The organism is Niallia oryzisoli (assembly GCF_043641075.1).
Classification (GTDB): Bacteria; Bacillota; Bacilli; order Bacillales; family Cytobacillaceae; genus Bacillus_BD; species Bacillus_BD oryzisoli_A.
Map to the genome: position 1 here is coordinate 1,525,812 of NZ_JBHZRC010000001.1, position 57,671 is coordinate 1,583,482.

General features: G+C 38.4%; 59 protein-coding genes, 1 other RNA gene and 1 other annotated feature (2 of these 61 cut by a window edge). Of the genes, 9 read left to right on the forward strand and 51 right to left on the reverse strand.

Going from position 1 to position 57,671, the window contains the following annotated elements:
- The 8 genes from dnaK to gpr all read right to left on the reverse strand — a co-directional run.
- Window positions 1-182 carry the 5' end (the start) of a molecular chaperone DnaK gene (gene dnaK / locus ACHUFV_RS07810; protein WP_394233015.1) on the reverse strand. Its footprint begins 1,648 nt before the window's first position, so the window shows 182 of its 1,830 coding nt (coding positions 1-182); it begins with the start codon at window positions 180-182; its stop codon lies off the left edge, out of view.
- Window positions 183-210: 28 nt separating this feature from the next.
- Window positions 211-813 (reverse strand): nucleotide exchange factor GrpE, encoded by a 603-nt coding sequence (gene grpE / locus ACHUFV_RS07815; protein ID WP_394233016.1) that lies wholly within the window; start codon window positions 811-813, stop codon window positions 211-213.
- A gap of 248 nt (window positions 814-1,061) precedes the next feature.
- Complete coding sequence (hrcA, locus tag ACHUFV_RS07820) at window positions 1,062-2,093, reverse strand: heat-inducible transcriptional repressor HrcA (RefSeq protein WP_394233017.1); 1,032 nt, start codon at window positions 2,091-2,093, stop codon at window positions 1,062-1,064.
- A 137-nt stretch (window positions 2,094-2,230) separates the two neighbouring features.
- The gene (gene hemW, locus ACHUFV_RS07825; protein WP_394233018.1) at window positions 2,231-3,367 is read right to left on the reverse strand and encodes a radical SAM family heme chaperone HemW; all 1,137 of its coding nucleotides are present in this window, start codon (window positions 3,365-3,367) and stop codon (window positions 2,231-2,233) included.
- A 103-nt stretch (window positions 3,368-3,470) separates the two neighbouring features.
- Window positions 3,471-5,306 (reverse strand): translation elongation factor 4, encoded by a 1,836-nt coding sequence (gene lepA, locus ACHUFV_RS07830; RefSeq protein ID WP_394233019.1) that lies wholly within the window; start codon window positions 5,304-5,306, stop codon window positions 3,471-3,473.
- Between the two features lie 109 nt (window positions 5,307-5,415).
- Window positions 5,416-5,763 (reverse strand): YqxA family protein, encoded by a 348-nt coding sequence (locus ACHUFV_RS07835; protein WP_394233020.1) that lies wholly within the window; start codon window positions 5,761-5,763, stop codon window positions 5,416-5,418.
- Between the two features lie 17 nt (window positions 5,764-5,780).
- Window positions 5,781-6,983 (reverse strand): stage II sporulation protein P, encoded by a 1,203-nt coding sequence (gene spoIIP, locus ACHUFV_RS07840; protein WP_394233021.1) that lies wholly within the window; start codon window positions 6,981-6,983, stop codon window positions 5,781-5,783.
- 386 nt (window positions 6,984-7,369) lie between these two features.
- Complete coding sequence (gene gpr / locus ACHUFV_RS07845; RefSeq protein ID WP_394233022.1) at window positions 7,370-8,488, reverse strand: GPR endopeptidase; 1,119 nt, start codon at window positions 8,486-8,488, stop codon at window positions 7,370-7,372.
- Between the two features lie 245 nt (window positions 8,489-8,733).
- On the opposite strand from gpr, the gene rpsT reads away from it, so the two are divergent.
- Window positions 8,734-9,000, forward strand: a complete 267-nt coding sequence (gene rpsT / locus ACHUFV_RS07850) for a 30S ribosomal protein S20 (RefSeq protein ID WP_394233023.1) — start codon at window positions 8,734-8,736, stop codon at window positions 8,998-9,000.
- Between the two features lie 36 nt (window positions 9,001-9,036).
- On the opposite strand, the gene holA is transcribed toward rpsT, so the two are convergent.
- Window positions 9,037-10,050 (reverse strand): DNA polymerase III subunit delta, encoded by a 1,014-nt coding sequence (holA, locus tag ACHUFV_RS07855; RefSeq protein ID WP_394233024.1) that lies wholly within the window; start codon window positions 10,048-10,050, stop codon window positions 9,037-9,039.
- Between the two features lie 315 nt (window positions 10,051-10,365).
- Here holA and ACHUFV_RS07860 point away from each other — a divergent pair, with 315 nt between their 5' ends.
- Entirely contained in the window at window positions 10,366-10,500 is a 135-nt protein-coding gene (locus ACHUFV_RS07860) for a YqzM family protein (RefSeq protein ID WP_394233025.1), read from the forward strand.
- Between the two features lie 102 nt (window positions 10,501-10,602).
- Here the strand turns inward: ACHUFV_RS07860 and ACHUFV_RS07865 are convergent, their stop codons facing one another.
- The 3 genes from ACHUFV_RS07865 to ACHUFV_RS07875 form a co-directional block, all read right to left on the reverse strand.
- Entirely contained in the window at window positions 10,603-12,924 is a 2,322-nt protein-coding gene (locus ACHUFV_RS07865; protein ID WP_394233026.1) for a DNA internalization-related competence protein ComEC/Rec2, read from the reverse strand.
- Window positions 12,925-13,029: 105 nt separating this feature from the next.
- Window positions 13,030-13,461 carry a deoxycytidylate deaminase gene (locus ACHUFV_RS07870; RefSeq protein ID WP_394233027.1) on the reverse strand — a complete coding sequence of 144 codons (432 nt, stop codon included), beginning with the start codon at window positions 13,459-13,461 and terminating at the stop codon, window positions 13,030-13,032.
- Between the two features lie 76 nt (window positions 13,462-13,537).
- The gene (locus ACHUFV_RS07875; RefSeq protein ID WP_394233028.1) at window positions 13,538-14,185 is read right to left on the reverse strand and encodes a helix-hairpin-helix domain-containing protein; all 648 of its coding nucleotides are present in this window, start codon (window positions 14,183-14,185) and stop codon (window positions 13,538-13,540) included.
- Between the two features lie 110 nt (window positions 14,186-14,295).
- On the opposite strand from ACHUFV_RS07875, the gene comER reads away from it, so the two are divergent.
- Window positions 14,296-15,120, forward strand: coding sequence for a late competence protein ComER (gene comER / locus ACHUFV_RS07880; RefSeq protein WP_394233029.1), 825 nt, complete (start codon window positions 14,296-14,298; stop codon window positions 15,118-15,120).
- Between the two features lie 169 nt (window positions 15,121-15,289).
- Here the strand turns inward: comER and ACHUFV_RS07885 are convergent, their stop codons facing one another.
- The 8 genes from ACHUFV_RS07885 to ACHUFV_RS07920 are packed head-to-tail and all read right to left on the reverse strand — an operon-like array spanning window position 15,290 to window position 20,351.
- The gene (locus ACHUFV_RS07885) at window positions 15,290-16,045 is read right to left on the reverse strand and encodes a class I SAM-dependent DNA methyltransferase (protein WP_394233030.1); all 756 of its coding nucleotides are present in this window, start codon (window positions 16,043-16,045) and stop codon (window positions 15,290-15,292) included.
- The gene (gene rsfS, locus ACHUFV_RS07890) at window positions 16,042-16,398 is read right to left on the reverse strand and encodes a ribosome silencing factor (protein WP_394233031.1); all 357 of its coding nucleotides are present in this window, start codon (window positions 16,396-16,398) and stop codon (window positions 16,042-16,044) included. Before rsfS ends, ACHUFV_RS07885 begins: the two co-directional genes overlap by 4 nt.
- A gap of 4 nt (window positions 16,399-16,402) precedes the next feature.
- A complete protein-coding gene (gene yqeK, locus ACHUFV_RS07895) occupies window positions 16,403-16,966 on the reverse strand; it encodes a bis(5'-nucleosyl)-tetraphosphatase (symmetrical) YqeK (RefSeq protein ID WP_394233032.1) in 564 nt (187 codons plus the stop codon).
- A complete protein-coding gene (locus ACHUFV_RS07900; RefSeq protein WP_394233432.1) occupies window positions 16,956-17,522 on the reverse strand; it encodes a nicotinate-nucleotide adenylyltransferase in 567 nt (188 codons plus the stop codon). Before ACHUFV_RS07900 ends, yqeK begins: the two co-directional genes overlap by 11 nt.
- A 30-nt stretch (window positions 17,523-17,552) precedes the next feature.
- Window positions 17,553-17,843, reverse strand: coding sequence for a ribosome assembly RNA-binding protein YhbY (yhbY, locus tag ACHUFV_RS07905; RefSeq protein ID WP_394233033.1), 291 nt, complete (start codon window positions 17,841-17,843; stop codon window positions 17,553-17,555).
- Window positions 17,837-18,676, reverse strand: coding sequence for a shikimate dehydrogenase (aroE, locus tag ACHUFV_RS07910; RefSeq protein WP_394233034.1), 840 nt, complete (start codon window positions 18,674-18,676; stop codon window positions 17,837-17,839). Before aroE ends, yhbY begins: the two co-directional genes overlap by 7 nt.
- Before the next feature lie 50 nt (window positions 18,677-18,726).
- Window positions 18,727-19,830: a ribosome biogenesis GTPase YqeH gene (gene yqeH, locus ACHUFV_RS07915; protein WP_394233035.1), complete on the reverse strand. Its 1,104-nt coding sequence runs from the start codon at window positions 19,828-19,830 to the stop codon at window positions 18,727-18,729.
- A gap of 5 nt (window positions 19,831-19,835) precedes the next feature.
- A complete protein-coding gene (locus ACHUFV_RS07920; protein WP_394233036.1) occupies window positions 19,836-20,351 on the reverse strand; it encodes a YqeG family HAD IIIA-type phosphatase in 516 nt (171 codons plus the stop codon).
- Between the two features lie 491 nt (window positions 20,352-20,842).
- Here ACHUFV_RS07920 and sda point away from each other — a divergent pair, with 491 nt between their 5' ends.
- Window positions 20,843-20,983, forward strand: a complete 141-nt coding sequence (gene sda, locus ACHUFV_RS07925; RefSeq protein WP_394233037.1) for a sporulation histidine kinase inhibitor Sda — start codon at window positions 20,843-20,845, stop codon at window positions 20,981-20,983.
- A gap of 40 nt (window positions 20,984-21,023) precedes the next feature.
- Here the strand turns inward: sda and ACHUFV_RS07930 are convergent, their stop codons facing one another.
- Complete coding sequence (locus tag ACHUFV_RS07930; RefSeq protein ID WP_394233038.1) at window positions 21,024-21,815, reverse strand: phosphatidylserine decarboxylase; 792 nt, start codon at window positions 21,813-21,815, stop codon at window positions 21,024-21,026.
- Between the two features lie 112 nt (window positions 21,816-21,927).
- On the opposite strand from ACHUFV_RS07930, the gene pssA reads away from it, so the two are divergent.
- Window positions 21,928-22,467 carry a CDP-diacylglycerol--serine O-phosphatidyltransferase gene (gene pssA / locus ACHUFV_RS07935; protein WP_394233039.1) on the forward strand — a complete coding sequence of 180 codons (540 nt, stop codon included), beginning with the start codon at window positions 21,928-21,930 and terminating at the stop codon, window positions 22,465-22,467.
- Window positions 22,468-22,645: 178 nt separating this feature from the next.
- Complete coding sequence (gene sigK / locus ACHUFV_RS07940; protein ID WP_394233040.1) at window positions 22,646-23,365, forward strand: RNA polymerase sporulation sigma factor SigK; 720 nt, start codon at window positions 22,646-22,648, stop codon at window positions 23,363-23,365.
- A 300-nt stretch (window positions 23,366-23,665) separates the two neighbouring features.
- Here the strand turns inward: sigK and ACHUFV_RS07945 are convergent, their stop codons facing one another.
- Both ACHUFV_RS07945 and mtnN read right to left on the reverse strand, forming a co-directional pair.
- Window positions 23,666-23,923 (reverse strand): YrhC family protein, encoded by a 258-nt coding sequence (locus ACHUFV_RS07945; RefSeq protein ID WP_394233041.1) that lies wholly within the window; start codon window positions 23,921-23,923, stop codon window positions 23,666-23,668.
- Between the two features lie 159 nt (window positions 23,924-24,082).
- Window positions 24,083-24,784 (reverse strand): 5'-methylthioadenosine/S-adenosylhomocysteine nucleosidase, encoded by a 702-nt coding sequence (gene mtnN / locus ACHUFV_RS07950; RefSeq protein WP_394233042.1) that lies wholly within the window; start codon window positions 24,782-24,784, stop codon window positions 24,083-24,085.
- A 201-nt stretch (window positions 24,785-24,985) separates the two neighbouring features.
- Between mtnN and ACHUFV_RS07955 the strand changes: the two genes are divergently transcribed.
- A complete protein-coding gene (locus tag ACHUFV_RS07955; protein ID WP_394233043.1) occupies window positions 24,986-25,195 on the forward strand; it encodes a YrzA family protein in 210 nt (69 codons plus the stop codon).
- Window positions 25,196-25,224: 29 nt separating this feature from the next.
- Window positions 25,225-26,448: a PucR family transcriptional regulator gene (locus tag ACHUFV_RS07960; RefSeq protein WP_394233044.1), complete on the forward strand. Its 1,224-nt coding sequence runs from the start codon at window positions 25,225-25,227 to the stop codon at window positions 26,446-26,448.
- A 48-nt stretch (window positions 26,449-26,496) separates the two neighbouring features.
- On the opposite strand, the gene ACHUFV_RS07965 is transcribed toward ACHUFV_RS07960, so the two are convergent.
- From ACHUFV_RS07965 to ACHUFV_RS08090, 26 genes are all read right to left on the reverse strand, one after another.
- A complete protein-coding gene (locus tag ACHUFV_RS07965; RefSeq protein WP_394233045.1) occupies window positions 26,497-27,231 on the reverse strand; it encodes a YrrS family protein in 735 nt (244 codons plus the stop codon).
- Between the two features lie 125 nt (window positions 27,232-27,356).
- The gene (locus ACHUFV_RS07970; RefSeq protein ID WP_394233046.1) at window positions 27,357-29,126 is read right to left on the reverse strand and encodes a peptidoglycan D,D-transpeptidase FtsI family protein; all 1,770 of its coding nucleotides are present in this window, start codon (window positions 29,124-29,126) and stop codon (window positions 27,357-27,359) included.
- A 63-nt stretch (window positions 29,127-29,189) separates the two neighbouring features.
- The gene (greA, locus tag ACHUFV_RS07975; RefSeq protein WP_394233047.1) at window positions 29,190-29,666 is read right to left on the reverse strand and encodes a transcription elongation factor GreA; all 477 of its coding nucleotides are present in this window, start codon (window positions 29,664-29,666) and stop codon (window positions 29,190-29,192) included.
- Window positions 29,667-29,916: 250 nt separating this feature from the next.
- Window positions 29,917-31,185, reverse strand: a complete 1,269-nt coding sequence (locus ACHUFV_RS07980) for a peptidase U32 family protein (protein WP_394233048.1) — start codon at window positions 31,183-31,185, stop codon at window positions 29,917-29,919.
- A gap of 93 nt (window positions 31,186-31,278) precedes the next feature.
- Window positions 31,279-32,208: a peptidase U32 family protein gene (locus ACHUFV_RS07985; protein ID WP_394233049.1), complete on the reverse strand. Its 930-nt coding sequence runs from the start codon at window positions 32,206-32,208 to the stop codon at window positions 31,279-31,281.
- 5 nt (window positions 32,209-32,213) lie between these two features.
- Window positions 32,214-32,852, reverse strand: a complete 639-nt coding sequence (locus ACHUFV_RS07990; RefSeq protein ID WP_394233050.1) for an O-methyltransferase — start codon at window positions 32,850-32,852, stop codon at window positions 32,214-32,216.
- A 224-nt stretch (window positions 32,853-33,076) separates the two neighbouring features.
- On the reverse strand, window positions 33,077-34,204 hold the full coding sequence (mltG, locus tag ACHUFV_RS07995; RefSeq protein ID WP_394233051.1) for an endolytic transglycosylase MltG: 1,128 nt from the start codon (window positions 34,202-34,204) through the stop codon (window positions 33,077-33,079).
- A 326-nt stretch (window positions 34,205-34,530) separates the two neighbouring features.
- Window positions 34,531-34,818 (reverse strand): DUF1292 domain-containing protein, encoded by a 288-nt coding sequence (locus ACHUFV_RS08000; protein WP_394233052.1) that lies wholly within the window; start codon window positions 34,816-34,818, stop codon window positions 34,531-34,533.
- 13 nt (window positions 34,819-34,831) lie between these two features.
- Window positions 34,832-35,248 (reverse strand): Holliday junction resolvase RuvX, encoded by a 417-nt coding sequence (gene ruvX / locus ACHUFV_RS08005; RefSeq protein ID WP_394233053.1) that lies wholly within the window; start codon window positions 35,246-35,248, stop codon window positions 34,832-34,834.
- 218 nt (window positions 35,249-35,466) lie between these two features.
- A complete protein-coding gene (locus ACHUFV_RS08010) occupies window positions 35,467-35,730 on the reverse strand; it encodes an IreB family regulatory phosphoprotein (protein WP_394233054.1) in 264 nt (87 codons plus the stop codon).
- A 107-nt stretch (window positions 35,731-35,837) separates the two neighbouring features.
- The gene (gene alaS / locus ACHUFV_RS08015) at window positions 35,838-38,471 is read right to left on the reverse strand and encodes an alanine--tRNA ligase (RefSeq protein ID WP_394233055.1); all 2,634 of its coding nucleotides are present in this window, start codon (window positions 38,469-38,471) and stop codon (window positions 35,838-35,840) included.
- Window positions 38,472-38,841: 370 nt separating this feature from the next.
- On the reverse strand, window positions 38,842-39,945 hold the full coding sequence (locus tag ACHUFV_RS08020) for an AI-2E family transporter (RefSeq protein ID WP_394233056.1): 1,104 nt from the start codon (window positions 39,943-39,945) through the stop codon (window positions 38,842-38,844).
- A 122-nt stretch (window positions 39,946-40,067) separates the two neighbouring features.
- Window positions 40,068-40,199 (reverse strand): YrzQ family protein, encoded by a 132-nt coding sequence (locus tag ACHUFV_RS08025; RefSeq protein WP_394233057.1) that lies wholly within the window; start codon window positions 40,197-40,199, stop codon window positions 40,068-40,070.
- 17 nt (window positions 40,200-40,216) lie between these two features.
- Window positions 40,217-40,408 (reverse strand): hypothetical protein, encoded by a 192-nt coding sequence (locus ACHUFV_RS08030; RefSeq protein WP_338451523.1) that lies wholly within the window; start codon window positions 40,406-40,408, stop codon window positions 40,217-40,219.
- A gap of 15 nt (window positions 40,409-40,423) precedes the next feature.
- Complete coding sequence (locus tag ACHUFV_RS08035) at window positions 40,424-40,894, reverse strand: PRC-barrel domain-containing protein (protein WP_394233058.1); 471 nt, start codon at window positions 40,892-40,894, stop codon at window positions 40,424-40,426.
- Window positions 40,895-41,019: 125 nt separating this feature from the next.
- A complete protein-coding gene (gene recD2, locus ACHUFV_RS08040; RefSeq protein ID WP_394233059.1) occupies window positions 41,020-43,416 on the reverse strand; it encodes an SF1B family DNA helicase RecD2 in 2,397 nt (798 codons plus the stop codon).
- A 45-nt stretch (window positions 43,417-43,461) separates the two neighbouring features.
- On the reverse strand, window positions 43,462-44,118 hold the full coding sequence (locus tag ACHUFV_RS08045; protein WP_394233060.1) for a tetratricopeptide repeat protein: 657 nt from the start codon (window positions 44,116-44,118) through the stop codon (window positions 43,462-43,464).
- 141 nt (window positions 44,119-44,259) lie between these two features.
- A complete protein-coding gene (gene mnmA / locus ACHUFV_RS08050; protein WP_394233434.1) occupies window positions 44,260-45,375 on the reverse strand; it encodes a tRNA 2-thiouridine(34) synthase MnmA in 1,116 nt (371 codons plus the stop codon).
- A gap of 21 nt (window positions 45,376-45,396) precedes the next feature.
- Window positions 45,397-46,542 (reverse strand): cysteine desulfurase family protein, encoded by a 1,146-nt coding sequence (locus ACHUFV_RS08055; RefSeq protein ID WP_394233061.1) that lies wholly within the window; start codon window positions 46,540-46,542, stop codon window positions 45,397-45,399.
- Window positions 46,543-46,760: 218 nt separating this feature from the next.
- A complete protein-coding gene (cymR, locus tag ACHUFV_RS08060; RefSeq protein WP_394233062.1) occupies window positions 46,761-47,180 on the reverse strand; it encodes a cysteine metabolism transcriptional regulator CymR in 420 nt (139 codons plus the stop codon).
- 167 nt (window positions 47,181-47,347) lie between these two features.
- Window positions 47,348-48,634 (reverse strand): replication-associated recombination protein A, encoded by a 1,287-nt coding sequence (locus ACHUFV_RS08065; protein ID WP_394233063.1) that lies wholly within the window; start codon window positions 48,632-48,634, stop codon window positions 47,348-47,350.
- A gap of 169 nt (window positions 48,635-48,803) precedes the next feature.
- Window positions 48,804-49,568, reverse strand: a complete 765-nt coding sequence (locus ACHUFV_RS08070) for a tRNA threonylcarbamoyladenosine dehydratase (RefSeq protein WP_394233064.1) — start codon at window positions 49,566-49,568, stop codon at window positions 48,804-48,806.
- A gap of 170 nt (window positions 49,569-49,738) precedes the next feature.
- Window positions 49,739-49,947, reverse strand: a non-coding RNA gene (gene ssrS / locus ACHUFV_RS08075) — 6S RNA.
- A gap of 73 nt (window positions 49,948-50,020) precedes the next feature.
- Window positions 50,021-51,790, reverse strand: coding sequence for an aspartate--tRNA ligase (gene aspS / locus ACHUFV_RS08080; protein WP_394233065.1), 1,770 nt, complete (start codon window positions 51,788-51,790; stop codon window positions 50,021-50,023).
- A gap of 15 nt (window positions 51,791-51,805) precedes the next feature.
- Window positions 51,806-53,077 carry a histidine--tRNA ligase gene (gene hisS, locus ACHUFV_RS08085; protein WP_394233066.1) on the reverse strand — a complete coding sequence of 424 codons (1,272 nt, stop codon included), beginning with the start codon at window positions 53,075-53,077 and terminating at the stop codon, window positions 51,806-51,808.
- A gap of 112 nt (window positions 53,078-53,189) precedes the next feature.
- Window positions 53,190-53,436 (reverse strand) — a binding site (T-box leader).
- A gap of 54 nt (window positions 53,437-53,490) precedes the next feature.
- Window positions 53,491-53,667, reverse strand: a complete 177-nt coding sequence (locus ACHUFV_RS08090) for a hypothetical protein (RefSeq protein ID WP_394233067.1) — start codon at window positions 53,665-53,667, stop codon at window positions 53,491-53,493.
- 272 nt (window positions 53,668-53,939) lie between these two features.
- On the opposite strand from ACHUFV_RS08090, the gene ACHUFV_RS08095 reads away from it, so the two are divergent.
- The gene (locus ACHUFV_RS08095; RefSeq protein ID WP_394233068.1) at window positions 53,940-55,304 is read left to right on the forward strand and encodes an N-acetylmuramoyl-L-alanine amidase; all 1,365 of its coding nucleotides are present in this window, start codon (window positions 53,940-53,942) and stop codon (window positions 55,302-55,304) included.
- Between the two features lie 54 nt (window positions 55,305-55,358).
- Here ACHUFV_RS08095 and dtd read toward each other — a convergent pair whose 3' ends face one another.
- The gene (dtd, locus tag ACHUFV_RS08100) at window positions 55,359-55,796 is read right to left on the reverse strand and encodes a D-aminoacyl-tRNA deacylase (RefSeq protein WP_394233069.1); all 438 of its coding nucleotides are present in this window, start codon (window positions 55,794-55,796) and stop codon (window positions 55,359-55,361) included.
- Between the two features lie 11 nt (window positions 55,797-55,807).
- On the reverse strand, window positions 55,808-57,671 hold the 3' portion of the coding sequence (locus tag ACHUFV_RS08105) for a RelA/SpoT family protein (RefSeq protein WP_394233070.1). 332 nt of this gene lie beyond the right edge of the window; the window shows 1,864 of its 2,196 coding nt (coding positions 333-2,196); the start codon falls outside the window, past its right edge — the gene reads right to left on this strand; its stop codon occupies window positions 55,808-55,810.

Below are 57,671 nucleotides of genomic sequence, written 5' to 3' on the forward strand. Positions count from 1 at the left end.
GGGTTTGTAATTGCCTGACGCTTAGCCACTTCCCCAACTTGACGTTCGCCATTTTTAAATGCCACAACAGACGGTGTTGTCCGGTTTCCTTCTGGATTTGGAATAACTTTTGGTTCTCCACCCTCCATAACGGCAACACAGGAGTTTGTTGTACCTAAGTCAATACCAATGATTTTGCTCATATTCCTTTCCTCCCAATCGATATGTAGATTACTGATTTACTTTGACCATTGATGGACGGATCACTCTGTCCTTTAATTGATAACCTTTTTGGAACTCTTCCACTACGATGTTTGATCCAAAGTTCGCATCTTCTACTTGCATAATCGCCTGATGTAAGTGAGGATCAAACTCTTTTCCAACCGCCTCGATCTGCTCTGCACCTGCATTTTTAAGAGCATCAAGCAAGCTTCTGTAGACCATTTCCATCCCTTGTAATAAAGATTTAGCTTGATCATTGTCAGCTTCCATGTTAAGTGCTCTTTCGAAATTATCGATAGCAGGTAATAGATCAGTTACCAAGCTTTGTGCTTTATATTTTTCACTCGCCTCAAGATCCAGTCTTGCTCGGCGACGAGCATTTTCAAAGTCTGCTTGCACACGAAGAATTCGATTCTCCGCTTCTTCAAGTTTCGTTTGTAATTCAGCATTTTGCTTCTTTAGTTCCTCTATTTCTGTTTGCAAAAGCTGTTCACTATTCTCCACTTCTTTCGAAGATTCTTCAGCAAAGGTCTCTTCAACAACCTCAATTTCTTCGGCATCAGCTGTTTTAACAGTTGATTCTTCTTGGTTTAATTCTTTCTCTGACATCATTGTCACCTCCCTTAAATGAAATGCGGAAGCGGCTCGCCCAGACCCGACAAGCATAAGACGAGTCAAGTGAGAGGTTCGCCTTTTAAACTCTTGCTTGACTTGGCTTATGACCTCGAGGGTCTAGCCGCTGCAGCTGGACAATCTGGAATATTGAGACGCCTATAGCGCCATTTTATTTTAAGTAATATATGAAAACACATTGAAAGGGATGGAAATGGCTCCTTCCACCCTTAACAATATTTCCACGTCTATTTCATTTGATACAATTTAGTTAAGACAGCAGATAAGTCATGTGATAATAATTGCATTAAACTAATGACTCTTGAATATTCCATTCTCGTTGGACCAAGAATGGCAATAGAACCCAGCTGTTCTTTACCAATCGAGTAGGACGCGGTAATGAAGCTGCAATCCTCCAGAGCAGAGTTTACATTTTCACGGCCAATCTTGACATGGATCCCACTCGGATTTTTACGAATAATGTCATAAAAATCTTTTTCCTGCTCAATTAAATCAAGCAAATTGCGAACCTTATCTATATCATGAAACTCAGGCTGATTTAACATATTCGTTTTCCCGCTGAAGAACAGCTTTTCATTATTAGATACCTTAAAGGATTCACCAATGATATTGAGCATACTATCATAGTTTTCAATGTGCTGACGAAGCAGAACAGCCACTTCTTTAAACAGCTTATTATTTAAACCGTCAAGTGGTACCCCTGCCAGACGCTCATTTAAAATATTAACAATCTTCTCAAGATCACTTGGATTCATCGATTTAGGTAAATGAAATATTTTGTTTTCCACATGACCTGTATCCGTCACAATAATAGCCACTGCTGTTTCTTCACTTAAAGGAACAATTTGAATCCTGCGTAATTTATTTTCCCTAACTGCAGGACCAAGTACAATAGCAGTGTAGCTTGTGAGTTCAGATAAGATTTTAGCTGATTTTTGCACGATTTTTTCCATTTCATATATGCGTTCAGCAAAAATCGACTTGACTGTATGGATATCTTGAAAATTTAATTTCTGCGGTGAAAGTAAATGATCGACGTAATATCGATATCCTTTTTCAGACGGTATTCTACCGGAAGATGTATGAGTTTTTTCAATAAACCCCAGTTCTTCTAAATCTGCCATTTCATTACGAATAGTAGCAGAACTGAACGATATCTCATCCTTTTTTGCCAAGCTTCTAGATCCAACCGGTTGGGCGAATTGGATGAAATCATCAACGATCACTTGCAGAATAAGCAGCTGTCGATCCGTTAACATATTCATCACCTCTGTTAGCACTCATGAGTACCGAGTGCTAAATCTAATACTAAAATATCAAATGTAGGGGGAGAATGTCAATATAAATACAACTACATTTAGATACTTAAATACAAAAGGAATTGCTTACCAGTACACTAACTTATTAAAAATGCCTGAAATACTTCATTCCCTAAAAACAAACCTTTTTTTGTTAAAGAAATAAATCCATCGGTTACGTTAATTAATTGTTTTTTCTCCAATTGTTTGATTTCACTTTCAAACATGACAAGTGGATTCTTCCCAAACTTTTCAATGAAATGATTAATTGAAACACCTTGGATCTTTCGTAAACCTAGAAACATCTCTTCTTCCCATTTCTCTTTTTCACTTAAAATCATTTCATCCATTATAGGTAATTCATGATTATGAATTGGGGTCATATATTTTTTTAATGGGCCGTAGTTAGAGCGGCGCACTCCATTTATATAGCTATGAGCACCTGCTCCAAATCCATAGTAACAATCATTATCCCAATAGGTTAAATTATGACGGCTTTCATACCCCTTCTTAGAAAAATTACTTATTTCATATTGATGATATCCATGACTTTCCATCCGGTTCATAAGCAGGTCATACATTGCTGCTTCGTCATCTTCAGTAGGAAGCGGCAGCTTTCCTTTATTTTGCAGCTGATAAAAAATGGTCTTTGGTTCAATAATCAGCGAGTAACCTGAAAAGTGAGTTGTTTCCAATGAAAATGAGGCTTCTAACGTTTGATTAAAATCCTCCAGTGTTTGACCCGGTAAGCCATATATTAAATCTATACTTATATTATGAAAACCAACCTTCTGTGCTGCCTCTACTGAACGGAATACGTCTTCCGCCTTATGAGTCCTGCCAATCCTTTTAAGCAGCTCATCATTAAAAGACTGAACACCAAAGCTGAGCCGATTTACACCTGACTCAAAAAGAACCCTTAGCTTATCCTCAGTTAAATCTCCGGGATTTGCTTCAAATGTATATTCTCCTTCATCTTGTAAGGGTAAATGATCACTAATCGATCTACACAATCTCTCGAGCTGCTTTTCATTCAGGGCTGTAGGTGTTCCCCCGCCAACAAAAATGGAGTTTAATGCTTTTGCTGGTGTCTCTTCAAGCGTGAGTTTTATTTCTTCTTCTAATGCTGCTATATAGTCATCTACAGGCTGACCTTTTAAATAAACCTTATTAAAATCACAATAATGGCAAATGTGCTCACAAAAAGGAATATGGATATAGGCGGCTTGTATCAAATGAATCCCTCCTTGCTATATGAAAAAGAGGTTAAGCTGCCTCTTTAGAGAAGAACAACCAACCTCTTTTTACGTATCAAGCTGTTATTTTTTCGTACGGCATCTATTTCTTTGAATTGCTGTCGTCCATTTTTAATACTGCCATAAAGGCTTCTTGTGGAACTTCAACAGATCCAACCTGTTTCATACGTTTCTTTCCTTCTTTTTGTTTTTCTAACAGCTTACGTTTTCGGGAAATATCTCCGCCATAACATTTCGCTAGGACGTTTTTCCCAATTGACTTTATATTAGTTCTTGCAATAATTTTCTGTCCTACCGCTGCTTGAACAGGGACTTCAAACTGCTGACGCGGAATTAATTCCTTCAGCTTCTCGACAATAACCTTACCACGATCATATGCAAAATCTTTATGTACGATAAAGCTTAATGCATCGACTTTTTCACCATTTAGTAGGATGTCCATTTTCACAAGTTTAGACGGTTTATAGCCTATTAATTCATAATCGAAGGAAGCATATCCCTTCGTGCTTGATTTTAACTGATCAAAGAAATCATATACAATTTCAGAAAGCGGGATTTCATAGATGATAGCTACACGGGATTCATCCATATAGTCCATATTAATAAAATTACCGCGTTTACTTTGACAAAGCTCCATAATCGTACCAACATAATCATTTGGCGCCATCATTGTTGCTTTTACGTATGGCTCTTCAATTCTGTCAATTTTTTGCGGCTCCGGCATTTCAGACGGATTACTAACACTTACCGTTGAACCATCTGTCATAATTACTTCATAAATAACACTTGGTGCAGTCGTAATTAAATCGATTTTAAATTCACGTTCAATCCGTTCTTGAATAATTTCCATATGAAGCAGCCCTAGAAATCCACATCGAAAACCAAAGCCAAGGGCCTGCGATGTTTCTGGTTCAAATTGAAGTGCTGAATCATTTAATTGAAGCTTTTCAAGTGCTTCACGCAAATCATTAAAACGGGCATTATCAATCGGATATAGTCCACAATAAACCATTGGGTTTAACTTTCTGTACCCTGGTAATGACTCCGTTGCTCCATTTTTCGCATTGGTAATCGTATCACCGACACGCGTGTCGCCAACATTTTTAATGGAGGCTGCCAAATAGCCAACATCTCCGACTGTCAATTCATCAACAGCACATGCTCGTGGATTATAGACACCAACCTCTGTCACTTCAAACTCTTTGTTTGTTGCCATCATTCTTATTTTGTCACCGACTTTTACGGTACCGTCAACGACACGGATATAGACAACGACTCCGCGATATGCATCATATAATGAATCAAAAATAAGCGCCTTTAAAGGAGCATCAGGGTCACCAGTAGGTGCAGGCACTTTTTCTACAACTTGCTCAAGAATTTCCTCGATTCCAATTCCTGCTTTGGCAGACGCAAGTACTGCTTCAGATGCATCAAGTCCAATAACATCTTCAATTTCCTGTCTAACTCGCTCAGGATCTGCACTTGGTAAATCAATTTTGTTGATAACAGGGACAATTTCCAAATCATTATCTAATGCCAAATACACATTTGCTAATGTTTGCGCTTCAATTCCCTGCGCCGCGTCAACTACAAGAACCGCCCCTTCACATGCGGCAAGACTGCGGGAGACCTCGTACGTAAAGTCTACGTGTCCAGGAGTATCTATTAAATGGAAAGTATAGATTTCCCCATCCTTAGCCTCATATTTCAACTGAACGGAGTTCAATTTAATGGTAATTCCTCTTTCTCTTTCCAAATCCATAGAATCAAGGAGCTGATCCTTCATTTCACGTTTTGTTAATGCATTCGTTTTTTCTAAAATCCGATCTGCTAATGTCGATTTTCCATGGTCGATATGAGCGATTATGGAGAAATTACGAATTTTTTCTTGCCTTTTTAGTCTATCTTCTCTGTTCATATCGTTCACTCCTACTAAACTTCCACTTTTACACTATTTTTGATTATAACAGCAGGATAACGAAGATTCAATCATGGTCTTGCATACTGATATATGTCACTTGAGTAATTTAGTTATCACCTGTAAAAAGACCGGTTATCATTTGAATGATTGTTTCCGTGATATGCGAAAGGGCATTTGCTAGGTTTTTTCCTAATGAAGAGAAAAAATTAAATGCTTTCATCTCTTCAAGCTCCTTTTTCTTCTGTTCTAAATCATGACTAGAAACATCATTTCCGAGAATAGATGCCTCAAGTTCACCTTTACCGCTTTCCTGAAGAGTAAAAGCCCCTTTAAATTGGTCATCAGAATAGCCCTTCATTTTTTGGATTCCACCATTTGCCTGCTCCATGCCGAATAGAACAGAGACAAACATTAGTGCTGCTATCAGCATGGATTTTAGCATAAACATCTTCATAACCGGTCACTCTCTTTCTAGCTTTCGTTTGCTGGACTTGGATTTGTTCCATCCACTTTTTCTGCCTGCCAGTAATATTCACTTATTACCTCCGCCAACACCTCAGCAGAATTGTTTAATTCCTCAAAGGTATTATCAACACCGCCAAATTCAACGAGAATAGCCTTTTCAGATAAATCCTGGTTAAACTTACCATTTGTTCCTGCTCCTTTTTTAGTAAAAGAGCCCCTGCTTAAGCCTTTGTACTTTTGCTCGATTAAATCATGTAATTGATTGGCAAAGGCAAGGTTTTTTTCGTAGTTTGCATGTTCACCGCCAACAATAAAAGCTAGCTTGGCGTATGACTTACCATTTATCTCTTTTGTCGTATCCTGCTTTCTTCTGGAATCACGATGAATATCAATTAAATAGGTTAAATCATGATTTCCAGAAACAGCAGCTTCCACAACGGACCTAGATTCTTGATAGGATTGCGCATAGGTTAAGCCTTTACTTGATAGGTTTGCCTGTACGTCAGTTTTATCAACCACTGTGCCAATCCCTCTTTCCTCGAGCTCTTCTTTAAGCTTGTCCCCAATGTTCGTCACATTTAATTGTGAATGAAAGGCCAGATCCGGATCCGTCACACCTTTCAAGTGCGGCAGGAAGGATTCACGATTATGAGTAAAATACACGTAGACCACTTTTCGATCTCCGGTTGTATTTGGAGGTGCATCAGGTGAATTCTCTGCTTGTCCACCAATTCCTTCAGTATTCTGAAGCGCTGCTTCCTTCTCAGTCTGCAAAACCTCAAGCGGTGGTGCTGATTCAATCGGCATATTCGTATAGTTGGTACCTTCTCCTGCAACTAATATTTCTGTATCAAATAAAGAAAAGGCCGGCAGTTCTCTCCCTAGTAAACTACGTGGATCATCAAGGTTTACATTGGTTGAAAGCTTGAACAAGTATTGAGTAAACTCGGGAGTTGGACTTGATTCCGGCAATCCTTGTAAAAAGTAATGGTTTTCCCAGCCAATTAAATAATAGAGCATCTCTCCTGTTATATTCGTTGTAGCTGAATGAACAGATGATGATGCAGGCCTGTACTCTGGTTTTAGAACCGTTAATAAACCGCTAATCACAAAAATAAATAGCAAAAAGCCTGCAAACCCTATAATCACTCTTAGCAAACTAGTTCCTTTAACAGTCACCATCAACTGGTCTGATTTAACAAATTTCACTTGTTCCACCTCTTCCAAGCAAGTCTACTAATTTATATGTACTTGCTAGAGAAGGTAGAACAATTTAATGCGGAAGCGCCTTGCTCACCCCCGACAAGCACAAGACGAGCATCTCGGAAAGGTGTTCTTTACCTTTCTGAGATGATTGGCTTGTGACCTCGAGGGGGTAGGCGCTGCAGCTGGATAACATTTAAATGCGGAAGCGCCTTGACCAGCCCCGACAAGCATAAGACAAGCCGGCGAGAAGGTTGTTCTTTAACCTTCTTGACGGATTGGCTTATGACATCGAGGGGCTAGGCGCTGCAGCTGGATAACATTTAAATGCGGAAGCGCCTTTATAACGAATTTACCAAAAACCGCCACATATGGTGGCGGTGGTACTTCCCTTATCTTGTATAGAATCCTGTATTACCCTGATCGATAGAGCTATGCAGACTGGCATTCAGTCCATTGGCCAATAAATTAGCCATATCTTCAATAAAAACATCAACTTCTTTCGGTGTGACCATCAGATTATGGCCGAGTGGCGCCAATACCTCATAGATTAATTTACGCTTTTCCTCATCCTCTAGTGTCCCAACCATTCCTAAGAAGGTTTTTCGATGATGCTCCTCAGGTAAATCTTCCTCCGTCAGTTTCTTACGTTTTCCAAATGTCATACCAGCCGGCGCTAATGCTCGTGATGGCCGGTTTCCTTCACGAAGCTCTTTTCCAAAATGCTTGAGAATAAAATCAATTGTATCGCTCGTAATGGAAACAGCGTCCACAACAGTCGGAACTCCGATAGCGAAGGTAGGAATTCCCAGCGTTTCCTTACTTAACTCTTTTCGCTTATTTCCTACCCCAGATCCTGGATGAATACCTGTGTCAGATATTTGAATAGTAGAATTGACTCTCTCAATTGATCTTGCCGCTAATGCATCTATCGCAATGACGAAATCCGGCTTCGTCTTTTCCACTACACCAAAAATAATATCGCTTGTTTCAATGCCGGTTAGCCCCATTACCCCTGGAGAAATAGCGCTAACCGGTCGAAATCCCTCTTCGACACTTTCAGGCTGAAGCTGATAAAGATGCCTTGTAACAAGAATATTTTCACATACCTGCGGCCCTAACGCGTCTGGTGTTACATTCCAGTTACCTAGACCAACTACTAAACATGAGGCATCCTCCTTAATTCCACTCTGGCTTAAAAAATGAGAGAATTCCCTCGCAAATACCTCCTCAACCTTTTGTTGCAGCTCTGTATTACTCTGTCTAATCCCAACTACTTCGATTGTTAAATATTTGCCTTCTTTTTTCCCGATTACCTTCTCGCCTTCTTTTGTAACCTCGACATAAGAAATTTTTATATCATTTTCTTCCTTTTCTTTAATAATGACACCTTCTATGTGTGAAAGATCTTCCTGTTCACCAATATTTCTTTCACTAAGGACCATCTCCTTAGCTTCAATGGCAAGATCTGTACGAACAGAATATTGACTTAAATCAATAGATTCCTTCAAAACAATCCCCCCTTATCATTTATTAATTATCTTTGCCGAAAAAATGGAAATCATTCAAAATCATGACTGATGCATATAGCAAAATATAAGTTAACATTATTTAGCAGGAGGGAAACTATCGCAAAATATATCATGAGTATTGCAATATCGACCTGTATTTGATAAAATATCATTTGTTGCAATTGGGTTATTGAATGTAAATCGAGTTCATATAATCTCGATGCTTTTCTTAGGAGGTGAACCGAATGCCAAATATTAAATCTGCAATCAAACGTGTAAAAACAACTGAAAAAAAGAATGCGCAAAACAATATGATTAAATCTGATATGCGTACTGCTGTGAAAAAAGTTGAAGCGGCAGTTGTTAATAACGATGCTACTGCAGCAACAGGCACTTATGCAGAAGCTGCACGTAAGTTAGACAAAGCAGCTGCAAAAGGTCTTATCCATAAAAATGCTGCTGCGAGAAAGAAATCTCGTCTAATGAAAAAAATGAACATTTTAAATGCATAATTAAAATAAAAAGGCTGTCCCTTTAGGACAGCCTTTTTATTTTAACTTAAGCAAAAACAATTCTATTAATAATTCCTTATTCATTTTTCCAGTTTTCATTTGATAATCTGCATCAGCCAATTGTTTCATAATTCGGGTAAGTTCTTCCTCGGTAAATTTTTGTGCTTGTCCTGCTGCAAGCTTCACACGAAAAGGGTGAATTTTAATGTGTGTCGCAATTTGCTTTTGCCCATAGCCTCGTTTTGCTAATTCCTTCACTTGATAAATCAGTCGAAATTGGTTTGTTATAACAGCTAAAATTTTGATTGGCTCTTCATTAAGTTTTAATAAATCATAATAAATCCGTAAGGCATCCCCAATGTTTCGCGAAACTATTTTATCTACTAATGTAAAGATATTCTGCTCTAAGGAACGCGAAACAAGATGATCAACTGTTTGTCCATCGATAGTTAACCCTTTTCCGATGTATAAAGCAAGCTTGTCTACTTCGCTTGTCAGCATAAATAGGTTTGTCCCCACCAGTGTTAACATCAATTCCACTGCTTCAGGTGCGATTGTTACTCCATTATATTCAGCCCTCGAGCGAATCCAATTTTTTAATTCTGCTTCAGATAATTTATTTGCTTCAAACGTAACAGCACTCTTCTTCAATGCTTTCGTTACCTTTTTTCGCTCATCCAATTTTTCATAGGGTGCGACAAATACAACAATTGCATAAGGTGAAGGCTCCTGTATATAAGCCTCTAGCCTCGATATATTATGTTCAACCTTATCCTTTGTCTTTTCAGCCGTTAAAAACTGCGGATTATGTAAAAAAATTAGCTTTCTCTCCCCCATAAACGGAAAGGTTTCAGCATCTTCAAGCGCCAGTTCAATTGGTGTCTCAGCAAGATCATAGCTGGATAAATTAAACTCAACCTCATCATCATGTAGCACTTGCTTGATAAGCAGCTGTTTTGTTTCATTAATGAGAAAAGACTCTTTCCCATATAATAAATAAACAAGCGCAAATTCTTTTCTTTTTATTGACTTCCATAATTCAAAAATCATCATCCTCGCTCCGATCAATAATCAATACCTTATATCATTTAATTCTATCGTAAAGAAGCAAAGAGGATTTGACAAGTAATCTAAAGGAATTGGTACTAAAGGGTTGCACCAATTCCTAATCTATATTGAACGCCAGCTTCTACGTCCTAGGAAACATAAAAGCTTGACGGTATCACGATACCTATATTTTTGTCCTGAAGTATTTCATATATTAGTGACAACTGTTGTCAATTAAGGAAGTGTGCTCACTTGAGGTGTAGATTTTTTCTTTCTAATCGCTTATACTATTATCAGAATATTAGGGGGGGAAAAATTGTGAACGAATTTGAACAAAATGTACAGAGTAAACGTAATGATGCAATCGATTCTGGGGTAGGTTTTATTGTTTCGTTTGGATTTTTCGCAACATTATTTATTATCGCAACAGTTGTTAAATTTATTGGATCCTAATATATTACATAGTTCCAATTAGAGAGACTACATTTTGTGGTCTCTTTTATTTTGCTTATCGGGCCTTAGCAAGGTGCTTCCGCTTTTCTTATTTGTTTTATCCTATGGGTTATGAACAGAAAAGGTGCCTGACTCTTTTTTAAATGTGTATGTAATAGCCCCATTTACATCTGTTCTGAACAACTTTATTTTCCTTTTTTCCAATCTTTCGATTACTTCAGGGTTGGGGTGGCCGAAGGTATTGTTTTTTCCAACGGAAATGACAGCCACCTTGGGTGACAGCTGATCAAGAAATGTCTCTGTAGTTGATGAACTGCTGCCATGATGCCCAACCTTTAGAACATCTACAGAAAGCTGAGAATAGTTCTCCATCAACAATAATTCTCCCTCCTCTTCGAGATCTCCAGTAAACAGCCAGGAAAGACCTCCCAGCTTTGTATGCAGAACAAGTGAATGATTATTATTTGCCACCATACTCTGTTCCTTCGGAGATAATACATAAAAGTGACTTCCATCAACCTGCCAACTGTCACCAACGTGTGCATACCTAATTTTTATTTTCTCTTTAGAAGCTATTTGGATCAGTTCAGTTTCTAAACCATTTTTTTCCTTTACATCAGGCAGCACTACTTCATGAACCTTCAGTTCACTCATAACCGCTTTTGCACCACCAGCATGGTCCATATCCCCATGCGTCAAAATAAGCTTATCAATCGTAGTTACGCCTTTACTTTTTAAAAAGGGGACAACCGTATCCTTTCCCACTTCATACCCTTCTCTGACCTGCCAGGGCTCTTTTTCAAATAACCTGTTTCCGCCCGTATCGATTAAATAGTTCCCTTTTCCATAGGGGAGTCTAATATAGATAGAATCTCCTTGCCCGACATCCAAAAAGGTAACCTCCCCTATAGAGGAAAGGCTTGTCACGGAATATTGTCCAATAAAAAGGACACAAGGCAGCAAAAATAGAAGGTATCTTTTTACTCCGGATAACCCCTTTTCCCACAAGACAAAGAATAAGAAAATCCCCCAACAATACAGGAAAAGAAGCGGCAGGGCCGGCCGACCTAATATAATCGTATTCCATGGAAGCAATGAGATTTTCTCAGTTATTTGATTCGTTAGTATAATCAGTTGATTTAACGGAATAAGCAAAGGATCAAGATTACTGCCAAATAGCAAATGAAGAAGAAAACCAAATAATACATATGGAAGTAAAACAACATTAAAAAGAGGAATATACAGCAGATTTACAAAAAGAGTACTAATAGAGAACTCGAAGAAAAAATACAAAAGCAACGGAGCAGTAATAACCATAGATAGAAAAGAGGTTACTAACAGGAGGGAAACTGGATGTTCATGCCTTTTTAATAAATATTCGGATGAAAGAAGCAATGTAAAGGTTACTAGAAAAGATAGCTGGAAGCCAATATTATAAATGGCGAAGGGAGATACAAGCAAGTACAGGATAAAAGTCAGACATATGACATCTAATGGCTTTAACTGGTGATGGTTCCCCCACCTTTTACCTATCAATAGCAGCATGGTCATAAGTACAGAACGATTAACCGATGGGGTTGCACCTGTTATTATACAATAGACAGGTAAGCAAACAATCAGTAGAACGAGGCTTTTCTCTCTCGTGATTCCAATCCGAAGAAGAAAATAGTTTACAATAGCTACAATAATGGCAATATGCAGCCCAGAAATAGCTAATAAATGGACAAGTCCGAGGTCTCGATAATGATCCATTTTGTCGGATGAAATCAGGTCACTTGTCCCAAAAAGAAGTGCTGCAGCTAATGGCACAGTTTCCTTTGGAAAAAATGTTTGTACATAGCGAATACCGTATGCACGAACTTTTTTTAACGAAGTCATAAAGGTTGAATCCCGCTGACAAGTATTCAAATTTATTTGGTCAGGCTCAAGGATCCAATAAATATGATTTTGCTTTAAATAGTTTTTATAATCAAAGGCATTTTCATTTGTTGCTGCAGAAGGCTCTTCTAGTTTTCCTTTTACGCGGCAAACCAACCCGGGAGATAAATGCTGTTGTAAGTTTTGCTTCTCTTTCTCCGAATGGATACGGTATCTTACAACGAGAGTTTCTGATTTTCTACGGTCAAGAACCTTTATTGTCAGCAGGTCCCCATTCACTTTTCCAATTTCATTGAAGAAGAGTGTAAAGCTTTGTTCTCTTCCTGTCAAATTCGATTTATTATTAGCAAGCTCTATTTCAGCTCTTATGAAAAAGATCGTAAATAAACAGATACAAGCGGTTACATGTATGAAACGATACTTCTTTCTTTTAATCAGAAAAAACAGGTACATACTAAACGTAATCAAGAATAGAGGAAAACTTTGAAATGAAGCCATAATCCCTAAAAAGGTAGTAATAGCATAAAAAACTCCGATATTATTCATCTATCCGGACTCCTCTTTCATACGGAGTACATTACTTATGAGTTTCATTAACTGCCTCAACAACAAAACACAATAAGCAATCCTCCGTATATAACAACAGTCAACCTACGCTTCTTCTTTTCTAGGCAAATGAACCACTTCAATATCCTTTAAAAAGAATTCATTCCATTTGTTTGGATAGGCATCCCGGTATACAATTCGCGCTATCCCTGACTGGGCAAGTGTTTTGGCACATTTTTCACAAGGTTCATGTGTCACATAGGCTGTTGCACCTTTTAGTAGGCCTCTATCCGCATGGAGGACCGCATTCTCTTCAGCATGAAGTGTACGGATACATCGACCTTGCTCATTAATTAGACACCCTGCATCTTCACAATGGTCATGACCATGAATAGAACCATTATAACCAGTAGATGCAATGTGTTTATCCTTTACAATAACACAGCCTACATGAAGCCTTGGACAAGTAGAGCGTGTCCCAACTTCTTCTGCAATATCTAAAAAATAATCATCCCAGCTTTTCCTGTTCATTGTCATGAATGTCCTTCTCCTTCTATACAATCAAATTCGAATCTGTCAATAATTGTACCATGACTCCTGAAGTAGCACTATCCTAGTTAACGGTAATATGTTCTTTTAGCTTTTCAAACGTTTTTTCGCCAATTCCGCTTATCTCCATTAGATCCTCTATCGAGCGAAAGCGACCATTCGTTTCACGATATTCTATGATGGCAGCTGCCTTCGAGGGACCTACACCGGGCAAGACTTGTAATTCTGTATCAGAAGCACTATTAATATTAACGAGAGATTTCCCTGCGGATGCTGTAACAGAGGTCATGCTGCCCTGCACTTCCTCGGTCAATGAACTGTTATCTCCTATAACAGGAATATACAAGACCATTTCATCTGCAACTCTCATGGCAAAATTAATGCTATGTTGATCTGCCGTATCAAGCAGTCCTCCTGCTTGATTGATGAGGTCTTGGACACGATCACCCGCAAAGGCTTTATATACTCCAGGAGATGCAACCGCTCCTTTTACATCGACCATTATCCGTTCCTTTTCTTCACTTGATTGATCCTTTTCCTGAACATTCTGCCGGTCCCCAAAGGGCTCGCCATTTTCTTCTAACCAGTCATCACTTAAAGCATCTTCTGTAACATCCTTTTCTGATGGGACGAGAAAATAAATTCCAATCGTTACCGCAACTAAAATAACAATTAATAAATACATCTTATTCCCTTTTAACCATTCCTGCATGTAGAACATTCCTTTCTGCTTTTAATTAAAGGGTTTTTTGAATAAGCATAAATCCAAGAATTTACACATAGCATGATATGAGAGTGGGTCTGTAAAGGAGGGGTGGTACAATGGATGTCGGGATCATTGGAACAGGAAATATGGGGAGAATCTTAACAGAAGCATTGGTGGATGGAAAGGCCGTTTCCCCTTCCTCCATAATGATTACAAATAGAACCATTTCAAAGGCTTTTTCCGTAAAACAACAATATCCAGAAATACGACTAACTAAGAACATAGAAAAAATTGGTAAGGTTTGTGATTTGATTTTTATCTGCGTAAAACCACATGATGTATATCATGTAACGAAGAAGCTTCATCCGTTTTTAACAAAAGACAAATGTGTTATTTCCATTACGAGCCCAATTAATGTGGAACAGCTTGAATCGGTCCTCCCCTGTTCAGTAGCAAGAGTCATTCCAAGTATTACTAATCGAGCTCTTGCAGGCGTTACGTTAGTTTCATTCGGAAAAAAATGTAGACAGGAATGGAAAGAGTGTATTGTGGAACTTTTTAATCATATTTCCACACCCGTTGAAATTTCCGAGGACATAACTAGAGTTGCTTCAGATATTGTCAGCTGTGGACCCGCTTTTTTCAGCTATTTAACACAGCGTTTTATCCAAGCAGCTGTAAATGAGACAAAAATAGATCAAGAAAAAGCAACTATTTTAGCAAGTGAAATGTTAATTGGACTAGGAGAGTTACTACGACAAGGGCACTATACATTGCCAACACTACAGGAAAAGGTTTGCGTAAAAGGAGGTATTACGGGAGAAGGAATAAAAGTGTTGGAAAATGAACTCGGGGATATTTTCGAGCATGTATTTCAAGCAACACATTTGAAATTTGAAGATGACTTATCGGATTTAAGGAATCAGTACACGATTAAATAATTCGATAAATAACGAGCAACTCCTCCTTTGACTTATGATTTATTTGGTAGCAAATAACGATTATGCAGTAAATACCTGCGAGATATATGTCCTTAAAAGTTTGTTTTTCATATAAGAAACATGACAGTCATTTATCTCGCAGGTATTCTTTTTGTTTTGTATCAGATCATTATTCAGTTTTGCGTTTCCGTGCGGTAAAGAAAATTCTTTCCGACTCAGCATTTGGATTTGAATGGAGAAAATCCGCTGTTACATCGAGTAGTTCAAAGCCAGTCATCGACAACCATTTTTCATACTGCTCGATTGCGTATGTTCGCTGCAAATGAAGTTCATCGTATCGATTATATTGATTTGTATGGGTATCAAGATGAAAGAACGTTAATTCATGCTCAACACTATTCGGGTACTCACCTTCAAAGCATTGCCAAATATAACTTACATCTTCACCATTGTATGCGTAAGTTTGGTCAATAAATAAAGTGTTTATTTTATAGACCGAATGAACATCAAAGAGAAACAGTCCTTCTGGCTTTACATGATGTAAAACTCTTTCAAAGGTCTGGACCACTTCCCTTTCTGTTTGCAAGTAATTGAGAGAATCACAAAAAATGCCGATAATATCAAACTGTCCCAATCCCTCAAGCTCTGACATATCCTGCTCAGCAAAAAATAGTGAATGGCCTCTTTTATCGGCCTTTTCCTTCGCAACGGCAAGCATATCGCCAGATAGGTCAACACCTGTCACGTCATATCCTTCATCAGCTAATTGAATGGTTAATTCCCCTGTACCACAAGCTAAATCGAGTAATTTTTTTCCCGCTATTCCGTACGTTTCTGCCTGCCGTTTAATAAACGTGAGCCATTCATGATAAGGAACATCCCTCATTAATTCATCGTAAAGATAAGCAAACCTGCCATATGTCATTGATTCAGCTCACTTTGGATATGTTCGACCGGAGCATCTCCCCATAAACGTTCAAGGTTATAATAGCTTCTTTCATCCTTATGGAAAATATGAGCGATAACATCACCCAAATCCACTAAAATCCATCTCGCTTCATCAAATCCCTCAACACGTTTAATAGACAAGCCCGTTTCCTCAACCTTTTCTTTCATCTCTCGGGCAATTGCCTGAACCTGCTTATCTGAATTTCCGTGGCAAATAACAAAGTAATCCGCTACAAGCGAAATGCCTTTCATATTTAAAACCACGATATCCTCTGCTCTCTTATCATCTGCTGCTTTAACTGCTACTTCTAATAATTGACGTTCATTCATGTAATCAATCCTCCTTTTTGACTAAATCATTATAAGTAAGAAATGTGAGAGGAAAAATGCGCTGATTTTTCTTCAGCAAGAAAACAATGGTATTTTTCATCGACTGGATTAATGCTTGATTTAAATCATGTTTAGCCATTTCTCTTACTTCCTCTACACCCGGAAAATGTCTACCCGGCTCAATGTAATCAGCAAGATAAATAATTTTTTCTAGTTTTGTCATATTGGGCCGTCCCGATGTATGGTAGCATATAGCATCAAGAATCTCAGGGTCTGTAATACCAGCTTCTTTTTCAACTAAATATGCACCGACTGGCGCATGCCAGAGCTCACTGTTATATTCAAGCAACTCTGGATTCATTTTCTGATCAACAATGATTGATTTCATTTCTTCTTTATCACGAAACTTTGCATAATCATGAAAAATAGCGGCTAACTCCGCTTTTTTTTCATCTGCACCGTATTTTTCAGCTAATAAAATAGCAGTCTCCATGACACCTAACGTATGCTGATACCGATGAGCTGTAATCTGTTTTTGGACAAGCTCAAGAGCTTCTTCACGTTTCATATAACCGATTCTCCTCAATGTATTCCATTACCGAATCTGGAACAAAGTAACGAATACTTTTTCCCTCTTTTAGGCGATTTCTGATCATTAAAGAGGAGATTTCAATATTGGGTACATCTACATAGATGATTGGATAATCTGATTGTATGTCATATTCGGGTCTATTAACCCCAACAAATGTTACAATTTTGATTAACTCCTCGATCTTATACCATTTTGGTAAATACTCTATCATGTCTGCTCCAATGATGAATGAAAAGCGATAATCATATCTTTCTTTTAAAAGCTTCATCGTATCAAATGTATACGATCTGCCGGGGCGTTCAAGCTCAATCATTTGCAGCTTGAACATGGAATTATCGGCAATTGCTCTCTTAACCATCTCCGACCGATGATGACCACTCACACCTTCTAATGTCTGTTTATGGGGCGGTTCCTGATTCGGCATAAACCATATTTCATCGTAATTCAATTGCATTTGTACTTCATTTGCAATAATTAAATGTCCTAAATGCGGAGGGTTAAATGTACCTCCTAAAATAGCTATTCTTTTCAGAGAAAATCATCTCCACTGAAATCTAAATTCTTATGGCAATACGAGCTGCTTATTTTCAATTGACTCTTTATATAGAACAATCGTGTTTCCGATAATTTGGACAAGCTCAGCAGCTGCACCCTTTACAATAGCTTCAGCTACTTCATCTCTATCTTCATCACAATTTTGCAGAACACTGACTTTTAGCAACTCACGAGCTTCTAGAGCCTCACGAATCTGCTTGATCATATTCTCATTCACGCCACCCTTTCCTACTTGAAAGATTGGATTTAAATGATGAGCTTTAGATCGCAAAAAACGTTTTTGTTTTCCTGTTAACATGACTTTCCTCCCAAATGTTTCAATACAATAGACTGCATTCTTTCCGTATCCGGAAGAATTCCAGTCCACTTTTCAAATGCCAGTGCGCCCTGATAGGCAAACATTGGAATCCCGTTTTGTGTTCGAGCTCCATGTCGCTTCGCATCCTGTAAAAACTTTGTTTCAAGCGGCGTATAAATAATATCACTGACAAATGCATCCTTTTTTATCCTATCAAGACAAATAGGTGAACGGTTAATTTCTGGATGCATACCAATCGAAGTTGTCTGCACAATTAAATCATATTTGGACAACTTTTCTTCTGCATCCTCTATCCTTAATACAGCAGAATCCACAGGATAAGGACAATTTTTCACGAGATATTCAGCTTTATCCAGTGTGCGGTTCGCAATATCGATGGATTGTACTCCTGCATGTGCCATCGTAAAGTAAATAGCCCGTGCAGCACCGCCAGCTCCGATTAAAAGCATATTTTTGTTATCAAAAGATGGTATTTCTTTTTTAAGTGCTTCTAGAAATCCACTTCCATCTGTATTATACCCAATAAATCTACCATCATCGTTCACAACTGTATTAACAGCACCAATGGCTTGTGCAAGAGGATCAATTTCATCTAAAAATGGCATAATCGCCGTTTTATGTGGCACGGTAATATTAAAACCCGCTAAATGGATAGCCTTAAACCCCTTAACCGCATCCTGTAAAGCTTCCTTTTTTACATGAAAGGCAAAAAACTCTGCATTGATATCATAGCGTTGAAATGAATCATTATGCATAATCGGTGACATCGAGTGTGCAATCGGATCACCAATTACCCCGTATATTTTTTTCAATGAAAACCTCTCCCCACCCTGAAACTTTCTCTTTCTTCTATTTTCTTTACCTAGATTAAAGCTTTTCTTATGAGCGCGTGAACCCCTTTTGGCACATAAGCTGCAACAACAGCTCCTGGTTCATGCACAGTCACCCATCCAAGTCCAGAAAAAACAATATCTGTCTTCCCTTCCTTAACGGTAAACTCATGTCTGACTAACTCTGGAAATGAATCAAGTTCGTCCTTTTTCGGCGGCGTTAACAAATCCCCTGCTTGTCTCTCATACAAGTCATCAGCATTTTCAATTTTAGTTCGGTGGATTATCAGGTCATTTGAAAAATGGCATGAAAAGGATTTACGCCCACCCTTAATATAATCGAACCGGCCCAATCCTCCAAAAAATAAGGTTTGACCTTCATTTAATTGATACACCTTTGGCTTTATTTCTTTTTTTGGTGTAATCACCTTCAAATCGCGCTTGTCAACGTAATGGGCCATTTGATGATGGTTGATGATTCCTGGCGTGTCCACTAATACCTGTCCATCTGAAAGCGGGATTTCGATAATATCAAGTGTTGTTCCTGGAAAATGTGATGTGGTAATGACATCATCCTCCCCTGACACTTCTTTAATGATCCGATTAATAAAGGTTGATTTGCCAACGTTTGTACATCCGACAATATAGACATCTTTGCCTTCTCTATATTCATCAATGGCAGCAGCAACTTCCTTCATATATAGACCCTTCGCTGCACTTACAAGGAACACCTCAGCAGGCTTTAAACCAAGCTGCTTTGCCTCCTGCTTCATCCAGTTTATTAATTTATTTGGCTTCACGGACTTCGGAATCAAATCCACTTTATTACCAATTAGTAACACTTTATTTTTACCGGTAAAACGATGCAGTCCCGGCAGCCAGCTGCCATTAAAATCAAAAATATCAACAATTTTTACGATTAAAGCATCACTTTTTCCAATTTCATTTAATATCCGTAAAAAATCATCGTCTGTTAGACTTACATCCTGAATTTCATTATAATGCTTTAAACGAAAGCATCGTTGGCAAATAATCGGTTCTTTTTCTAAAGCAGACGCAGGTGTATATCCTAATTCCTCAGGATTTTCTGTCTGAATTTGCACTCCGCATCCGACACATGAATACTGTTCACTCAAATGATTTATTCCTCCCATTGCAGCATGCCTTTTTTTCTAAACCAGTTCAATATTTGTCTTTCAACCAATCGATTAAATTTTGTAGCTAACCCATCTGTTTGCGCAACAGGTACAACTAAAATAGTATGAAAGCCACCCAAATTACCGCCGAGAACATCTGTTAAAAGCTGGTCTCCAATTACAACTGTCTCTTCTTTCTTCACATTCATTAAGTCAGCAGCTTTATGAAAGGCCTTTGCCAGCGGTTTTCTAGCACGATAAATAAACCCTGTATTAATCGGATCCGAGAAAGCCTTCACCCTTGTTTCATTATTATTTGAAACAATGGTTATCTTTATATTATGCTGCTTCATTTCTTCAAACCACTTAATGACATTTGGTGTTGCCTGTGGCCGATCCCATTCGACAAGCGTATTGTCTAAGTCGGTAATGATTGCTTTAATCCCTCTTGCTTTTAAGTCTTCCGGGCGAATATCCAGAATACTTTTTACATGCTGGTTAGGCAAGAATTGCTTTAACACGAATTTACACCCCATTATCGATAACCCATTTAACGATCATTCTTTAGTTATTCTTTATTCAAAATTTGTTGGAGCTCTTTCCACTTTTTTCACCGTAATCATCATAACTAATTTTAACCATTTGTTCAAAAAAAACCGTAATATTCCATCATACGAATTTTAGTTAATTCTAAAAATCGTTCGACAGCTTTCAACAGCTTAAGATTTTGTGGATAACTTTATTCACAATTCTAACAGCGTTTTAATGGTATTATTACTATTTATTAACAAATTAATAACAAGTTATCCACTTGCAATTGTGGATAAACAGAACGATTGTTCTTAACATTAAATTCTGTTAGAGTATGTATACAAGCAATGTAACTTACACTATATGATATGTAGGAGCGAAAAGAACTTCTTTTTTAAGTTTTTTATTAATAAACCAAAATCTTGCTGATTATTTATTATTTCTTCATCAATTTCGCAAGAATATGGAGGTGAATTGTGACATGTTTAAATTATCAGATGAGCTGCTGCTTGAATCCTATCGCAAAGCCATAGAATTAAACTTAAGTCCAGATTTTATCCGCTTAATTGAAGCGGAAATTCACCGACGTTCCCTCAAAACTACAATCAAAGTAACTTCCTAAACCATTCCCCCTTTAGGGGTTTTCTTTTTTTTGTTACTAGCTAGTCCATCCTAGTCTCCTTTAGGTAACCAATACATTCACCTACCTGAATTGGGCATGGCAGACTTTTCAATGCGGGGGTAAAAGTATCGCCCTCAAACAGAAGGACAACAGTTGAACCAAATGAGAAATAGGCCATTTCTTCACCTTTTTCTACTTCAGCATTTTTATGCAAAATTTCAATTGAATTAATAAACATGGCCCCCACTTTAACCATTGTCATCGATACACCATTATAATACATTTCGGTAATGATTCGATAATTTTTCGAAAGCGGTCTTTTTCCGTATTTTATACCATATTTATTAACAGGATAGGATTTAGTTCCAATTGCTCTCTGACTCAGTACTTTCCCTGAAATGGGGCTGTGTATACGATGATAATTACTGGGACTTAAATAAAAAATAATATACGTTCCATTTAAATATTTTTGCACTTTATCATTGCCGCCAAGCATTTCTGATACTGAGTATTTTTTCCCTTTCACAGATATACTGTGGTCTAATGCAATTGTACCCATATCTTCAATCGTTGCATCAACAGGACTGATAACCGACAAAGGATCTTGAAAAATTGTCCTTGCATCTGATTTTAGTTTTCTTGTAAAAAAGGCATGTAATGACTGATATTCATTGATTGGCTTCTCCATTTCAAGTTGATTGATATGATATATTCTTGAAAAGGAAGGAATGAACAACCTGCTCATTTTTGACTGTGAAAATTTAGCGAGCAATCGAGATGTTGACTTTCGATTTGTTAATTCAATGAATAAACGATAGATCATTTGAATCAATATATTAACCTCCAATAGGGACGCATTTGCCTTTACTAACAGACATAAACACTTTACAATTATATAATAGCTTTATGGAGTTATCCCATTTCCAGTGAAAGGAGTGAGGAGCATGTTCTTATCACAGGTCTTTGACCAGACAATTAAAAAATTAAAATCACAGACGGCCAATATTTTAACACTTGGCAATTTAACATTGGGCGGCTTTGCCATTATTTCTACTATTAGAGGCGAGTTACACTTAAGCCTGCTGTTGATTTTTATCGCTGCATTACTAGATCGTTTTGACGGGATGACAGCTAGGAAATTAAATATTGAATCTGAGCTTGGGGAACAGTTAGATTCTATGAGTGATATTATATCATTTGGTGTTGCCCCCGCACTACTTTTGTATCAAGGTATTTTATATGAATTCGGTGCACCAGGTACCTTCTTTACTGTTTTCTACATTGCCTGCGGTGCATTCAGACTTGCCCGTTTCAACATTTCCCATAATCACAGCTATTTTACCGGTTTGCCGATAACTGCTGCAGGATGTCTGGCTACTTTTAGCTTTTTAGCCCTCCCTTATTTGCCACCACAATTTTTTCTATTTTTAATTATTGTCCTTTCATTTCTAATGGTCAGTACTTTCCGCTTAAAAAAGATGTAAATTTAATAATAATTATAAGAGATTTCGTATCAAATAAGCACAAGCTCGTACTTTTATGGTATGAGCTTATGTTTTTATTAGAAATTATTTTTGACTGGACAGACAAATTAACCAGCTTTTTCACATAAGTATTGGTTACAGGCATCAGTCTCATACCTTAAAAAGCGGAGGTGGCGCCATGTCAGGGATTATGACGGCAATTGCTTATTTATTAAAGGAAATTGTCTTTCTCGTCTCCTATGTTAAAAATAACGCCTTTCCTCAACCACTGTCTGCGGCTGATGAAAGGAAGTATCTGCAGCTAATGGCAGACGGTGATTCAAATGCCCGTAATATCTTGATAGAGCATAATCTAAGATTAGTTGCCCATATAGTTAAGAAATTTGAGAATACAGGTGAGGATGCTGAGGATTTAATTTCTATTGGTACGATCGGGTTAATTAAAGCCATTGAAAGCTACTCAGATGGAAAAGGTACAAAGCTTGCAACCTATGCAGCCAGATGTATTGAAAATGAAATTCTAATGCATTTGCGGGCTTTAAAGAAGACAAAAAAAGATGTCTCTCTCCATGACCCTATTGGACAGGATAAGGAAGGAAATGAAATATCTTTAATCGATGTCCTGAAATCAGAATCAGAAGATGTGATTGATACGATCCAATTAAATATGGAGCTTGAAAAAGTAAAAGAATATATTGATGTGTTAGATAATCGTGAAAAGGAAGTCATCGTCGGCCGTTTTGGTCTTGACTTACAAAAGGAAAAAACACAGCGGGAAATTGCGAAGGAACTCGGTATCTCAAGAAGCTACGTCTCCAGAATTGAAAAAAGAGCACTCATGAAGATGTTCCATGAGTTCTACCGTGCTGAAAAAGAAAAACGAAAGAGAATGGAATAGGCATTAACCCTGTCAGGTTAACGCCTTTTTCACCTAATCTACACTAACTTCTGCAGAAATAATACACCCGATTGCACCAACAATAATAAAAGACATGACCATAATAAACATTTCACACACCCCTGATAGTAAGTTTGTATAGTTTGAATTTACCATATTTAAAATCATTTAAAGAGCTGTGAATGTGAAAGTTTCGTTACATTTTGGAAGCCCTTACAAAAAGAAAAAGTGCAAAGCGCCTGACCATTGGCTAGGCGCTTATTGTACAAAAAAAATACGTCCAATACATTGGACGTTACTTTACTTTTTTATTAAAAAATCCTGCCCTTCTTCTGTTTCAAGAAGTTTTTTATAATAGCTTTTAGATCGCATTAAGAAAAAAACGGCACCGACAAGGAAAACTGTCGTTATGATCATCATCATAATGACTTCCACTTGACTTTTGTCTATAGTTGGTAATAAAACACCTAAATAAAAGAAAGCACTGATTGCAAGCATAACCTTTGCGTACTGCTTAAAATCAACCATTTTCTCATAATATTCCTTCGCTTGATGCATGTCATCACCTGCTTTGTCAGCATTATCAGAATGAAGTTCTCATTCTCGTTATCTACTAAATTACTTTAACATATAATGAAACGGAACAGATGATGTAAATATTAGAAATAACAAAGGAGACTGTAGTTTAAACTAGTCTCCTTTGTTATTTAAATAAAATTAACGATTTTTTAATAGATTTACCATTCTTATTACGAGACTGGCTGAATTCAATGCGGCCTTTTCTAAAAATTGATCAAATGAAATATTGGATTCCTTACCAGCAATATCTGACAAGGAACGGATGACTACGAAGGGTACACCAAATTGATGTGCTACCTGCGCAATTGCGGCTGCTTCCATTTCCACAGCCTTTAAATCATTGAACTTTTCACGTACAAATTCTACACGGACAGGATCATTCATAAAGGAATCACCTGTTGCAATTAGGCCCTGGGCGGTTTGAATGCCACTGATTTCCTTTGCACCTTCCTGCGCGACCTTTATCAGCTCCGCATCTGCTGCAAAAGCAGCTGGCAGCTGCGGCACTTGACCGTATTCATAGCCAAAAATGGTGACATCGACGTCATGATGACGTACCTCCGTTGAAATAACAAGATCCCCAATATTTAAATTTGGATCATATCCACCTGCAGATCCTGTATTTATCACATAGTCCGGTTTATATTTTTTAAGTAAAATAGTCGTTGACATGGCTGCATTAACTTTCCCTATCCCTGAACGAAGTAATACAACCTCAACTCCGTCCATAATACCGAAAGTAAATTCTGATCCCGCAATCACTTCAACCTTTTGGCCTTCTATTTTATCCCTCAGGATTGTTACTTCTTCTTCCATTGCTCCAATAATGGCTACTTTCATGCATTAATACCTCTTTCATATCTTTATTAGTCGGAGTATCCTTATCTTACGACACATTATTCCATTCTTAAAAGTATACAGTAAATTTATTTGTTTTCAAAACATATATCTAAACCACATACTATAAACGAATAAAGTGTAGTATAATTTTATTTTTGAATAATACATACAATAAATACATAGAAGAAAGGGAGTCAAAAGATGAATTTTCAACTTGATTTCATTGAGGACAAGGTAGAATTTTATGAAGCCCATGATATAAAAACACTTGAGAAAAAAATAAATGCTCAAATAGAAGTGAATAAAGCTATTTTACTAAAGGTTCATTCGGTTTCACATCAGATGCATGTGGATGAAAATGGCAGAACTCTATACTCTGCTGTAGTCCATTTTAAAGCAAATAAAATGTAATGTACGTTGCCAGAAAGGTTAGATAAAGTATGGCCCATAACCCTTTTCATACAAGCTTTAATCATTTAGACGAACTTGCGGATTATGTCAGTAAAGTACTCCATTGCCCCATTACGATTGAAGATGCCAATCATAATCTTCTCTCCTACAGCACTCATGACCTTAGAACGGATAGTGTTAGAACTTCAACAATCATGCAGCGGAGAGTGCCAGAAAAGGTTATCAATCAATTATGGAAGGAAGGAACTATTCCCTTATTATTATCTAGTCGTGAACCCATACGAGTGAAATCAATGGATGAGATTGGTTTAAGAGACCGATTAGCCGTGTCAATTTGGAAAAAAGATGAAGTGCTTGGGTTTATCTGGGCAATAGAAGGAGAGAAACCTTTCGAGGATAAAGACTTACTGATTCTTAATCAAGCTGCAGATGCAACGAAGAATATTCTCCTCAAGATGCATAATCGAAAAAATATGAGAGAAGAGCGTTACCAAGAATTTTTTTGGAGGCTATTAACAAGTCATTTCCCGTCAAATGACAATATTATCGAGAAGTTTCATTCCCTTCAATTGGTTCCGCCTTCCCTATTTGCTATTGTCATCTTTCAATTTTCAAAAGATATATTAGCAGAAGACGAGAAGAAAATCATTTATCTCTTAACAACGAGGCAGGAGCCAAAAATTTTACTTTATACCTTTGATCACTCTCAGCTACTATTGCTGACTTCACTGCATGAATCCGACCATCCACAGCAAAAGCTAAACAAACTCTGTGAATGGTTCCCTGAAATAATGAAGGAACGATATTCGGTTGAATCCATAATCCCAAGCTGCAGTGGATTATATAATGACTTTATGAAGGTTGAAAAGGCGTATCAGCAGGCGTTAACGGTCCTGACCATTAAAGATAAATTCCCATCTGAGGTCAAACATATTCATAGTTATCAAGAACTAGGGATTTTCAAATATCTTGATTTACTACGTGACAAGGTACTAACGGACGACTATGAAAACTACGCTTTAAAAAAGCTCCATGAATACGATGAAAAATATCATTATGATCTTGTTCATACACTTGAAGTCTATTTGAACCATGACAGCAATGTACATGAAGCGGCCAAAGCATTAAACATTCACACCAACACATTAAATTATCGTCTTAAACGAATTGTAGAAATTGGAAATATTAATCTAAAAGATGCTAATCAAAAAATAACCTTATTTCTAGATCTTAAGCTTGAAAAGTATATGTAAGATAGGAATAACAAAAGAGGGAGACATGCTCCCTCTTTTGTTATTCTGCTATCCGTTTAATTCTTCAACCATCGTCGGCTGCCAGCCTGAGCCATCTACCCAGTCAATGTAAACTCGGTATTTCTGTTTTGTATCCTTTTGAAGAATGGTTCCAACCGATTTATTTGGTCCATTATTTCCAAGAAATAGGATTGTCATATTACTTTCATCAATCCCGGTTGCATATGTTATCGCCTGCACCATTTCATTCCAATTTTGTCCGCCGTATTCATTTGGATTCGGAGCTGCTTGCGTGGTCTCCACAGGCTCCCAGGCAGGATTTACTATCGTCTTTGATACATCAGGGTCGCTGCCCCCTTCTGTAATTACCTCTTGGTCTTCAGCATCTTCTTTATCTTTATCTTTTTCTTTATCTTTTTCTTTTTTAATATCTTTATTTTGTTCCTTTTCATTTTCTGCTGCTTGATCATCCTGCTCTTCATCATCGTCAGCATTTATTTTTTCTTGATCTTGTTTATTCTTTTCAGTGTTTTTTGGCTGATCTGACTGCTTATCTGCATTAACCGTTTCTGATCGGTCTTTGATAATGCTGCTGTCAGCTCCCGCAAGGGTTTTCTTCTCGCTGGCTGTTTCGTCATCACCAAAGAATATCTTGACTGAAACAAATATAATTAATAAAAATACAATGATAATTAAACTATTTAAAATAATATTGGTTTTTCGCCTTTTCGTCCGAACCATCGAACGTGATTTTTCATCTAAGGGCTGTTTATTGTCTCTCACTGTTTATTCTCCTCTCCCAAAAAGCTTCTACTTTAATGTAACATGAATATGGAAATGACTCATTATTCTTTAAAAACAGATTCAACTATATCACAGGATTTAGCCGAAAAAAAGGTCCAAAGGTTTCACTCTTTTTGGTTTTGATCATATTCATAAATTGATTTTACCATATCTGAATAAAGAAGGTTTACGCCCCCTTCATTTTCCAAAACATCAAGATTTACAACGACCAGCGCATATCGGGGAGTTTGATAAGGAAAATAGCCCGCAAACCATTTGTTGTGAAGCTGCTTTTCTCCTATGTATTTACCTGTCTCACCGGTACCCGATTTTCCTGCCACCTCATATGGCAGGTTCTGAAACCATCTGCCCGTGCCCTCTTCATGGGTCACAACATAACGCAGAAGCCTCTGCAGCTTTGTTGCCGTATACGATGAAATTTTGTCTCCTGTCTGTTCCTTTTCTTTAAAGGATAGTAAAGAGGTCCCATTTTTATATTCGATAGAGGAAGCTGCACGGACTGTTTCCTTTTTTCCACCTCTGGCTATCGTTGCCATCATATTGGCAACTGCCAGCGGCGTGGCCCGAACTTCATGCTGTCCAATCCCGGTTAAACCTACATAGTTTCGATCTGTCCTTGCTTCATCTGACAAAAATACTCGTCCATTGTCTTCATCTGGAAGCTGTTTAAAATCCTCATAATGGTAAATATCCCCTTCCCATCCAGATGGACCAATAAATGAAAGTTTCTTAGCAAATTCCTCAAGGATATTCGGATTCTTTTCCTGTAACTCCTTCGCTAATGTTGCAAAGGTATTATTACAGCTTTTGGCAAAGCTATCATCCATATTTAATTGACCGTATTGATAATGTAAATCGATCTCACCATTGATTTTCCTGCCGCAATCAAACAATCTTCCGGGATCATCAAGCTGATTCTCAATGGCCGCAGCTGCTACAACCGTTTTAAACACAGATCCCGTAATTTGCTGCTTTAACATCAGGTTTTGCGTACCGCTTGTGGTTTCATTAAATGGGTCATTACTGTTGATTCTGGGACGTGATACCATTGAGAGAATAGAATTTGTCTCAATATCCAGCAGCACAAGACCTCCTTTTTTAATTCCATGTTTATCAACCAATTCTTCTGCCTTCTGTTGCAGATTATAGTCAATCGTTGTTCTAATATTGATTGGATAAAAGGGGTTTGCGGGCTCGACATATTTCACATTTATCCCAAATAAGGGGCCTCCACTTGCATCCACATGATACACAAGCTTTGCTTCTCCTTCAGGTAATAAAAACTCATCAAAGCTCTTCTCTAGTCCCGTTAGGCCAATTGAAGTTTTAGGAGAAACCTTTTTATCCGGGTAGCGTTTTTTTACTAATGTTTCATTTTCTCCTGTAATTCCTATAATATGCTCCGCAGGATTCGTATCAAGTGCAAACTTCTTTTCAACTGCAAAAACACCGGGGATTTGCAAGCGATTGATTTTTTCCATTTGTTCCTTTGTTAATCGCAAAGGATTTGGATCCCCGAAAGCAAAGGGCTCTTTAGCCCCTTCTACAGCATTGATCAGTTTGAAGGATGTAACACCAACAATAGAAGCAACCTTTTGAACATCCCACTCTGTTTTTTTTAAGAAAGGGAAAAGAATGAGTACCGGAATATTTTGATGTGTTAATGCCTTTCCATTCTTATCTAGAAAGCCTCCTCTGCCGCTATCGATTACGATGGACTGTGACCTTTGCGAAACGCTTTCCTCTAATAAATTGATGCCATGTTTGGAAAAATGCTTTGTCTCAAAAAGCTGCAATTGCATTAATCTACCTAACAGCAAAGCAAAACACACCAGGCAGAGAGAGACCATTATGATTGCTCTTTTTTTCCACATAATAAATAACACCTCGTCAAAAGTGTTGACGAGGTGTGTTCATTATAAACAATACTTTCAGAATTATTTAATTGTAACGATTCTTACGTTCATTTCTCCACCAGGAGTATGGACAGATACTTGATCCCCTACTTTACGGCCAAGTAGACTTTTTGCAATTGGAGAGTCGTTTGAAATTTTCCCTTCAAAAGGGTCTGCTTCTGCACTTCCAACGATTGTATAGGTTTCTTCATCACCATCTGGAAGTTCGATAAAGGTAACAGAGCTTCCTAATTGAACCGTATCACTGTTCAATTCATCTTCTCCAATTATTTTTGCATTACGAATCATATTTTCAATTGTTGTAATACGACCTTCAACAAATGCCTGTTCTTCTTTTGCTGAATCATATTCAGAGTTCTCAGATAAATCACCGAAACTGCGGGCAATTTTAATCCTTTCAACTACTTCTTTACGTTTAACCGTTTTCAAATGTTCTAACTCTTGCTCAAGCTTTTCTTTACCAGCTTGTGTCATTGGAAATACTTTTTCTACTGCCAAAACCTTTCACTCCTTCTAGTGTTCACAACCCCCATTAGATTGTGTTATCCCAATTTAAGTATGAGCAAATACCTCTTATTTGATTAAAATATATACATGCGCGTCCTTAATAGAACGCGCATTTTGTGATTGATAATAAAAGGTAATAATTATTTATGCTATTGTTGCATAAAAATGATTATTATGCAATAATACTTCAGTTTTTTAACTTAAATTCTTGAAAATAAGGTCATTTTTTCCTATGTTTCGTCTACAGTTCTTTACGCATCATGTTATTTGGATAGACCTGCTTATCGACTTTAAATTGAACGATTTGAAGAGGATGGCGCGCTGCATCTAGTTCATTCCCATCTTCATCCCAAATTTTTTCAATCACCTGTGTAAAATTCTCTATTTCAGGTCCGAAGAATTCTACCTCTTGTCCTGGTTTGAAATGGTTGCGCTGCTGCAGTGTTACTACACTTGTATCTGAATTATAATCTAGTACGAGTCCAGCAAAATCATAGCTTGTCTTTTTGCTATGATTTCCAAACATCTGCTCTTTATACCCTGGAACTCCTTCAAAAAATGCAGGAGCAGTTTCGCGGTTGGCACATTTATCCAATTCCTCAAGCCATTCTTTTTGGATAACAAAATGATCCGGATCAGCACAATATGCATCAATCACTTTACGGTAAACACTCACAACCGTCGCAATATAGTGAATGGATTTCATTCTTCCTTCCACTTTTAAGCTGTCAATTCCTAATTCAATCATTTTTGGAATAGATTCAATAAGGTTTAAATCTTTTGGGCTCATCGCAAACGGTGAATCATCTTCACTGAATAAAGCTACTTCTTCATTATTGTTCAATTGGTACAAATCGTAATCCCAACGGCAAGATTGACAGCATCCGCCTCTGTTTGAATCCCGTGCAGTCATATGATTACTTAACGTACATCTTCCGGAATACGCGATACACATCGCACCATGTACAAAGGTCTCTATTTCAATATCGACTTTTTCTTTCATTTCACGAATTTCCTCAGCACTTGTTTCACGGGCAAGTACGACACGCTGAAGACCTTCTTCCTTCCAAAATTGGACTGCCTTCCAGTTTGATAAGGATTGCTGTGTGCTTAGATGCACCTCAATTTCTGGAGCAAGCCGCTGACAGGTTTCAATAATAAGCGGGTCAGCAACAATAATACCATGGATACCCGCTTCTTTTAAACCGAGCATATAGTCCTCAAGTCCATCGATATTCTCATTGTGAGCAATAATATTTGTTGTTACATATATCTTTGCACCATATTTTTTGGCGAATTCTACGCCTTCCTTCATTTCTTCAAAAGTAAAGTTATCAGCGTTTGAGCGAAGACCGTATTCCTGACCTCCAATAAATACGGCATCCGCACCATAATGCACGGCAATTTTTAATTTTTCAAGATTACCAGCAGGTGCTAATAGTTCCGGTTTTTTCACAACCATTCGTTTACCGTTCACGATTTGTGAAATTGGCTCTTTCGTAATGGACATAGTAATCCCCTTTCTAACTTTCTGCTATATGAACTCCGCTTTTCGTTATGATCTAGCTCCGTCGTCCCTGGGCAAGGCGGCTCCGCTTTTCTATTAGTAGACCGTTTCCTTAAAGAAGAAGCCTGTGTCTAACGGGCGATGTGCTGGTTGAATTTCTTCAACTTTCTCCAGTAATTCGGTCTTCATATCTTCGTATGCATCCAGATCCTCTGAGCAAGTATCGATGGCATTTCGGTATAGCTTCGTTACTTCCAATACATAGGATGGGTCATGAAGAATACCGTCGATTTTAAAGGAGTCTACCCCCGCTTCAATCATATCCTGAAGCTCATCAATAACACACATATCATTTGGACTCATAATATGGGTTCCATTTTCATCTTCAAAAATAGGATATTTATTTTCACGTTCTTTGTCGTGTAGGAACATATTTTTTTCCTGCTTGCGATTTTCAACTTCCATTACTTTTCCTTGATACTCAAAGTAATTACCAAGAAGTGATCGTTTCGACTGGAACATCGTGATCATTCCATGAACCTGTACTTCAATTTCAACCTCAGCCTTTTCTTTAATCTCAAGAATCGCATCAAGGTTGATCTCCTTAGCAAGGACTGCTCGTTTTGCTCCTTTTCGTCCCCAATAGTTACAGGTGTACCAGTTCGTTCCTGTTGTTTCAGTACTCCAGTGAAGCTTCAAATCCGGAGCAGCTTCTCTTGCCGCCATCAATACAGCAGGATCACCAAAAATGACAGCATCTGCCCCCGCATTTTGTAAAAACTGAAGATAGCCGGCAAGTTCTGGTACTTTTTCATTATGAAATAAGGCATTCATCGCCACATATACTTTTTTTCCTTTTTCATGAGCCATTTTGATCGCTTCCACTACTTGCTCACGGGAAAATTCACCTGCTAAACGTAGTCCATATCTTTGTTCACCAATGACAAATGCATCTGCTCCTGCTTCAATCAGTGGAAGGATTTGATTTACATCTGCTGGTGTTACGAGTAATTCTGGTTTTTTCACGTTCTTCACCTCTTCTTACTTATTGCTACACCGTCTCCAACGGGTAAAATAACTGTGTGATAATCAGGATGATTCATTAGCCATTCATTGAACAGCTTAATCTTCTTTACTAGATTTGCTGTTCGTTTACTTTCAATCGTTTCTTCTGCTACAAGGCCCTTAAATAGAACATTATCTGTTACAATGACACCCTGATCAGTCAGATAGCCTGCATACAGTTCAAAGAAACGTTTATATTGTCCTTTTGCGGCATCAATAAAAATCACGTCATATGTCCCTTCTGAAGCAACAGCCTCTTCAACCTCAAGAGCATCTCCCAGGATGATCTTTATTTGCTCTTTTTTTCCATACTGCTCAATATATTGCTGCGCTAACGCTGCTCGCTCATGATCCCGTTCAATCGTAGTAATCGTTGCTTCAGGAATCGCATGTGCCATTCGTAACGCTGAATAGCCTATCGCTGTACCTACTTCAAGAATCTTTTTCGGTTGAGCAATGCGGAGAAATTGCAGCATTGCTTCCATTCCAGCAACTTCCATGATAGGAACATTGTTATCAGCAGCATAAGCCTCGATATTTATGAAAAATTCCGGACGTTCCGGAATTAAATTTTCTATATAGGCATGTAACTTATCGTTTTTCATTATATAGCCACCTCAATCTGTGAAACATGAAAAAATAGCGTTTCACAGAAATTACGTTAAACGAGGAACTCGATTTTAACGATTGCAGAATTAGCTGCATAACTGTGTTTACGCTACTCGTAAAATGATTTTGAGAACACTTGAACTATTTTAACACAAATGAACGGGAAATGCCAATAATCGTCACTCCCCGTTCACGTTTTATACGCTAGAACTTTCTTCCTTTATTGGATATGCTCTGCTTTTTTCTCATTATGCTCGGTAAGTGTTTTGGAGAATAGCACTTCGCCCTCAGGTGTAGCTAGAAAATAGAGAAAATCGGTATCGGCTGGTTCCAACGCTGCCTCGATTGAGGAAATCCCTGCGTTCGCAATGGGACCTGGTGTCAATCCAGGATTAATATACGTATTAAAAGGATCCTCTATTTCTAAATCACTATAATAAACCTTTTCCTTATGCTCTCCTTTGGCATACAGAACGGTTGGATCTGTTTGTAAAGGCATGCCGGAATCTATTCGATTATAGAAAACACTTGAGATTTGGTCTCTATCAACCTTTGCCGTTGCTTCTTCTTCAATTAAGGAAGCCATCGTCAATACCTGATGAACTGTCATCTGTTTTTCTTCCATTTGCATTCGATATTCATCGACTACAGATTTAGTTTTATTCAGCATCACTTGGACGATTTCTTCAATAGAAGGATCTTTCCTGTAAAATGGATAGGTAGCTGGAAATAGATATCCTTCAAGTGGATATTTAATGAGCGGATTCAACATTTCATTCGATAATAATTCTGGATATTGTGATATTAAGGATTCAATATATGTCCGATCATTTAACACAGCTAAAATTTCTTCAGATTTATAGCTTGTATTTTTAGCAATGATTTCGGCAATTTCAGTCAGCTGCTTTCCTTCGGGAATGGTTATCTTAAAAACAGCCTTCTGCATTACTTTTCCCGTTTTTAAGCTGTTTACGATTTGTGGTAGTGTCATCGAAGGAGTCATGACATATTCACCAGCCATAAAGCCAGATTCATTCTTAAACTTTACATAATATTTAAATACGCGGGCATTCTTGATAACCCCGTTATCCTCTAATATTTGTGAAATATTAGTAACACCAGCACCTATTGGAATCTCAATCTTTTTTTCCTCTTTACTATCCGGATCAACTGGTTTTAATGCGGAATTAATATAAAAATACCCTCCGCCAAATACAAGAATTGCAATTAAGAAAATAGAAATAGATATAATGGCAACTACCTTACGGACAACCTTTGCTTCATTTTGACGTTCCATTAATTTATTCGTAAATCCTGTTTTTTCGTCATTATTCTCTTTTTTCTTCACCCGTTCCCCTCCATTCATCAGGGTTTTACATATTTCTCGAATCATTATACTATATTTTTAAATGAACGTAAAAAAAAGTTCAGACTGCTCCCTATACTATATAGACTCTATTTAACAAAGTAGTTGATTTCCGTTCCAGGCACTTCGCTTTCCGCGGGCGACCGCCGAGCCTCCTCGACACTTCGTGTCTGCGGGGTCTCGACTGTCTCGCTTCTCCCGCAGGAGTCTTCGTGCCTTCCACTGCAATCAACAGGCTAACAAAATCACAATACTGTTTTAACATAGCCAATAAAAAAAATAGACCAGCCAATTGGCCGGTCTGTTTTTTATTCTTCTTCTTCCTGCTCATCCATAAAGGTATTAAGCATTTCTTCGATTAAATCCCACTCTTCATCCGTTTCAATCGGCATTAATTCACCATCTGAATTGTTTTCACTCGGAGTGAAGGAAGAAGCATGAATTTCAATTTCTTCATCATCGTCATCTGCACCAATTGGATAATAAAGAACATAGGATTTGCCAAATTCTTCAGAGTCAAATGTAAATAGTACTTCACATAATTGCTCGTTTCCTTCTTCATCTACTACTGTAATATTATTTTCGCCGTGGTTCATATTATTCACCTCATTAATTTTTACTATCTAAATATCCTTGCAGGATCATAGCAGCTGCCATTTTATCAATAACTTTTTTCCTTTTCTTACGGCTCATATCCGCTTCAAGCAACACTCTCTCAGCCGCAACTGTTGTTAGCCTTTCATCCCAAAGTACAACTGGAACACCAAATCGTTTATGCAGCTCATCTGCATAAAATTGGCTCGCTTCACCACGTGGACCAATTGTTCCATTCATGTTTTTGGGCAATCCAACTACAATCGTACTAACTTCATTTTCTTTAATCAGCTTTTCCATTTCACTGAAGCCATATTCCCCTTCAGCTTCATTAATTGCTATTGTTGTTAATCCTTGCGCAGTCCAGCCAAAAGCATCACTTAATGCAACGCCAACCGTTTTGGAACCAACATCTAAGCCCATCATTCGCATTTATGATCCCTCACAATTTTGATGCATCTTATTTCGAAAAGAAATGTGATGAATACCATTTTCCTGTTCAAAAAGCGGTCTCGATTTGTATGTACACTTTATCATATAACAAGGCACCTTCCACTATCCAAAAGTGCCTTGTTTTTCTTTAAGCTAAACAAATGATACAGAAGAATGTAGCAGCATCCTACTGTCTTTTATCCCATCTTGTGCATGTCCTATGCTTTGTTTTCTTTCAAATAGGATTTCATTAATTCTTCAATAATTTCATCCCGTTCCAGTTTACGTATCATATTCCGTGCATCCCGGTGTCTAGGAATATAGGCTGGATCGCCCGATAGCAGATAACCAACAATTTGGTTAATCGGATTATAGCCTTTCTCCTGTAAAGCTTCGTATACTTGGAAAAGCACTTCCTTGACATTATGTTCAAAAGGTTCTTCAGGAAAATTGAATCTCATTGTTTGGTCAAATGAGCTCATTATTTACACCTCACTTTTTGTAGAGGAAACACAACCATAATCAACACTAATTCTTGCAATTATTTATGATAGTAGTTGTATATATTTTACACTACTTTTTGACAATATCAAACGGATTTCACCCATTCTTCTACATATTCTAATGCTGCATCCAATTTAGCAGGGTCTTTTCCTCCTGCTTGTGCCATATCTGGACGGCCTCCACCGCCGCCTCCGCAGATTGCAGCTACTTCCTTAATGAGTTTACCCGCGTGATAACCTTTATCCATTAAATCCTTTGTTACTCCGGCAATTAAATTAACTTTGTCTTCTGCAGGACTACCAAGAACAACAATACCGCTTCCAAGCTTTTGCTTTAAATCATCGGCCATATTACGGAGATTATTCATGTCTGTCCCTTGAACCTTTGCTACTAATACAGGAACCCCGTTTATATCCTTCACTTTAGATACAAGATTGCCCGCTTCAATATTGCCCAATTTTGTGGCTAAAGATTCATTCTCACGTTGAAGATGTTTTATTTCATTCTGTAAAATTTCAATTCTAGCCGGCACTTCTTTAGGATTTGTTTTTAATTTTGCAGCCGCATCTTTTAGAATGCTAATTTGATTGTTCATCAGGCTATAAGCACCTTCACCTGTCACAGCTTCGATACGTCGGATACCGGCACCAATCCCACTTTCAGAAACAATTTTAAATAACCCAATAACTGACGTATTCGGAACATGGCAGCCTCCGCAAAGCTCAAGACTGAAATCGCCCACTTTAACAACCCGGACAATATCACCATATTTTTCACCAAATAAGGCCATTGCTCCCATTGCCTTTGCTTCATTAATTCCTTTATAGCTTATATCAACACCAATGCTTTTCCAAATTTGCTCATTAACAATTTCTTCAATTCGTTCTAGCTCTTCAGGCTGAACCTGACCAAAATGAGAAAAGTCAAAGCGTAAACGATCAGGCTCTACCAATGAACCTGCTTGATTAACATGTGTACCAAGTACATCCTTAAGTGCTTGATGCAGCAAATGTGTTGCTGTATGGTTTTTAATTACTTTAGAACGATTTTCTTCATGAACAGAGGCAAATACCGTTGTATTGACCTTAAGACTACCTTCGACCACGATGGCACGATGCAGATTCTGGCCATTCGGTGCCTTTTGTACATCTAGCACATCAACCTTTATTCCTTCAGCAGCAAGGATTCCCTTATCCGCAATTTGACCGCCGCTTTCTGCATAGAATGGAGTTTGGTCAAGGATAAATTGGAACTCATCACCAGCTTGAACTTCCTCTGTTACTTGACCATCCTTTACTAACACGATAACGTTTGCTTCTAATTGCAGCTGGTCATATCCTTCGAATTTACTTTCATTTTTAATTTCACTTAGGACACCGCTTTGAACCTGCATTGAATCAACATCCTGACGTGCAGATCGTGCACGTTCACGCTGTTGTTCCATTTCATTTTCAAAACCTTCATGATCAACAGTCATGCCTTCTTCTTCCGCGTATTCCTCTGTTAATTCAACAGGGAAACCATATGTGTCATATAAGCGGAATACATCGGCACCGGAAATTTTACTGCTTCCTCTGTCTTTTTCCTTTTTCATCACTTCAGCTAGAATAGCTAACCCTTCATGTAAGGTTTCATGAAAGCGTTCTTCCTCATTTTTCACGACTTTCTCAATAAACGCTTGTTTTTCTTTGACTTCAGGATAGAAGTCAACCATGATTTCACCAACGATAGCTACAAGCTCAAACATAAACGGACGATTGATGCCTATTTGTTTCGCATAACGGACCGCTCTACGCAGTAAACGTCTTAAAACATAGCCGCGTCCTTCATTTGATGGAATAGCACCATCACCAATGGCAAAGGCAACTGTTCTAATGTGGTCAGCTATTACTTTAAAGGCAACATCTGTCTCTTTTTCTTTACCATATTGTGCACCTGATATTTCCTCTGTTGCACGAATTATCGGGATAAATAAATCCGTATCAAAGTTTGTTTCTACATTTTGTACGACTGAAGTAATACGTTCCAGTCCCATCCCTGTATCAATATTTTTCTTTGGTAGCGGAGTGTATGTGCCATCAGGGTTATGGTTGAATTCAGAAAAAACTAGGTTCCACACTTCTAGATAACGATCATTTTCTCCGCCTGGATACAATTCCGGATCCTCGGGGTCGTTTCCAAATTCGGGGCCGCGGTCATAAAAGATTTCTGTATTAGGACCGCTCGGACCTTCTCCGATATCCCAAAAGTTTCCTTCTAAACGGATGATCCGCTCTTCTGGAATCCCGATTTTACGGTTCCACAGTTCAAAAGCCTCTTCATCTTCAGGATGAATCGTAACAGATAGCTTTTCCTTTTCAAACCCAATCCATTTCTCATCGGTTAGAAATTCCCAAGCCCATTCAATGGCTTCTTCTTTAAAATAATCACCGATTGAAAAGTTCCCCAGCATTTCAAAGAATGTATGGTGTCGGGCTGTCTTCCCAACATTCTCAATATCATTTGTTCGAATCGACTTTTGTGCATTTGTGATACGTGGATTTTCAGGAACCACACGACCATCAAAGTATTTCTTAAGTGTTGCGACTCCACTGTTGATCCATAATAATGATGGGTCTTCGTGGGGAACAAGCGAAGCACTCGGTTCAACCGCATGTCCTTTTTCTTTAAAGAAATCTAAAAACATCTGACGAATTTCTGCTCCTGTATGTCTTTTCACTTTAGTATCCTCCTATTTGTTTTCTAATTTTCCACACAAAAAAAGCCCTCTTCCCTGGACAGGGACGAGAAGCTTTGGCTCGCGGTACCACCCTGATTATGAATGCAAACACACATTCATCTCTCAATATCACCTTAACGCGGTATGACGGCAGTGATTAGCTGCACTCAGGATTAGCATTCTGTTATTCTTCATCTAGAGCTTCTCTCAGCCTCGGAAGCTCCTCTCTTACGTGTTACATCACTAGATGGGCTCTAACATACTCGTTCCTTCTTCATGTTTTATTATGTAAGTGTGATTATATTACGCATTATGCGATATTCTCAATAGCTTGTCAATATTTGAACCTAATCAAATTCTCTCGTCGCATTTATACTTCTTCCCTTGTATCATTTTGTTTGAAAAGATCAATCGTATTCTTTTTACTGAAATGTTTTTTGATATGAAGTAAGCTTGCTTTCAAAATCGCGACAATCGGCACGGATAATATCAAGCCTAGTATTCCACCTATTTCCCCTCCGGCAAAAAGAGCAAGCATGATGATAAGTGGATGCATATGAAGGCTTTTCCCAACAATAAGCGGTGACAGAATATTCCCCTCTAAAAATTGCATACAAAAGATTATACAAGCAGTAATAATCATCATTTTCACTGATAAAGTAGAGGCAATAATGACAGCCGGTATCGCACCGATAACCGGTCCAAAATATGGGATTACATTTGTAATACCAATAATAAGCCCAAGCAGTAACGGATATTTCATATGAAAAAACCAAAATAATAAAGCAGATATTGTACCAATCATAACACAGACAAGTGTCTGCCCCCTTATATAACTGCCAAGAGATTTATCAATATCCCGTAAGAGAATGATTCCTCCCTGCCGCCATTTCCTTGGTGTTAAATACCATACTGCTTTTTTTATCAATACATAATCCTTCAACATATAAAATGATATAAAAGGAATAATGGCGAACGTAAAAAGCGAACTAACCAGTTCTAGAATAGAATTGATTACATTGGTAAGGATAGCCGCTAAGCTTTGCTCTATGGATACAATCCCTTCGTTAATTCGTTCCTGTATTCCATCCGGCCAGGCAGCTGTTTTATGTTGAACATAATTAACAAAGTCAAGATACTGATTGGTAAGCTCTGGCACACTCTCAGCCAAATCCTTCAATTGTTTAATAATCTCTGGCAGCCCTTTATAAACAGCAAAGCCAACTCCGCCAAAAAAAAGAAAATAAATAATAAAAACAGCCATTCCTCTATGTAATCCTCCTTCATGGATTCTTTCAATAATCGGATGAAGAAGATAGGTAATAAAAGCTGCCACGATAAACGGAAACAATATCTTAAAAATGACCATTACTATCGGAAGCCAAATAGGCTGCAGTTTAATAAAAATAAACAGCACAATCATAAAAAGGAGCAGAAAACCTAAACGGTAATACCATTTTAAAGAGATATTCAACGCTTATCGCCTCCTTTCCTTATTGTGAAGGCAAATGCATATTTTATACCTATTTGGCGAATCTTTTTACTCTAAATATGATATGAATAAGGGATAACCCAATATAGGTTATCCCTTATCTATTAGAATAATGCTTTCAAGCCTTTTTTCATTTTCCGCATTTGCCGGTTCGAAACGAGGTTATTTTTTTGCACATAATTATAAGCGGCTACTCCAGCACTCACTGCAAGCATGGAAGTTATCACTTTATTCATAAAATTCACCTCAAACTTTATAGGATAAACCGACGTTCATCTTCATCAAACAGATCATCAAGTGAGCTTAGTGAACCATCTTCTTCAACTTGATGGGTCAAGATCAACCCATTTGAAAGAGTAAGCTCAATAAAACAATTCCAGCAGTAATATTGGTTGATGCCAATCTTTCCGATATCCTTACTCTGACAATTAGGACATTTAAACATTCGAACACCTCACAGTTATTTAACCTTCACTATGATGGCATCCTTCCCAATTGCAGGCGGTTTATCAGCTTTCACCACACGTTTTCCTTCTATGATGTCTGAAAAGAAGCCATCCGATAATTCATACCCTATAATCGTTCCCGCTTCTTCCAGAAAATATACATCTTCTAAGAAACCAAGACGTTCTCCCTCGCTCGTCATCATCATTCTGCCAAGCAATCGTCTCTGGTTTTCAAACGTGTATTCCTTTGGATCTGTTAATGGTTCTAAAATATTACGGTCTTCAATCATTACCCCATCAAAGCCAAAAGAAGATACATCCTTCACATTGATTTTATATGTTTTTTTAAAGAAAACGCCTTTTTTGATCAGCAAACCTCTAACCATACCGTCATTTGATATATTTAAGTCACAGATTTCTCCAATTTTTGAACCTGATTTTAGTTCAAATACAGGAAGTCCCTTTAATAAAGAAAACGTCCGCAAAGATAATCCCCACCCTTCCGAACATTACTATTATCTGCTGAAGCCTCTAAAACATAAGAAGAAAGCTTTTCCAATATCAATCACGTTTGATATGACAAAAAAGAGCATCCGTGGATACTCTTTTCTTACATAAACTGGTAGGGTGTTACATTTTCCATTCCAATCATTGGATCAACATTCATCATCAATTCTTCATAGGTCATGTCAGTCTGCTGAAGCTCCGCCTCAACAGATACCACTTTTGCCTTTATCTCCTGCAACTTCTCAGCCAAAGTGGTCTTGCGGGATTGTTCATCAGCGCGCTCAACACCGAGTCTTAGTGCATCTTCTTCACCACAAAGAATTAAAAATTGTTTACTCCTTGTAATGGCGGTATAAATTAAATTTCTCTGCAGCATTCGATAATAGCTTTTCACAATTGGCAGAATCACAATCGGAAATTCACTTCCCTGTGATTTATGCACAGAGCAGCAATAAGCAAGCGTGATTTGATTTAGATCCTGTCTCGTATAGGTTATTTCGACGCCTTCGAAGGAAACTACTACCATATCCTGCTTTTCCGTATTCTCTTTTGCATAAAAAACAGACACAATTTCGCCCATGTCACCATTAAACACATGCTTATCAGGTTGATTGACGAGCTGAAGGACTTTATCCCCGACCCGATACTTTGTACTGCCAAAGACCAGCTCTTTGCGGGATCCATCCGGATTTCCATTTAGGATTTCCTGCAGCATCTCATTTAAACTGTCAATGCCTGCTGGTCCTTTATACATGGGTGCCAAGACTTGAATATCCCTTGGCAGATACCCTTTTTTCTTGGCATTTAAGACAACCTTTTCAATTACATTGGCAATCTGCCCCGTATGACAACGAAAAAAAGAGCGATCCTTCTTCTGAACACTGACATCCATTGGCAAGTTCCCTTTTTTAATTTCATGTGCCAGTTCAATTATCGAGGATCCTTCTGCCTGACGATAAATATCCGTTAAACGAATAGTTGGAATCGCATTAGAATGAAGCAAATCTCGTAATACCTGCCCTGGGCCTACTGAAGGAAGCTGATCCTCATCGCCGACAAGAATGACCTGTATATGCTCCGGCAAGGCTTTAAATAACTTGTTAGCCAGCCAAATATCCACCATAGACGTTTCATCTACAATGAGGATTTTCCCTTCTAACGGGTTGTCTTCATGATGATCAAAGCCCTCGCTTCCATTCCATCCCAGTAGTCGATGAATTGTTACAGCCGGTAGACCGGTTGATTCAGTCATTCGTTTTGCAGCACGTCCAGTGGGTGCAGCAAGCAAAAATGGAAATGGCTCCTCTTTTTTATAATCCTTTGGATCAAGTGAGCAGCCATGCAGCTCAGCATATAATTCGACAATCCCTTTAATGACGGTTGTTTTTCCGGTTCCGGGACCGCCGGTTAATAATAACAACGGCGACATAAGGGCTGTTTGAATCGCATCCTTTTGCGTGGGTGCATATTGAACACCAATTCGTTCCTCTAAATTTCCAAGTGCCAGCAAGAACTCCGATTCAGGAAATTGATCCTCATATTCCTTTTGCTCAAGCAGCTTCTTAATACTTGTCACAAGGCCCTTTTCTGAAAAAAAGAGATAAGGCAAATAAAACCTTTTTTCTTCAACGATTATTTTTCCTTCTTCTTCAAGCTTTAATAATTCACTTGTGATATCGGCATATTCAATTTGATCACGTTGATTTTCTTCGAGAAGCTTTTGCACACTGACTAAAAGCTGTTCAGCGTCGACAAATACATGACCATTTTGCATACATTCCTGTTCCAGAATATAAAGACAGCCTGCTTTTATTCGGTCTGGATGATTTCCAGTAATTCCTTGCTGGTGCCCGAGTTCATCTGCACGAGCAAAGCCAATTCCCTCTACATCCTCTACCAACTTATATGGATTCGTTTGGATTACATCTATGGTCTGATCTTTATACGCCTGATATATTTTCATCGATAATTGAGGGCCAAATCCGTATTGATTTAACGCAATCATTGCCTGCTCAAGCCCTTGATGCTCCATCAAGGTGTCATATAAATCCTTTGCTTTATCAGGCGGAAGTTTAGGAACTTGATCTAAGAGGGAAGGTTGGTTTAAGATCCTCGTAATCGCGTTTTCACCAAGCGTATCAACAATCTTCTCAGCTGTTTTCTTACCAATCCCCTTGAAAAGCTCACTTGAAAGGTAGCTGACAACTCCTTGCTTTGTTTGCGGTATATCCTTCCGAAAATGTGTAGCATGAAATTGAAGTCCAAATTTTTGATGCTCCTTCATCTCTCCATAAAAAATATACACTTCCTGCTCATGGATTTTCGGAAAGTAGCCAGTAATCACCGCTTCTTTATCTTCATAATTTTCATTTGTTTCTTCGACTCTGATTCTGAGAACCGTATACAAATTTTGTTCATTATGAAAAATGGTTACAATCGGTCTCCCTTTGATAAACTTTCCCTGTTCCGCATATAAATCAAGTGAATCCTGTTTCTCCACCTTTATGTTCCCCTCCTTACCGTCAATGACATCGTCCTTGTCCCATTACTGCCCAGCCTCTTCAATCAAACGCTTCCCGTGACCTGCTAATAAATGATCTGGCTGGATTTCCAATGCCTTGTCAAACATAGCTAAAGCTTTGTCGCCATCTTCCTGGAATCCGTATGCGACGCCTAGATTATAAAAAGCATCTGCATGCTGTGGGTCGATCTTGATACATTTTTCAAACTGTTCAATGGCTTCATCAAGGTAACTTTGGTTCGCTAAACAAAGTCCATACTGAAAAAAACCTTCTGCATCCTGTTCATTTAATTCCGTGCACCTTTGAAAATAAGGAAGAGCCTTCAACGGCTGCTCCATAGCAATTAGGGACATGCCTAGCATAAAGAAGTTATCTGATGAATCTAAGCCTCTTTTCATTGCTGTTTCGAACATTGTTTTTGCCTGATCGAATTGCTCGTTTTCATAATATACATTTCCTGCACTATAATAGGCGGCGGCTGCATTTTCGTCTAATTCAATTGCTTTTTGAAAAAATTGTAATGCCTTTTCTGTTTCACCCACAACAGCAAGAAGATTACCAAAATTTATGTATGAAACGGGATCCTCCGGAGCCTCTTCAATCGCCTCCACGAAAACCTTTGCGGCATCCTCCCACTTACCTTCCTGCATGTATTCGATTCCTAATTGGTTTTTATCCAAACTCTTCACTCCGTTCCTATTATTCAACTTAAAAGTATAGCATACTTCTACACTAGAGAAGTACTCGAACTAAGCAAAAAAAGGTGCAGACACTACAGTTACCCTGCAGCTATCTGACACCATTTTTTAGATCTCTCTCCATTATCCAACATATGTTAACTTTGCATCATTTTTATAGACTTCATCTATTGTACCGCCACCCAAACATTCATCACCATTGTAAAAAACGACTGCTTGTCCTGGTGTAACCGCACGGATTGGTTCTTTGAACACGACTCTAACCTTTTGATCATCTAGTAACTCAACTCTGACTTGATTATCAGCCTGACGATATCTGAATTTTGCGGTGCATTCAAAGCTTGTTGATTTATCTCTATCTGACACCCAGCTTACATTCACTGCTGTGATTGATGTTGAATATAGCTTCTCATTATGGAAGCTTTGGCCGACATAGAGAACATTGCGTTTTAGATCCTTACCAATTGCAAACCATGGTTCACCGGCTCCGCCAATTCCTAGTCCATGACGCTGTCCGATTGTATAATACATAAGGCCATCATGCTTTCCTACTACTTTACCATCCAAGGTTTCCATATTTCCCGGCTGAGCGGGTAAATATTGACTTAGGAAGGTTTTGAAATTCCGTTCCCCAATGAAGCAAATTCCTGTACTGTCCTTTTTCGTTGCAGTAGCTAATTCTGCTTCCTTAGCAATTTCCCGAACCCTTGCTTTTTCAATGTCACCAATTGGGAACATAACCTTCGAAAGCTGTTCCTGTGTTAATTGGTTTAGAAAATAGGTTTGATCTTTATTTTCGTCAATCCCCCGAAGCATTTTATATTCGCCGTCACGATATTCAACTCTCGCATAATGTCCTGTTGCTAAATAATCGGCTCCCAGGTTCATCGCATGCTCTAAAAATGCTTTAAACTTAATTTCTTTATTACACATTACATCTGGGTTTGGTGTTCTTCCCGCCTTATATTCATCGAGAAAATACGTAAAAACTTTATCCCAGTACTGCTTTTCAAAATTAACGGCATAATATGGAATCCCAATCTGATTGCAAACCCGTATCACGTCTTCGTAATCCTCTGTCGCTGTACAAACGCCAAACTCGTCTGTATCATCCCAGTTTTTCATAAAGATTCCAATGACATCATAACCCTGCTGCTTTAACAAAAGGGCCGCGACAGATGAATCCACGCCGCCAGACATTCCAACCACAACCCGTGTGTCTTTTGGTTCCTTCAACAGAACTGCCTCCTTTTGCTAGTCTTATTTAGTTGTTAATCTTTGTACGATTTTTGCCATTTCTTCTCCGACCTTTTTGATTTGCTCAACGGTGTTTGAAACACCAAAGCTGAAACGAATCGAATTTGTCAATTTATAAGATTCCTTCCCAAACATGCTGACAAGAACATGCGAAGGCTCTACTGCACCCGCTGTACATGCAGACCCGCTAGAAGCAGCAATACCTGCTAAATCAAGGTTTACCAAAAGTGCCTCAACATTCGTTCCAGGGAAACTGAGATTCAGCACATGCGGCAACGATGTCTCAAGAGACCCATTAACCGTAAACTGGATAGGATAGGCTTTGAGTGTATCTACAAGTGTTTCTTTATACAGCTTATATTGGTCTCTTCGTTTCTCCCTGTCTTGTTCCATCAGCTTAACAGCTTCAAAGAAACCAATAATTGCCGGAACATTCTCTGTGCCAGCCCGTCTTTTTCTTTCCTGATCTCCTCCAAAAGTTCGGGAGATTAGTTTGATTCCATTTTTACTATATAAAAAACCGATTCCCTTCGGTCCGTTTATTTTATGAGCAGATACACTCAACAAATCAACCTTCAATTCGTTAACATCTATTTTTTCCATTCCATATGCCTGCACCGCATCTGTATGAAAAACAGCTTGATGTTCTGAAAGAATTTCACCGATTTCTGCGATAGGCTGGATCGCTCCAACTTCATTATTACCGTACATAATGGTGACAAGAATCGTATCGTCTCTTAGTGATTGTTGAAAATCTGATAAAGAAATCCTACCATTTTCATCAACAGGTAAATAAGTAACCTCGAACCCTCTTCTTTCTAATTCTTGGCATGCATGCAAAACAGCATGATGTTCAATAGCTGTAGTAATAATGTGTTTTCCATTCGCTTGATTCGCTTCCGCAGCGCCAAAAATAGCATAATTATCAGCTTCCGTTCCACCGCTCGTAAAGATTAGCTCAGTTTCCTTCGCTCCAATGCTTCGGGCTATTCCTAATCGAGCCTCATCAACGATTTTTCGTGCTTCACGTCCGTAAGAATGAATACTCGAAGGATTACCGAAATAATCAGCCATTGACATAGCCATTTTTTCAATTACAGCAGGGTGCATGGGGGTTGTTGCCGCATGATCGACATATATCCGTTCCAAATTGTTTCACCTTCTTATTTTGTTGAGCTATTCTATCAAATTCGCTCGTCGAATTTGCGTCCGGATTTTTATCGAGCTCGCTCGATAAATTCCTCTTAGAATCCGAGACATCCGCCGGAGGCTTAACTTTATTCAGCTGGGTTTGTACCCTCATGAATCGAAGAGCTTTTTCAATTCACCGTTTAATTTCAGAAGAGAAGGGCATTGGCTGAATAAAATTAAATATAGAACATATAGGAATCAATTTCACCCTCATCCTTATGATTTGCCAAATCCTGGATCGTAGTGTTATCTAAAACATCCTTTACTGCATCCCTTATTCTAATCCATAATGCCCGTTTTACCGGTTCTTCATCCTCAATTCCTTCAACAGGTGTAATGGGACCTTCAAGAACACGAATGATATCACCTGATGTTATTTTGGATGGATCATCCGCTAAAATGTACCCTCCATAAGCACCGCGAACACTTTTCACTAAGCCTGCGTTCCGTAAAGGAGCGATTAACTGCTCCAAATAGTGTTCAGATAAATCATTTGCCTGTGCAATTGATTTTAAAGAAACGGGTCCTTCACCATATTTTTTGGCTAATTCAATCATAATCGTCAAGCCATAACGTCCCTTTGTTGAAATTTTCATTTCCTAACACCTCTCTCAATTCATTTGATAAATATATATTAAAACTAAAAAAGTGAATAGTGCTATATAAAAGCATACTATATAGATAAACTTAATCTATTATATCATACTATCCTATACCCTTGCAGGCTTCCGACTTTTGACCGGACGAAGCGTATTTGATACAGCTATTTTCCCTTTTTAAACTGTTCCAGTCTTTCATATATCGCAGCTAACCGTTTTTCTTCACCTGCTTCAACTGGCTGGTAATATTTAGTGCCCTTTAAATTAGCAGGTAAATACTCCTGATTCACCCAGCCGCCAAAGGTTCCAATTGGATAATCATGAGGATACTGATAACCGACATGGCCGAGAACCTTTGCACCAGAATAATGGGCGTCCCGTAAATGTTTTGGAATCTCCCCTACTTTTCCTGTTCTGATCCCGTCTATCGCTGCATCCAGCGCTTTATAGGCAGAATTCGATTTTGAAGATAAGCACATTTCAACAACTGCCGCGGCAAGTGGTATTCTTGCCTCTGGAAGTCCAAGTCGTTCCGAGGAGGTTACTGCTGCAAGAACACGGCCTCCAACATCTGGATTAGCAAGTCCTATATCTTCATAGGCAATAACCAGCAATCTACGATTAACGGATACTAAATCACCCGTTTCCAATAAATGAGCTAGGTAGTATAAAGCAGCATTCACATCACTGCCACGGATGCTTTTTTGTAAACTGGATAAGAGGTTGTAATAATGAGATCCTTTTTTATCTCCGTACACACCCGCTTTTTTGATCATCCTATCGATTGTATCATTTTGAACTCTATATGTATCCTCAACAATATCAGAAGAATAAACGATTGATTCCAGCATCGTAAGTGATTTCCTGGCATCCCCTGCAGCACCTTCAGCTATCGCATCAATTTGCTCTTCGGTAATGTCTATCGAGAGTTTGCCAAAGCCTCTTTCTTCATCCTTTAATGCTCGAATAATGAGCTCTTTAATATCTTCCTTAGCAAGTCTTGTTAATTGCAGAATTTGTCCGCAACGACTGCGGATGGCTGGATTCACGTCATGAAAGGGATTTTCTGTTGTTGCTCCAATTAGCACAATGGTGCCATTCTCTACATGCGGAAGTAGATAATCCTGCTGTGCTTTATTAAAACGATGAATTTCATCTAAAAACAGAATAAGTTTTCCTGTTAAACGAGCTTCCTGTACAACCTCTTCAACATCCTTTTTACCAGAGGTTGTAGCGTTTAAAGCGACAAACGGGAGCTTAGTCGTTCCTGCAATCGCGAAGGCAAGGGAGGTTTTTCCAATACCAGGCTCCCCGTATAAAAGCATAGAAGGCACATAGCCGTTCTTTACCATTTTATATAAACTTGTATTTTTTCCGATAATCTCTTTTTGTCCGATTACTTCCTCGATGATTGTCGGACGCATCCGAAAAGCAAGCGGTTCACCGTTCAATCCCAAAACCCCCATTACATATATGCTTTCATTATAGTGTATCGTATGGTATCAGGCACCTGCAATGCACTAATTCGCCCTATTTGTACTTTTCAGATGGACAGTTCCACCTAAAAACGAGCTTTGGCTGGCTTGCGATATATGGCATTGAAAAAAGACGCTACAAAGCTTAAGCGTCTTTTACCGTACTGATTTTGATGTCGCTAAGAAGTTCTCTTACAACGTAACTGGCCATGATAAGACCTGCAACAGACGGAACAAATGCATTTGAAGACGGCGGCATTTTGGCCTTACGGATCTCTGCATCGTCTTTTCCAACCACTTTTCGAACATCTTCCCTGATCACAATTGGACTTTCATCAGAGAAAACAACTGGAATTCCTTTTCTAATTCCTTCTTTTCTTAATCTTGTTCGGATGACCTTTGCAATCGGATCTGTATGTGTTTTCGAAATGTCCGCAATCTGAAAACGGGTAGGATCCATTTTATTTGCTGCTCCCATGCTTGAAATAATAGGGATTTGTCGATTTAGACATTCTTTCATTAAATGGATTTTATACGATATCGTATCAGAAGCATCGACAACAAAATCTAGATTATGGGCAAAAATCTCTTCATATGTTTCTTCAGTATAAAACATTTTCAGATCAATTACTTCGCAATCAGGATTAATATCGGCAATCCTTTCTTTCATTAATTCGGCTTTAGGCCTTCCAACGGTAGAAAGCAAAGCGATTACCTGACGATTTACATTTGTAATATCAACAACATCTTTATCAATAAGAATAAGCTTGCCTACTCCTGAACGGGCAAGTGCCTCTGCAGAAAATGAACCGACACCGCCAATTCCAAGAACAGCCACGGTACTATTTTTTAGCCTTTCTAGCCCTTCTTTACCTATTGCAAGTTCATTACGAGAAAATTGATGTAACATTAAAACCAACTCCATTTGCATCTTCAATTACCTTTAGATTTCCTGTTTAGAACTATAACATACTATAATTTTAAAACAAGTATACAGGTATGAATAATTAAGGATTTTTTGTAATAAATGGCATAAAAAAACCACGCCATATCGACATGGTTTTAACTCATATGTATGGGAAGAGTCCCAATTATGCCGTCGCTTTAAGCCTTTGTTTGAACCCGCACTTAGCAGGTGGGTGCTCTATTCCATTATTGTAAATCCTAAGTAAGAACTTTACGAATGTAAGTTCTTAGGTCAGGCCTGTACGCTAATTGGAAACTCCGGACTCCCAAAGGTAAAATGTTCGGTCAAACGATTGGATATACTACGTACACATCAGGACTCTTTTCATATTTTTATGATAGCATAATGCAAACAAGCATTCAAGAAATGTAAAATGACTGTTTTTGTCACATTTATTACTTGATAACAGTTGAGGCAAGATTTAACTCAAGCAATTGCGCTGGACTTACTTCCCCAGGTGCATCGGTTAACAAATCACTTGCGCTGGCAGTTTTAGGGAATGCAATGGTATCGCGTAAATTAGTTCTACCCGTTAACAGCATCACAAAACGATCAAGCCCTAACGCAATACCGCCATGTGGTGGTGTTCCATAATCAAATGCATCTAATAAAAATCCAAATTGTTCATTTGCTTCTTCTTCTGTAAAGCCTAAAGCCTTGAACATTTTATTCTGAACATCTCTTTCAAAAATCCGTAGTGAACCACCGCCAAGCTCGTATCCGTTTAACACGATATCATACGCTTGGGCACGAACCTTGCCTGGTTCGCTGTCAAGCAGTTCAATATCTTCTCTAACAGGCATTGTAAACGGATGGTGTGCTGCTGAATAACGACCATTATCCTCATCATACTCAAGCAATGGCCAATCAGTTACCCAAAGGAAGTTAAACTTACTTTCGTCAATTAAATTAAGATCCTTTGCAATTTTCACTCTTAACGCGCCAAGAGCATCAGCAACTATTTTTTTCTTATCTGCAACAAATAGGATTAAATCATCCTTTTCAACTGCCAGGATACGGTTTACAGCCGCTAGCTCTTCTTCACTAAAGAACTTAACAATCGGTCCTTTTAAACCATCGTCTTCTGCTTTTAGCCATGCAAGTCCTTTTGCTCCATAGCGTGCAGCAAATTCAGTTAGTGCATCAATATCCTTTCTTGAATAATTGACAGCACCATTTTTAACATTGATTGCTTTAACCTGTCCACCAGTTGAAACAGCACCAGCAAATACTTTAAAGTTAGAGCTTTGGAAAACCTCAGACAGGTCTGTAAGCTTAAGCTCAAATCTTGTATCAGGTTTATCTGAACCATAGCTGCCCATTGCTTCGTCGTATGGAATACGTGGGAATGGAACGGTGATGTCGATTCCTTTAACCTCTTTCATAATTCTTTGAATCATGTTTTCAATCATGCCTTGAATATCCTCAGCACTCATGAAGCTTGTTTCAATATCCAATTGTGTAAATTCTGGCTGACGGTCTGCACGTAAATCCTCATCACGGAAGCAGCGAGCAATTTGGTAATAGCGTTCAACACCACTGACCATTAGCATTTGCTTGAAAAGCTGCGGTGACTGTGGCAGTGCATAAAACTCACCTGGATGCACACGGCTTGGTACAAGATAATCTCTCGCACCCTCTGGTGTACTCTTTGTTAAAATTGGTGTCTCAATATCAAGAAACCCTTCGCTGTCAAGAAAATCACGCATAACCTTTGTTACTTGGTGACGCATTTTTAATGTATTAAACATAACCGGTCTTCTTAAATCTAAATAACGGTATTTTAAACGAACATCCTCTGACACCTCTGCATCATCTTCAATCATAAATGGAGGTGTTTTTGATTCATTAATAATGGTCATTTGTTCAACCTGTACTTCAATCTTACCGGTACTTAAATTCGGATTAAAAGTAGATTCATCCCTTGCAATAACAGTACCAACCACATCCACAACATATTCACTGCGGACTTTCTCTGCTACCTCTAATGCCTCCTGTGAAACCTCAGGATTAAAAACAACCTGAATAATTCCAGTACGGTCACGTAAATGAATAAAGATTAATCCGCCTAAATCACGGCGTCTTTGCACCCAGCCTTTTAAATTTACCTTTTCTCCAATTGCACTTTCCGGCACTTCGCCGCAAAAATAAGTTCTTCCAAACATAATCCCTTTTCCTCCCTATTGCTGTAATTCATGAAATGTATCAACAAAGTTTTCTAAATCCATTTCCCACTGGTCGCCTGTTTCCATTCTTTTCACAAGAATCCGCTTTTCCTTTAACTCATCTTCTCCTAGAATGGCCACAAACTTAGCATTTAAGCGGTCAGCAGCTTTCATTTGCGCTTTAATTTTCCGGTTTAAATAATCTCTCTCAGCTGAGATGCCTGCCAATCGAAGTTTTTGCAAAAGTCCTACGGTATAATCCTTTGCTTCTTCACCTAAAGAAACGAGATAGCAATCAATCCCTTTATTTACTGGAAGCTCGACAGCTTCAGCCTTTAATGCAGCAATGAAGCGTTCGATGCTAAAAGCAAAACCAATTCCGGGTGTTTCTGGACCCCCGATTTCTTCGGTCAAGCCATTATATCGTCCACCGCCGCATAGGGTTGTAATAGCACCAAAGCCTTCTGCATCACTCATGATTTCAAATGCCGTATGATTATAATAATCAAGACCCCTAACTAGATTAGGATCAACCGTAAATGGAATATCCAAAGATGTTAAATACTGTTGTACTTTCTCAAAGTATTCTCTTGAATCTCCATTTAGATATTCAATGATTGATGGAGCTGATTTCATGAGCTCATGATCACGGTCCTGTTTACAATCAAGAATCCGCATTGGATTTTTTTCAAGACGATTTTGACAATCCTGGCAAAACTCACCGATTCGCGGTTGGAAATGCTGAATCAGCGCACTGCGATGTGCCAGACGGCTTTCCTTATCACCAAGACTGTTAATAATCAGCTTTAATTTACTTAAGCCCAGACTGTTATAGATGGACATGGCCAGCGCAATTACCTCTGCATCAATAGCCGGATCCTGACTGCCGAGAGCTTCGACACCGAATTGTACAAATTGGCGGAAACGACCAGCCTGCGGTCTTTCATAGCGGAACATCGGTCCCATATAAAATAATTTAACAGGCTGATTAGGATCGCCATACATTTTATGCTCTACGAAGGAACGAACAGTAGAAGCCGTACCTTCTGGTCGTAGTGTCAAACTGCGTCCGCCGCGATCATCAAACGTATACATTTCCTTCTGAACCACATCTGTTGTTTCACCGACACCCCTTGTAAACAGTTCAGTGTGTTCAAAAATTGGAGTTCTGATTTCTCTGTATTGAAACCTTTCACAAAGCTCACGCGCTTTTTTTTCGATATACTGCCACTTTTCTACTTCACCCGGCAGTATATCCTGAGTTCCTCTAGGTATCTGGATAGACATAGCACTAAACCTCCCTGAAAGAAAAAATAGTAAACCTATCTATGCTACTAAAATCTTAATAGGCTATATGACAAAAATAATAAAAAAGCTCCCGTCTCCTTGTATGATTTATACAAGGGACGAGAGCATTAATTCCCGTGGTACCACCCTAAATTGAAGCAATATGTATGCATTACTTCCACTTTTTTCGTTAACGCCTGTATACGTTCATCCCCTACTAAAGAAATACTTTCTTCTCGTTCAGCGTGAAGCCTCAGAAGTGTTCTTCATTTAGTCAGCTTGCAGAAACACTTTCAGCCTGTGGTGTTTCCTCTCTAACCAAGTGGGTCTAAATTACTTTTCTTCTTCTACGGCAATATTCACATTATCTACATAATATTACGAAGCTTCTCGAAAATTGTCAATAGTTGTAGTTAATTTCTTTCCATTTGCTTTTTTAACTTTTTGACATCCTGAGGAGATAGCCCAAATTCAGATGCGAATTCAATGGTTTGAGCATTCTGTTCTTTTTGAGTCAGGTCATGAAAATCTACACCAGTTAATTGGTTGTGTCCAGAAAGAGCTGACATTCCTTTATCTCCGTGCCGCATTGTCATCCACCTTTACAAAGTCTCTTTTTTATCCATTCTTTTTGTTTACTTTGTTAGCTTTCCCAAATTAGCATTAATAATTTCATAAAAAGAAACTATTTCATAAGGAAAAAACTAAATAATCGCTAAAATAATCCGATACAAGAGAAGGGATATTATCTGCTCAAGGAGAAGTAATTTTTCATGCAGGAAAAATCCACTTTGTTCATAGCAGTGAACTAGAAATTTAAGCAAAAAATGATTCAAAAACAGAACAAGGGAGGGAACTGGATTTGCTTAAAAAGAAATTAATTTTTCTCATCTGCATCGCTCTCTGTCTTACCTGGCTTGAGACAAATTCAGTAACAGAAGCAGCAGGAACTACCATCACAATCTCAACTGATGATTTGAATGTCAGAAGTGGTCCAGGTCGGGATTATGAAGTTATGACCACGTTGAACAAAGGAGAAGTCTATTCCGTTTTGCAGGAAGACGGAGAATGGACGCAAATTCAGCTGAAGAATGATAAGAAAGGCTGGGTCGCAAATTACCTTGTCAAACAGAATGAAGGGGAAGGTTCATCTGAAACTGCTTCAGAAGGACAGGAAAAGCAGGAAAGAAACTCATCTAAGACAGGGCACATTCGTGTAGACTCCTTAAACTTCCGCACTGCCCCCTCATTAGATTCAGACATTGTCGGAAGACTTGATCAAGGTACAGTGGTTGACATTATTTCTGAACGTAATGGTTGGGTTGAAATTCAATATGGTGAACAAAAAGGATGGGTATCAGGGGATTATATTCAACTAACAGCAGACAAGACAGAAGAACACCCAAAAGAAAATGCACAAAAGCTAGAAAACTCAACATTAACCATTTTACATAATGGAACAAATATTAGAAAAAATCCAAATACCCAATCTACTATACTTGAGCGTGCCAATGAAGGAGATACATTCGAAGTCATTAGCTTTGAAAATGATTGGTATGAAATTCAATTAACAGGCGGACAAATTGGTTATGTGGCCAGCTGGGTCGTTTCTGAAATGAGCGAACAAAGCGAAGCTGCTGAAGAAGCAGCAAGCAATGAAGAAACAGACAACGATTTGGGGTATTATTTACAAAACAAAAAAATCGTCATTGACCCCGGTCATGGTGGAATAGATGATGGAACTTCCGGGACAAGAGGTACATTGGAAAAAGAACTCACATTGGAAACCGCACGCGAATTATTTAACAAGCTAAAAGCCGCTGGAGCCGATGTAACATTAACAAGGCAGCGGGATAAGTATTTAAATCTGCCTTATCGTGTCAACGTTGCACATGAGCTAAATGCGGATGCTTTTATCAGCATCCATTATGACAGCACTCAAAATCAGAGTGTCAGAGGATTAACAACTTATTATTATTATCCTTGGCAAAAGGAACTGGCCATCAACATTCACTCGGCTGTTATCGATGAAACAGAAATGAAGGACCGTGGGACCCGCTTTGGTGATTATTATGTCATTCGAGAAAATAACAAAAAGGCCGTTTTGATTGAATTAGGTTATTTAAGCAATCCTACTGAAGAACTGCACGTCAAATCGAAACAATACCAGGAATCGGCCGCCACCGGAATTTACGAGGGGCTTGGTCGTTATTTTAAAGAAAATTAAACGCAAAAGCCCTGGTGCTGGATGCAAAAAAAGAGAGCCGAGGCTCTCTTTTTTTTAGCTTTCTACTATCAACGTCACAGGACCATCATTGACAAGAGAAACATCCATCATGGCGCCAAACTCCCCTGTTTCAACTTGGACTCCTTTTTCTCTCAATAATTCATTAAAGCGATTATATAGCGCTAAGGCATAATCCGGCTTTGCAGCATCCATAAAATTAGGCCTTCTACCTTTACGACAATCTCCATATAAGGTAAACTGCGACACAGATAAAATACTGCCTCCCTTATCAAGTAGGGAAAGATTCATTTTATTGTTTTCATCTTCAAAAATTCGCAGGTGGACAATTTTTTCAGCTAAATAAGCAGCGTCAGCTTCTGTGTCTTCATGTGTAACACCGACAAGCAGTACAAGACCACTCGAGATTTTCCCGATTACCTGTTCATTTACCGTTACACTTGCTTCTTTACTTCTTTGTACAACAACTCGCATGTTTTTCACCTTTAATTCATGATTCTTCTAACGGCATAAAGATCAGGAATTTGCTTAATCCGATCAACGACTTTTTGCAAATGGCTTACATTGAGTATTGAAATGGACATCGTAATCGTAACCATTTTATTACGGTCAGTCCTTCCGGATACAGTTGAAATATCCGTCCGTGATTCATTGACAGCCTGAAGAACTTCATTTAAGAGACCTCTTCTGTCAAAACCGGTAATTTCAATTTCCACATTGTATTCTTTTTTGTCATTTAATCCTGATTCCCATTCGACCGGAATGAGCCTTTCCCTCGCATCGTCCGTCACGATATTTGGGCAATCCTTGCGGTGCACTGAAACTCCTCTGCCTTTTGTGATAAAACCGACAATTTCATCCCCAGGTACCGGATTACAGCATCGAGAAAGTCGGATTAACAGGTTGTCAATGCCTTCAACCCGAACACCAGATTCTCGTTTTTTCTTAGTCGGCAGCGTTTTTAATTCCGAAACAGCATTGGTTAAGTTGGCTACTTGTTCCTGGTCTCGCTTTTTACGCCATTTTTCCGTTAACCGATTGGCCACCTGCAATGCGGTGATTCCGTTATAGCCAACCGCCGCATACATATCTTCCTCATTGGCAAAGTTAAACTTTTCAACAACCCGTTTTACATTTTCAGGTGTTAAAATTTCTTTTAAATCAAATTCCATCAAGCGGATTTCTTTTTCCACCTGCTCGCGGCCTTTAATAATATTTTCTTCTCTTCTTTGCTTCTTAAAGAAAGCTCTTATTTTATTTTTAGCCTGTGATGTTTGTGCAAGCTTCAACCAATCCTGACTTGGTCCATAGGAATGTTTGGATGTCAAAATTTCTAATATATCTCCCGTTTTCAATTTATAATCGAGAGTGACCATCTTCCCATTGACCTTTGCTCCAATTGTTTTATTTCCAATTTCGGAATGAATTCGGTAAGCAAAATCAATCGGTACAGAACCTGCAGGGAGCTCAATGACATCTCCCTTCGGAGTAAAAACAAATACCATATCAGAGAAAAGATCGACCTTTAACGACTCCATAAACTCTTCTGCATTTACCGTATCATCCTGAAATTCAAGAATTTCACGGAACCATGTCAATTTATCTTCAAATGTTGAATCTTCTTGTAACGTTTTACCCTCTTTATAGGCCCAGTGTGCTGCAATCCCAAATTCAGCAATGCGATGCATTTCAACCGTACGAATTTGCACCTCAAGCGGGTCACCCTTAGGACCAATCACCGTCGTATGCAGGGATTGATACATATTGGGCTTAGGCATCGCAATATAATCTTTAAAACGGCCAGGCATTGGTTTCCAGCATGTATGAATGATTCCAAGTACGGCATAGCAGTCTTTAATCGAGCTAACAACAATCCGAATGGCAAGCAAATCATAAATTTCATTAAATTGTTTATTTTGCCGGGACATTTTGCGATAAATACTGTAAATATGCTTTGGCCGTCCAGACATTTCTGCCTTGATGCCTACTTCATCCATGTTCTTTTGCAATTCAACAATGACTTCATCTAAATATTGTTCCCGCTCCGCACGTTTCTTTTTCATGAGATTAACAATCCGGTAATATTGCTGTGGATTCAAATAACGTAACGCAGTATCTTCAAGCTCCCATTTTATCGTCGAAATCCCCAGTCGATTCGCTAATGGTGCAAAAATTTCTAATGTTTCATTTGCTATACGACGTTGTTTTTCTGCTGGCAGATGCTTTAATGTCCGCATATTATGAAGCCTATCTGCCAATTTAATCATAATGACGCGAATATCCTGTGCCATGGCCACAAACATCTTCCGATGATTTTCTGCCTGCTGTTCCTCGTGAGATTTATATTTA

What these genes read in the sequence shown, in the direction of transcription:
- grpE (WP_394233016.1), bottom strand. Translation starts at nt 813, where the DNA reads ATGATGTCAGAGAAAGAATTAAACCAAGAAGAATCAACTGTTAAAACA.
- hrcA (WP_394233017.1), bottom strand. Translation starts at nt 2,093, where the DNA reads ATGTTAACGGATCGACAGCTGCTTATTCTGCAAGTGATCGTTGATGAT.
- lepA (WP_394233019.1), bottom strand. Translation starts at nt 5,306, where the DNA reads ATGAACAGAGAAGATAGACTAAAAAGGCAAGAAAAAATTCGTAATTTC.
- ACHUFV_RS07835 (WP_394233020.1), bottom strand. Translation starts at nt 5,763, where the DNA reads ATGAAGATGTTTATGCTAAAATCCATGCTGATAGCAGCACTAATGTTT.
- rpsT (WP_394233023.1), top strand. Translation starts at nt 8,734, where the DNA reads ATGCCAAATATTAAATCTGCAATCAAACGTGTAAAAACAACTGAAAAA.
- holA (WP_394233024.1), bottom strand. Translation starts at nt 10,050, where the DNA reads ATGATTTTTGAATTATGGAAGTCAATAAAAAGAAAAGAATTTGCGCTT.
- ACHUFV_RS07865 (WP_394233026.1), bottom strand. Translation starts at nt 12,924, where the DNA reads ATGAATAATATCGGAGTTTTTTATGCTATTACTACCTTTTTAGGGATT.
- ACHUFV_RS07870 (WP_394233027.1), bottom strand. Translation starts at nt 13,461, where the DNA reads ATGACAATGAACAGGAAAAGCTGGGATGATTATTTTTTAGATATTGCA.
- ACHUFV_RS07875 (WP_394233028.1), bottom strand. Translation starts at nt 14,185, where the DNA reads ATGCAGGAATGGTTAAAAGGGAATAAGATGTATTTATTAATTGTTATT.
- comER (WP_394233029.1), top strand. Translation starts at nt 14,296, where the DNA reads ATGGATGTCGGGATCATTGGAACAGGAAATATGGGGAGAATCTTAACA.
- ACHUFV_RS07885 (WP_394233030.1), bottom strand. Translation starts at nt 16,045, where the DNA reads ATGACATATGGCAGGTTTGCTTATCTTTACGATGAATTAATGAGGGAT.
- rsfS (WP_394233031.1), bottom strand. Translation starts at nt 16,398, where the DNA reads ATGAATGAACGTCAATTATTAGAAGTAGCAGTTAAAGCAGCAGATGAT.
- yqeK (WP_394233032.1), bottom strand. Translation starts at nt 16,966, where the DNA reads ATGAAACGTGAAGAAGCTCTTGAGCTTGTCCAAAAACAGATTACAGCT.
- yhbY (WP_394233033.1), bottom strand. Translation starts at nt 17,843, where the DNA reads ATGTTAACAGGAAAACAAAAACGTTTTTTGCGATCTAAAGCTCATCAT.
- sda (WP_394233037.1), top strand. Translation starts at nt 20,843, where the DNA reads ATGTTTAAATTATCAGATGAGCTGCTGCTTGAATCCTATCGCAAAGCC.
- pssA (WP_394233039.1), top strand. Translation starts at nt 21,928, where the DNA reads ATGTTCTTATCACAGGTCTTTGACCAGACAATTAAAAAATTAAAATCA.
- sigK (WP_394233040.1), top strand. Translation starts at nt 22,646, where the DNA reads ATGTCAGGGATTATGACGGCAATTGCTTATTTATTAAAGGAAATTGTC.
- ACHUFV_RS07945 (WP_394233041.1), bottom strand. Translation starts at nt 23,923, where the DNA reads ATGCATCAAGCGAAGGAATATTATGAGAAAATGGTTGATTTTAAGCAG.
- mtnN (WP_394233042.1), bottom strand. Translation starts at nt 24,784, where the DNA reads ATGAAAGTAGCCATTATTGGAGCAATGGAAGAAGAAGTAACAATCCTG.
- ACHUFV_RS07955 (WP_394233043.1), top strand. Translation starts at nt 24,986, where the DNA reads ATGAATTTTCAACTTGATTTCATTGAGGACAAGGTAGAATTTTATGAA.
- ACHUFV_RS07960 (WP_394233044.1), top strand. Translation starts at nt 25,225, where the DNA reads ATGGCCCATAACCCTTTTCATACAAGCTTTAATCATTTAGACGAACTT.
- ACHUFV_RS07970 (WP_394233046.1), bottom strand. Translation starts at nt 29,126, where the DNA reads ATGTGGAAAAAAAGAGCAATCATAATGGTCTCTCTCTGCCTGGTGTGT.
- ACHUFV_RS07980 (WP_394233048.1), bottom strand. Translation starts at nt 31,185, where the DNA reads ATGTCCATTACGAAAGAGCCAATTTCACAAATCGTGAACGGTAAACGA.
- ACHUFV_RS07990 (WP_394233050.1), bottom strand. Translation starts at nt 32,852, where the DNA reads ATGAAAAACGATAAGTTACATGCCTATATAGAAAATTTAATTCCGGAA.
- ACHUFV_RS08000 (WP_394233052.1), bottom strand. Translation starts at nt 34,818, where the DNA reads ATGAACCACGGCGAAAATAATATTACAGTAGTAGATGAAGAAGGAAAC.
- ruvX (WP_394233053.1), bottom strand. Translation starts at nt 35,248, where the DNA reads ATGCGAATGATGGGCTTAGATGTTGGTTCCAAAACGGTTGGCGTTGCA.
- ACHUFV_RS08010 (WP_394233054.1), bottom strand. Translation starts at nt 35,730, where the DNA reads ATGAGCTCATTTGACCAAACAATGAGATTCAATTTTCCTGAAGAACCT.
- ACHUFV_RS08025 (WP_394233057.1), bottom strand. Translation starts at nt 40,199, where the DNA reads ATGAATAAAGTGATAACTTCCATGCTTGCAGTGAGTGCTGGAGTAGCC.
- ACHUFV_RS08030 (WP_338451523.1), bottom strand. Translation starts at nt 40,408, where the DNA reads ATGTTTAAATGTCCTAATTGTCAGAGTAAGGATATCGGAAAGATTGGC.
- cymR (WP_394233062.1), bottom strand. Translation starts at nt 47,180, where the DNA reads ATGAAAATTTCAACAAAGGGACGTTATGGCTTGACGATTATGATTGAA.
- ACHUFV_RS08070 (WP_394233064.1), bottom strand. Translation starts at nt 49,568, where the DNA reads ATGTTACATCAATTTTCTCGTAATGAACTTGCAATAGGTAAAGAAGGG.
- aspS (WP_394233065.1), bottom strand. Translation starts at nt 51,790, where the DNA reads ATGTTTGGAAGAACTTATTTTTGCGGCGAAGTGCCGGAAAGTGCAATT.
- hisS (WP_394233066.1), bottom strand. Translation starts at nt 53,077, where the DNA reads ATGTCTATCCAGATACCTAGAGGAACTCAGGATATACTGCCGGGTGAA.
- ACHUFV_RS08090 (WP_394233067.1), bottom strand. Translation starts at nt 53,667, where the DNA reads ATGCGGCACGGAGATAAAGGAATGTCAGCTCTTTCTGGACACAACCAA.
- dtd (WP_394233069.1), bottom strand. Translation starts at nt 55,796, where the DNA reads ATGCGAGTTGTTGTACAAAGAAGTAAAGAAGCAAGTGTAACGGTAAAT.